This is a genomic window from Neisseria sp. (assembly GCF_041804105.1).
Taxonomy (GTDB): domain Bacteria; phylum Pseudomonadota; class Gammaproteobacteria; order Burkholderiales; family Neisseriaceae; genus Neisseria.
Genome location: NZ_JBHCJY010000025.1, coordinates 1 through 57,201 on the forward strand (window position 1 = coordinate 1; position 57,201 = coordinate 57,201).

At 54.1% G+C, this 57,201-nt stretch carries 51 protein-coding genes, 2 tRNA genes and 3 pseudogenes (1 of these 56 only partly in view); 33 read left to right on the forward strand and 23 right to left on the reverse strand.

Annotated features, from left to right (window positions below; translation table 11 throughout):
• A pseudogene (locus ACEYDX_RS02595) lies at window positions 1-153 on the reverse strand (acetyltransferase); the annotation flags it as partial.
• 332 nt (window positions 154-485) lie between these two features.
• Here ACEYDX_RS02595 and nhaC point away from each other — a divergent pair.
• Window positions 486-1,862 carry a Na+/H+ antiporter NhaC gene (gene nhaC, locus ACEYDX_RS02600; RefSeq protein ID WP_373740481.1) on the forward strand — a complete coding sequence of 459 codons (1,377 nt, stop codon included), beginning with the start codon at window positions 486-488 and terminating at the stop codon, window positions 1,860-1,862.
• A gap of 255 nt (window positions 1,863-2,117) precedes the next feature.
• Window positions 2,118-2,924 (forward strand): glycosyltransferase family 2 protein, encoded by an 807-nt coding sequence (locus ACEYDX_RS02605; RefSeq protein ID WP_373740482.1) that lies wholly within the window; start codon window positions 2,118-2,120, stop codon window positions 2,922-2,924.
• 382 nt (window positions 2,925-3,306) lie between these two features.
• Here ACEYDX_RS02605 and ACEYDX_RS02610 read toward each other — a convergent pair whose 3' ends face one another.
• Window positions 3,307-4,449, reverse strand: coding sequence for an extracellular solute-binding protein (locus tag ACEYDX_RS02610; protein ID WP_373740483.1), 1,143 nt, complete (start codon window positions 4,447-4,449; stop codon window positions 3,307-3,309).
• A gap of 314 nt (window positions 4,450-4,763) precedes the next feature.
• On the opposite strand from ACEYDX_RS02610, the gene rpsT reads away from it, so the two are divergent.
• From rpsT to aspS, 4 genes are all read left to right on the forward strand, one after another.
• Window positions 4,764-5,027, forward strand: coding sequence for a 30S ribosomal protein S20 (gene rpsT, locus ACEYDX_RS02615; RefSeq protein ID WP_373740484.1), 264 nt, complete (start codon window positions 4,764-4,766; stop codon window positions 5,025-5,027).
• Window positions 5,028-5,200: 173 nt separating this feature from the next.
• Window positions 5,201-6,346, forward strand: a complete 1,146-nt coding sequence (locus ACEYDX_RS02620; RefSeq protein ID WP_373740485.1) for a phospholipase A — start codon at window positions 5,201-5,203, stop codon at window positions 6,344-6,346.
• 189 nt (window positions 6,347-6,535) lie between these two features.
• Complete coding sequence (locus tag ACEYDX_RS02625) at window positions 6,536-7,189, forward strand: DUF502 domain-containing protein (RefSeq protein ID WP_373740531.1); 654 nt, start codon at window positions 6,536-6,538, stop codon at window positions 7,187-7,189.
• A gap of 101 nt (window positions 7,190-7,290) precedes the next feature.
• Window positions 7,291-9,099 (forward strand): aspartate--tRNA ligase, encoded by a 1,809-nt coding sequence (aspS, locus tag ACEYDX_RS02630; RefSeq protein WP_373740486.1) that lies wholly within the window; start codon window positions 7,291-7,293, stop codon window positions 9,097-9,099.
• A 310-nt stretch (window positions 9,100-9,409) separates the two neighbouring features.
• On the opposite strand, the gene ACEYDX_RS02635 is transcribed toward aspS, so the two are convergent.
• The 11 genes from ACEYDX_RS02635 to ACEYDX_RS02685 all read right to left on the reverse strand — a co-directional run bounded on the left by ACEYDX_RS02635 (window position 9,410) and on the right by ACEYDX_RS02685 (window position 22,837).
• Window positions 9,410-10,825, reverse strand: a complete 1,416-nt coding sequence (locus ACEYDX_RS02635) for a hypothetical protein (RefSeq protein ID WP_373740487.1) — start codon at window positions 10,823-10,825, stop codon at window positions 9,410-9,412.
• Window positions 10,826-10,963: 138 nt separating this feature from the next.
• Window positions 10,964-12,070, reverse strand: coding sequence for a glycosyltransferase family 4 protein (locus ACEYDX_RS02640; protein WP_373740488.1), 1,107 nt, complete (start codon window positions 12,068-12,070; stop codon window positions 10,964-10,966).
• The gene (locus tag ACEYDX_RS02645) at window positions 12,067-12,948 is read right to left on the reverse strand and encodes a GDP-mannose 4,6-dehydratase (protein WP_373740489.1); all 882 of its coding nucleotides are present in this window, start codon (window positions 12,946-12,948) and stop codon (window positions 12,067-12,069) included. Before ACEYDX_RS02645 ends, ACEYDX_RS02640 begins: the two co-directional genes overlap by 4 nt.
• Window positions 12,948-13,982, reverse strand: a complete 1,035-nt coding sequence (gmd, locus tag ACEYDX_RS02650) for a GDP-mannose 4,6-dehydratase (protein ID WP_373740490.1) — start codon at window positions 13,980-13,982, stop codon at window positions 12,948-12,950. The genes ACEYDX_RS02645 and gmd overlap by 1 nt, the downstream gene beginning before the upstream one ends.
• Window positions 13,983-14,006: 24 nt before the next feature.
• Window positions 14,007-16,451, reverse strand: a complete 2,445-nt coding sequence (locus ACEYDX_RS02655; RefSeq protein ID WP_373740491.1) for a glycosyltransferase family 4 protein — start codon at window positions 16,449-16,451, stop codon at window positions 14,007-14,009.
• Between the two features lie 18 nt (window positions 16,452-16,469).
• Complete coding sequence (locus tag ACEYDX_RS02660; protein WP_373740492.1) at window positions 16,470-16,793, reverse strand: hypothetical protein; 324 nt, start codon at window positions 16,791-16,793, stop codon at window positions 16,470-16,472.
• A complete protein-coding gene (locus tag ACEYDX_RS02665) occupies window positions 16,790-18,670 on the reverse strand; it encodes a glycosyltransferase (protein ID WP_373740493.1) in 1,881 nt (626 codons plus the stop codon). The genes ACEYDX_RS02660 and ACEYDX_RS02665 overlap by 4 nt, the downstream gene beginning before the upstream one ends.
• Complete coding sequence (locus ACEYDX_RS02670; protein ID WP_373740494.1) at window positions 18,671-19,321, reverse strand: ABC transporter ATP-binding protein; 651 nt, start codon at window positions 19,319-19,321, stop codon at window positions 18,671-18,673. It lies immediately after the preceding gene.
• Window positions 19,318-20,112, reverse strand: a complete 795-nt coding sequence (locus tag ACEYDX_RS02675; RefSeq protein ID WP_373740495.1) for an ABC transporter permease — start codon at window positions 20,110-20,112, stop codon at window positions 19,318-19,320. Before ACEYDX_RS02675 ends, ACEYDX_RS02670 begins: the two co-directional genes overlap by 4 nt.
• Before the next feature lie 4 nt (window positions 20,113-20,116).
• Window positions 20,117-21,217, reverse strand: a complete 1,101-nt coding sequence (locus ACEYDX_RS02680; RefSeq protein ID WP_373740496.1) for a capsule biosynthesis protein — start codon at window positions 21,215-21,217, stop codon at window positions 20,117-20,119.
• 156 nt (window positions 21,218-21,373) lie between these two features.
• Entirely contained in the window at window positions 21,374-22,837 is a 1,464-nt protein-coding gene (locus tag ACEYDX_RS02685; RefSeq protein ID WP_373740497.1) for a mannose-1-phosphate guanylyltransferase/mannose-6-phosphate isomerase, read from the reverse strand.
• A gap of 412 nt (window positions 22,838-23,249) precedes the next feature.
• Here ACEYDX_RS02685 and ACEYDX_RS02690 point away from each other — a divergent pair, with 412 nt between their 5' ends.
• Complete coding sequence (locus tag ACEYDX_RS02690) at window positions 23,250-24,467, forward strand: capsule biosynthesis protein (RefSeq protein WP_373740498.1); 1,218 nt, start codon at window positions 23,250-23,252, stop codon at window positions 24,465-24,467.
• A gap of 115 nt (window positions 24,468-24,582) precedes the next feature.
• On the opposite strand, the gene ACEYDX_RS02695 is transcribed toward ACEYDX_RS02690, so the two are convergent.
• Complete coding sequence (locus ACEYDX_RS02695; RefSeq protein WP_373740499.1) at window positions 24,583-26,049, reverse strand: YdiU family protein; 1,467 nt, start codon at window positions 26,047-26,049, stop codon at window positions 24,583-24,585.
• Window positions 26,050-26,218: 169 nt separating this feature from the next.
• Between ACEYDX_RS02695 and ACEYDX_RS02700 the strand changes: the two genes are divergently transcribed.
• From ACEYDX_RS02700 to ACEYDX_RS02710, 3 genes are all read left to right on the forward strand, one after another.
• Entirely contained in the window at window positions 26,219-26,470 is a 252-nt protein-coding gene (locus ACEYDX_RS02700) for a GlsB/YeaQ/YmgE family stress response membrane protein (RefSeq protein WP_373740500.1), read from the forward strand.
• Window positions 26,471-26,545: 75 nt separating this feature from the next.
• The gene (locus tag ACEYDX_RS02705; protein WP_373740501.1) at window positions 26,546-26,878 is read left to right on the forward strand and encodes a hypothetical protein; all 333 of its coding nucleotides are present in this window, start codon (window positions 26,546-26,548) and stop codon (window positions 26,876-26,878) included.
• 101 nt (window positions 26,879-26,979) lie between these two features.
• Complete coding sequence (locus tag ACEYDX_RS02710; RefSeq protein ID WP_373740502.1) at window positions 26,980-27,741, forward strand: hypothetical protein; 762 nt, start codon at window positions 26,980-26,982, stop codon at window positions 27,739-27,741.
• Between the two features lie 340 nt (window positions 27,742-28,081).
• On the opposite strand, the gene murU is transcribed toward ACEYDX_RS02710, so the two are convergent.
• Window positions 28,082-28,777 (reverse strand): N-acetylmuramate alpha-1-phosphate uridylyltransferase MurU, encoded by a 696-nt coding sequence (gene murU, locus ACEYDX_RS02715; protein ID WP_373740503.1) that lies wholly within the window; start codon window positions 28,775-28,777, stop codon window positions 28,082-28,084.
• Between the two features lie 251 nt (window positions 28,778-29,028).
• Here murU and ACEYDX_RS02720 point away from each other — a divergent pair, with 251 nt between their 5' ends.
• Window positions 29,029-29,517, forward strand: coding sequence for an META domain-containing protein (locus ACEYDX_RS02720; protein ID WP_373740504.1), 489 nt, complete (start codon window positions 29,029-29,031; stop codon window positions 29,515-29,517).
• 250 nt (window positions 29,518-29,767) lie between these two features.
• Window positions 29,768-30,307 carry a DUF924 family protein gene (locus ACEYDX_RS02725; RefSeq protein ID WP_373740505.1) on the forward strand — a complete coding sequence of 180 codons (540 nt, stop codon included), beginning with the start codon at window positions 29,768-29,770 and terminating at the stop codon, window positions 30,305-30,307.
• Window positions 30,308-30,333: 26 nt separating this feature from the next.
• Here ACEYDX_RS02725 and ACEYDX_RS02730 read toward each other — a convergent pair whose 3' ends face one another.
• The 3 genes from ACEYDX_RS02730 to gltS all read right to left on the reverse strand — a co-directional run bounded on the left by ACEYDX_RS02730 (window position 30,334) and on the right by gltS (window position 33,739).
• Window positions 30,334-30,978, reverse strand: coding sequence for a nuclease-related domain-containing protein (locus ACEYDX_RS02730; RefSeq protein ID WP_373740506.1), 645 nt, complete (start codon window positions 30,976-30,978; stop codon window positions 30,334-30,336).
• Window positions 30,979-31,371: 393 nt separating this feature from the next.
• A complete protein-coding gene (locus ACEYDX_RS02735) occupies window positions 31,372-32,394 on the reverse strand; it encodes a lysozyme inhibitor LprI family protein (RefSeq protein ID WP_373740507.1) in 1,023 nt (340 codons plus the stop codon).
• A gap of 103 nt (window positions 32,395-32,497) precedes the next feature.
• The gene (gene gltS / locus ACEYDX_RS02740; protein ID WP_373740508.1) at window positions 32,498-33,739 is read right to left on the reverse strand and encodes a sodium/glutamate symporter; all 1,242 of its coding nucleotides are present in this window, start codon (window positions 33,737-33,739) and stop codon (window positions 32,498-32,500) included.
• Between the two features lie 347 nt (window positions 33,740-34,086).
• Between gltS and hslO the strand changes: the two genes are divergently transcribed.
• Window positions 34,087-34,995, forward strand: coding sequence for an Hsp33 family molecular chaperone HslO (gene hslO / locus ACEYDX_RS02745; RefSeq protein WP_373740509.1), 909 nt, complete (start codon window positions 34,087-34,089; stop codon window positions 34,993-34,995).
• 249 nt (window positions 34,996-35,244) lie between these two features.
• Here hslO and mscL read toward each other — a convergent pair whose 3' ends face one another.
• Complete coding sequence (mscL, locus tag ACEYDX_RS02750) at window positions 35,245-35,682, reverse strand: large conductance mechanosensitive channel protein MscL (RefSeq protein ID WP_373740510.1); 438 nt, start codon at window positions 35,680-35,682, stop codon at window positions 35,245-35,247.
• 444 nt (window positions 35,683-36,126) lie between these two features.
• Window positions 36,127-37,008: a 16S rRNA (cytidine(1402)-2'-O)-methyltransferase gene (gene rsmI / locus ACEYDX_RS02755; protein ID WP_373740511.1), complete on the reverse strand. Its 882-nt coding sequence runs from the start codon at window positions 37,006-37,008 to the stop codon at window positions 36,127-36,129.
• Between the two features lie 168 nt (window positions 37,009-37,176).
• On the opposite strand from rsmI, the gene ACEYDX_RS02760 reads away from it, so the two are divergent.
• From ACEYDX_RS02760 to ACEYDX_RS02785, 6 genes and pseudogenes are all read left to right on the forward strand, one after another.
• Window positions 37,177-37,524 (forward strand): YraN family protein, encoded by a 348-nt coding sequence (locus tag ACEYDX_RS02760; protein ID WP_373740512.1) that lies wholly within the window; start codon window positions 37,177-37,179, stop codon window positions 37,522-37,524.
• Window positions 37,525-37,530: 6 nt separating this feature from the next.
• Window positions 37,531-38,124, forward strand: coding sequence for a phosphoheptose isomerase (locus tag ACEYDX_RS02765; RefSeq protein ID WP_373740513.1), 594 nt, complete (start codon window positions 37,531-37,533; stop codon window positions 38,122-38,124).
• A gap of 86 nt (window positions 38,125-38,210) precedes the next feature.
• A pseudogene (locus ACEYDX_RS02770) lies at window positions 38,211-38,807 on the forward strand (BON domain-containing protein); the annotation flags it as partial.
• A 229-nt stretch (window positions 38,808-39,036) separates the two neighbouring features.
• Window positions 39,037-39,678 (forward strand): hypothetical protein, encoded by a 642-nt coding sequence (locus tag ACEYDX_RS02775; protein ID WP_373740514.1) that lies wholly within the window; start codon window positions 39,037-39,039, stop codon window positions 39,676-39,678.
• Between the two features lie 731 nt (window positions 39,679-40,409).
• Window positions 40,410-41,852: a metalloprotease TldD gene (gene tldD / locus ACEYDX_RS02780; RefSeq protein ID WP_373740515.1), complete on the forward strand. Its 1,443-nt coding sequence runs from the start codon at window positions 40,410-40,412 to the stop codon at window positions 41,850-41,852.
• A 101-nt stretch (window positions 41,853-41,953) separates the two neighbouring features.
• Complete coding sequence (locus tag ACEYDX_RS02785; RefSeq protein WP_373740516.1) at window positions 41,954-42,550, forward strand: hypothetical protein; 597 nt, start codon at window positions 41,954-41,956, stop codon at window positions 42,548-42,550.
• Between the two features lie 389 nt (window positions 42,551-42,939).
• Here ACEYDX_RS02785 and ACEYDX_RS02790 read toward each other — a convergent pair.
• From ACEYDX_RS02790 to ACEYDX_RS02800, 3 genes are all read right to left on the reverse strand, one after another.
• A tRNA-Ala gene (locus ACEYDX_RS02790) sits at window positions 42,940-43,015 on the reverse strand.
• A gap of 6 nt (window positions 43,016-43,021) precedes the next feature.
• A tRNA-Met gene (locus ACEYDX_RS02795) sits at window positions 43,022-43,098 on the reverse strand.
• Between the two features lie 144 nt (window positions 43,099-43,242).
• Window positions 43,243-44,394, reverse strand: coding sequence for a class I SAM-dependent methyltransferase (locus ACEYDX_RS02800; protein ID WP_373740517.1), 1,152 nt, complete (start codon window positions 44,392-44,394; stop codon window positions 43,243-43,245).
• 362 nt (window positions 44,395-44,756) lie between these two features.
• Between ACEYDX_RS02800 and mraZ the strand changes: the two genes are divergently transcribed.
• The 14 genes and pseudogenes from mraZ to murF form a co-directional block, all read left to right on the forward strand.
• Window positions 44,757-45,212 carry a division/cell wall cluster transcriptional repressor MraZ gene (gene mraZ, locus ACEYDX_RS02805; protein WP_373740518.1) on the forward strand — a complete coding sequence of 152 codons (456 nt, stop codon included), beginning with the start codon at window positions 44,757-44,759 and terminating at the stop codon, window positions 45,210-45,212.
• Window positions 45,209-46,168 (forward strand): 16S rRNA (cytosine(1402)-N(4))-methyltransferase RsmH, encoded by a 960-nt coding sequence (gene rsmH / locus ACEYDX_RS02810; protein ID WP_373740519.1) that lies wholly within the window; start codon window positions 45,209-45,211, stop codon window positions 46,166-46,168. Before mraZ ends, rsmH begins: the two co-directional genes overlap by 4 nt.
• Window positions 46,169-46,210: 42 nt before the next feature.
• Window positions 46,211-46,477, forward strand: a complete 267-nt coding sequence (ftsL, locus tag ACEYDX_RS02815) for a cell division protein FtsL (protein WP_373740520.1) — start codon at window positions 46,211-46,213, stop codon at window positions 46,475-46,477.
• Window positions 46,478-46,579: 102 nt separating this feature from the next.
• Entirely contained in the window at window positions 46,580-48,340 is a 1,761-nt protein-coding gene (locus ACEYDX_RS02820; RefSeq protein ID WP_373740521.1) for a peptidoglycan D,D-transpeptidase FtsI family protein, read from the forward strand.
• A gap of 401 nt (window positions 48,341-48,741) precedes the next feature.
• On the forward strand, window positions 48,742-50,238 hold the full coding sequence (locus tag ACEYDX_RS02825; protein ID WP_373740522.1) for a UDP-N-acetylmuramoyl-L-alanyl-D-glutamate--2,6-diaminopimelate ligase: 1,497 nt from the start codon (window positions 48,742-48,744) through the stop codon (window positions 50,236-50,238).
• Between the two features lie 280 nt (window positions 50,239-50,518).
• Window positions 50,519-50,827 carry a DUF2834 domain-containing protein gene (locus ACEYDX_RS02830; protein WP_373740523.1) on the forward strand — a complete coding sequence of 103 codons (309 nt, stop codon included), beginning with the start codon at window positions 50,519-50,521 and terminating at the stop codon, window positions 50,825-50,827.
• A gap of 194 nt (window positions 50,828-51,021) precedes the next feature.
• Window positions 51,022-52,032, forward strand: a complete 1,011-nt coding sequence (locus ACEYDX_RS02835; RefSeq protein ID WP_373740524.1) for a hypothetical protein — start codon at window positions 51,022-51,024, stop codon at window positions 52,030-52,032.
• A 122-nt stretch (window positions 52,033-52,154) separates the two neighbouring features.
• Entirely contained in the window at window positions 52,155-53,039 is an 885-nt protein-coding gene (locus ACEYDX_RS02840) for a peptidase (RefSeq protein ID WP_373740525.1), read from the forward strand.
• A gap of 63 nt (window positions 53,040-53,102) precedes the next feature.
• Window positions 53,103-54,275, forward strand: a complete 1,173-nt coding sequence (locus tag ACEYDX_RS02845) for a PstS family phosphate ABC transporter substrate-binding protein (protein ID WP_373740526.1) — start codon at window positions 53,103-53,105, stop codon at window positions 54,273-54,275.
• A 64-nt stretch (window positions 54,276-54,339) separates the two neighbouring features.
• Window positions 54,340-54,717 (forward strand): hypothetical protein, encoded by a 378-nt coding sequence (locus ACEYDX_RS02850; protein ID WP_373740527.1) that lies wholly within the window; start codon window positions 54,340-54,342, stop codon window positions 54,715-54,717.
• Window positions 54,718-54,837: 120 nt separating this feature from the next.
• Window positions 54,838-55,359: a M23 family metallopeptidase gene (locus ACEYDX_RS02855; protein ID WP_373740528.1), complete on the forward strand. Its 522-nt coding sequence runs from the start codon at window positions 54,838-54,840 to the stop codon at window positions 55,357-55,359.
• A gap of 220 nt (window positions 55,360-55,579) precedes the next feature.
• On the forward strand, window positions 55,580-55,966 hold the full coding sequence (locus ACEYDX_RS02860; RefSeq protein WP_373740529.1) for a nuclear transport factor 2 family protein: 387 nt from the start codon (window positions 55,580-55,582) through the stop codon (window positions 55,964-55,966).
• A 102-nt stretch (window positions 55,967-56,068) separates the two neighbouring features.
• Entirely contained in the window at window positions 56,069-56,662 is a 594-nt protein-coding gene (locus ACEYDX_RS02865; RefSeq protein WP_373740530.1) for a hypothetical protein, read from the forward strand.
• A gap of 137 nt (window positions 56,663-56,799) precedes the next feature.
• Window positions 56,800-57,201 (forward strand): annotated as a pseudogene (gene murF / locus ACEYDX_RS02870) (UDP-N-acetylmuramoyl-tripeptide--D-alanyl-D-alanine ligase) (its annotated part continues 417 nt past the right edge of the window); the annotation flags it as partial.

Here is a 57,201-nt window from a genome sequence, read left to right on the forward strand (position 1 = left end):
AAACCGTCCGTTTTCCAAAAAACAGGCCGTCTGAACAGCCGTGCGGCGGTCGAACAGCATGCCCGAATGGCTCACGGGCAGCACAATGTGGTCGGCCATGCCCGCGCACTCGGTTTCCGACAGCAGCACCGTACCGTCGTGTGCATTAAAAAGCGTGGCGTACGGTTACGGCGTATCGCCTAACCGTACCTACTTTTTTGTTACGGTTCAGGCCGTCTGAATTTATTTGGGTAAGCCCGCGCAGCCTGCGTAGGTACGGTTAGCGCCCCAATGCGCGTAACCGTACGTCGGGCTTTGAGCTGCGGCAGGCCGTCTGAAAAATATGCGTGCATTAAAAATGCGTGGCGCACGGTTACGGCGTGCCGCTTAACCGTACCTGCTTTTTTTGTTACGGTTCAGGCCGTCTGAAAAACCTTTTTCAGACGGCCTTTAGCCTTTAGAATACCGTTTTGCGTTTTTATCTGCCAAATCAAAAGGGAGCAACCATGTTCGGATTCAAATCATTGCTGGACATACCGCGCTGGGAAGCGTTTGCGGTGGTCGCGCTGCTGGTGGCGGGGATGGGCTACACCATCATCGAAACCGGCTGGCTGCCGCATATGTCGATTATTGCGGCCATTATCGTGCTGCTGGGCTACGGCCTGCTGCGCGGTGTGCCGTACAAGGGGATGCAGGACGGCATGATCGGAGCGGTGGGGCAGGGCATGGGGGCGGTTTACCTGTTTTTCTTCATCGGCCTGCTGGTGAGCGCGCTGATGATGGGTGGGGCGATTCCTACGCTGATGTATTACGGTTTCGGTTGGGTGTCGCCCGAATATTTCTATTTTTCCGCATTTGCCCTGTGCAGCATCATCGGCATCGCCATCGGCAGCAGCCTGACGACCTGCGCCACCGTCGGCGTGGCCTTTATGGGGATGGCGCACGCGTTCGGCGCGGATGCGGCGATGACGGCCGGAGCGGTGGTGTCGGGCGCGTTTTTCGGCGACAAAATGTCGCCGCTGTCGGACACCACGGGCATCGCCGCTTCGATTGTCGGCATCGACCTGTTCGAACACATCCGCAACATGATGTACACCACCATCCCTGCATGGCTGATCAGCGCGGCTTTGATGTTGTGGCTGCTGCCCGATGTGTCGGCGGGCGGTTTGGGGAATGTGGCCGAGTTCCGCAGTCGTCTTGAAGCCACAGGCTTGGTGCACGGCTATTCGCTGCTGCCGTTTGCCTTGCTGGTGGTGCTGGCGCTGATGCGGGTAAACGCGGTTGTGGCGATGCTGCTGACCGTGGCCGCCGCGCTGGGCGTTACCTATTTCCACAGTTCGCCCGATTTGGCTCAGTTGGGCAAATGGTTTTACGGCGGTTTCAAGCTCGAAGGCGATTTCGGCGAAGTCGGCAAACTGGTGTCGCGCGGCGGTTTGGAAAGCATGTTTTTCACCCAAACCATCGTGATTCTCGGCATGAGCCTGGGCGGGCTGCTGTTTACGCTCGGCGTGATTCCCGCGCTGCTGGCGGCGGCCAAATCCTTCCTGACCACCGCCGGACGCGCCACATTCAGCGTGGCCGCCACGTCCGTGGGCGTGAACGTTTTAATCGGCGAACAGTATTTGAGCATCCTGCTCTCGGGCGAAACCTTCAAGCCCGTTTACGACACGCTCGGCCTGCACCAGCGCAACCTGTCGCGCACGCTCGAAGACGCGGGCACGGTCATCAACCCGCTGGTGCCGTGGAGCGTGTGCGGCGTGTTTATCAGTCAGGCGCTCGGCGTGCCCGTGTGGACTTACCTGCCGTATGCGTTTTTCTGCTGGCTCTGTCTGGTGCTGACGTTGCTGTTCGGGTTCACCGGACTGACGTTGAGCAGGAAATAAGGGCTGAAGGCCGTCTGAAACAGATACGCCAGACAAACGCAGGCCGTCTGAAATCGGGTTTTCAGACGGCCTGACGGGTTCGGCAGAGTGCTTTGCCAAGCCGCCATTCCTAGGCAGGCGGGTGTCTGCGGGAAAAACAGGCCATGCGTGATTCCGCTAACCGTCAAACCAAACACGGCTTCCCGCTTGCGTAAGCCAGCCGCCGTACTGTTTCATCCGTTTATCCGCTGTACAACACTTCCGAAAGGTTCCGCCATGCAGCCCGCACTCGATGTCGTCATTCCCTGTTACAACGCCGAAGGCACCTTACGCCGCGCAGCGGAAAGTGCCGTCCGCCAAAAGCCCGTGCAAACCGTGTGGCTGATTGACGATGCGTCAAGCGACGGCACGGCGGTCGTGATGGCTGAGCTGGCAGCAGAATTTCCCGACATAATCCGTTGCGAATACCTGCCGCAAAACGGCGGCGTTTCCCGCGCCCGCAATTGGGGGCTGCTGCAGAGCAGCGCGGAATTCACCGCTTTTCTCGATGCCGACGACGAATACGAAAACGGCGCGCTCGATGCCGCCCATATGGCCTTGTCGCATTATCCCTATCTCGGCCTTGTGCGCCTGAAACTGGCCGCCGTCGGCCTGCCCGAACGTTATGCGCAGCATGAAAACCTGCCCGCCGTTTGGCGACAGCTCGAAATGACCGTCGGCGGCAACACCGTATTCCGCCGCAGCCTGCTGCTGGCCGCAGGAGGTTTTCCGCAGGACAAGCTGTTCTGCCAGTTCGGCGGCGAAGACGGCGCGCTCGGCATCGCCTTTACCCGCGCCAATGTTGTCGGCACCCTGTTTGCCCCCGAAAGTTCAGGCGTGCGCCACTATTGCCGCGACGGAATGCACGCCGAACGCCTGCTCGATGCCGGCCTGTTCGGTGTCAGCGACCCGCACATCACGGAAGCGCACCGTTTGGAAGCCGAGGCCGTAACCCAAAGAATCTGCAACGCGCTGGCCGGTGTGAAAGCGAATTTGGTATTCGGACAAACCGGCATCACGGAACTGACGGCGGAATACGGATAAATGCGGTTAAAACGTTCAGGCCGTCTGAAAACCTTTTCAGACGGCCTGAACGTTTTTTGCATTGGTGGTTTTGGTTTGATAGCCATATTCGAATGATTTTGTTTAAATCATCTGTTTCTGTTCATGAATGTGCGTAGCCGTTGTCTGATTGCCGTCATGCCCGTGCAGGCGGAAATCCATGGTTAATGACCATAACCGATTGCATCAAAGAGTCTTATTGAATTCAAGGCTGGATTCCCGCCTACGCGGGCATGACGGCAGTTGATGAAATCCGTCTTGCCTGTATGCCATCAATCCAATATCCGCACACAGCCAAAAAAGCAAAGGCCGTCTGAAAAAAATTCAGACGGCCTTTTGCTGCCTTTTGCGGCATCAAAACCGGTCAGTTCGAACCGACTTTGATTTTCTGCCACAGGTTGACGGTCAGTTTCTTCGCGTCCGCGCTCATCTGCGGCATCACGAAGCCGTTTTTCATGTCTTCCTGAGTCGGGAAGATGGAACGGGTTTCCACCAGTTCTTTCGGCAGTTTCTCGCGTGCGGGCAGACTGGCCGGAGCGAAGGTTACGGCTTTGGCGTTTTTCGCGGCCACTTCGGGGTCGAGGGTGTGGTTGATGTATTTGTGGGCGTTGGCGACGTTTTTCGCGTCGGCCGGAATCAGCCACGATTCAATCCAGAAACCCATGCCTTTGGGTGTGAGCACTTCGATGCCGACGTTGTTTTTCACTTCTTCCGAACGGGCTTTGGCCATGTTCAGGTCGCCGCCGTTGCCGGCCGCCAGACACACATCACCGCGCGCCAGCTCGTCAATAACCGACGGGCTGAAGCGTTTCACGTCGGGACGGATTTTCTGCAACACGTCGGCTGCGGCTTTGATGTCGTCGTTGTTGGTGCCTTTGGGGTCTTTGCCCAAGTAGTTCAGCACGATGGGGAACATTTCAGACGGCGTGTCCCACAGGGCGATGCCGCAGGATTTCAGCTTGTTGGTGTATTCGGGTTTGAACAGCAAATCCCAGCCGTTTTCGGGCAGTTTGCCGCCCAGCAGTTCCTTGCCTTTGGCGGTAATGGCCAGCGTGTTTACGCCCGAGAAATAGGGTACGGCGTATTCGTTGCCCGGGTCAGCCGTCGCCATCATTTTCAACAGTTCGGGATCGATGTTTTTGTAGTTGGGAATCAGCGTCTTGTTGACTTTCTGATACGCGCCCGCGGCGATCTGGCGCGGCAGGAAGGCGATGCCGGGCACTACGATGTCGTAGCCCGATTTGCCGGTCAGCATTTTGGCTTCGAGCGTTTCGTTGTTTTCGTAAAGGTCGTAGGTGAGCTTCAGATTGTTGGCTTTTTTGAAGTCTTCGACGGTGCTTTCGTCGACGTAGTTGGACCAGTTGTAGATGTTCAGGGTATCGGTGGCGGGAACATCTGCGCCGGCTGCGGGTTTGCCGGCATCGGCCTTGTTGTCGGCCTGACCGCTCTGACCGCTGCAGGCTGCCAGAGATAATGCGGCCAATACGGCCAATACGGATTTTTTCATACGGGTCGGTTTCCTGATGAAAGGGTTTAACATAACGGGAAATTCCGCGCCCCGGGAACCTTGGGTCTTGCAGACGGGTTCCAACACCCCGGCGCGGCAGGGGCATTGTAAAGGAATGGGCAATAAAAATCAAAGCGATAAGGGTTGCGCAACGGGGGGCTTGCCACAGAGGGGCCGTCTGAAAATATATGTGCGGCTTCGGGAACGGTTTTCAGACGGCCTCGGGCGGTTTTTACCGAAAACACTTGCATATGTGCATCTTAGCCTTTAAAATTGCGCGTTTACAAAGTTACTTTTTATCAGGAGTTCCCATTATGGCAAACAGCGCACAAGCCCGCAAACGTGCCCGCCAAGCGGTTAAAAACCGTGCCCACAACGCCAGTCTGCGTACCGCTTTCCGCACTGCCGTCAAGAAAGTGCTGAAAGCAGTGGAAGCAGGCGATAAAGCCGCAGCTCAGGCCGTTTACGCCGAGTCGGTAAAAATCATCGACCGCATCGCCGACAAAGGCGTGTTCCACAAAAACAAAGCAGCCCGCCACAAAAGCCGCCTGTCTGCGAAAATCAAAGCGTTGGCCTAATCCGCACCGCCTTTTGCAGCAAGCTGTAATGCCCCTGACGAGACTGTGTTACCTACGGTTTTCAGGGGCATTTGTTTATGCGTTTTTAAACAAAGCCGCAGAACTCTTAAAACGGTTTGCTTCTCTAACCAAGGCCGTCTGAAAACCGACTTCACCGAAACGGACACCGCATTATGTTGAAACCGATCAGCCTTATCGCCGCCTTATCCGCCGCTTCCGTTCCCGCCGCATATGCGGCAGGGCAGGAGGCTTTGCAGTGCGCCCTGGTTCAGGACAACGCCAAGCGTTTGGCCTGTTACGACACGGTGTATGCGGCGCAGCTGCCCGCGCAGAATCCGCCGCAGCTCCCTGTCGATAAGGCGAAAACGAAGCAGCCTGTCGATTTGGCGGCTTCGGCCAAGGCCAGTATCGAGAAAAAACAGGCTGCCGTGGTGTTCGAACAGCCCGACCAAACCGCCGTATCCGAGCAGACCATCAAGGAAGCGGCCGATGCCTATACGCCGTTGAGCAAGCTCTACGATTTGGATCAGAACGACGAGCGCGGTATTTTGTCCGTGCGCGAGCATAATCCGATGTACCTGATGCCCGCGTGGTACAACTCCAGTCCCAATTACCGCCCGCAGTCGCCCACGCGCGGCGTATCCGATGCCGAGGCATCCGCACGCCAAAAACGTTTGGAGGCGAAAATGCAGGTTTCTTTCAAAACCAAGCTGCTCGAAGATTTGTTCAAAACCCGTTCCGACGTATGGTTCGGCTATACGCAGGAATCCAACTGGCAGCTTTGGAGCCAGGGTGAAAAATCCGCTCCGTTCCGCAATAACGATTATTCCCCCGAAATCTTCATTACCCAGCCGGTAAAAGCCAATCTGCCGTTGGGCGGAAAACTGCGCATGGTCGGAGCGGGGTTTGTCCACCAGTCAAACGGCCGCACCCGTCCCGAATCGCGTTCGTGGAACAGGGTTTATGCGATGGCCGGTATGGAGTGGGGCAGGCTGACCGTGATTCCGCGCGTGTGGATGCGCGCGTTCGACCAGAAAAACGATGACGACGACAACCCCGACATCAATCGCTACATGGGTTACGGCGATTTGAAACTGCAATACAACTTCAACGACAAGCAGGTGGTGTCGGGCACCATGCGCTACAACCCGAAAACGGGGCGCGGCGGCGTGAAGGCCGATTATTCGTTCCCGCTCAAAGGGAAAATGAAAGGCTATGTGCAGGCGTTTCACGGCTACGGCGAAAACCTGTTGGATTACAACCACAAGCAGAACAGCATCGGTTTCGGTGTGAAGCTGAATGATTGGGACGGATTGTAAAAACAGCGAAAGCCGTCTGAAATGCCGGATAAGCCCGTTCCCGCATGTTTCTACCGATATTAAGCCCCTGTCGGCGGGTTGCTCCGTTTTCAGACGGCCTGTCCGTATTTCCTACATCTGCCCGAACGCGTATAATGCGCCGTTCGGGCAAAACTATTACCGGCAATAACTGTCCGCGCAAACACAAACATAAAAAAGGCAGCAACCGCTTTGAAAAAATATCTGATTACGGGCATCTTGGTTTGGCTGCCCATCGCCGTAACCATCTGGGTAATTACCTACATCGTTTCGGCGTCCGACCAACTGATCAACCTTCTGCCCGCCCATTGGCAGCCCAAACATTTTCTCGGCTTCAACATCCCCGGCTTGGGCGTGATTGTGGCTGTATTGGTGCTGTTCGTTACCGGCCTGTTCGGGGCCAATATGCTGGGCAAACGCATCATCGCCGCGTGGGACAGTCTGCTCGGCCGCATTCCCGTAGTCAAATCCATTTACTCCAGCGTGAAAAAAGTGAGCGAATCGCTGCTTTCCGACAGCAGCCGTTCATTTAAAACCCCCGTGCTCGTGCCGTTTCCGCAGCCCGATATTTGGACGCTGGCTTTTGTCTCCGGCGACATCCCGCCTGCGTTGGCCGTCGGGCTGCCGCAGGACAACGAATATATTTCCGTGTATGTGCCCACCACGCCCAACCCCACCGGCGGTTACTACATCATGGTTAAAAAAACCGACATCCGCGAAGTCGATATGACTGTCGACGAAGCCTTGAAATATGTGATTTCACTGGGCATGGTCGCCCCCGACGATGTGCCCGTAAAGACATTGCCCGACAATAAGGCCGTCTGAACGGCAATACCGTCAAAACAAACGGCATCTGATTGTTCAGATGGCCTGAATAAGATTTGGATATACCAGTTAGCATTTTGATTTAAAAGGAAAAGCATTCAATGCGTACCAACTATTGCGGCTTAATCAGCGAACAATATCTCGACCAAACCGTTACCGTGAAAGGCTGGGTACACCGCCGCCGCGACCACGGCGGGGTGATTTTCATTGACTTGCGCGACCGCGAGGGCATCGTTCAGGTAGTGATTGACCCCGATACCCCCGAGGCTTTTCAGACGGCCGATTCCGCGCGTAACGAATACGTTTTGAGCATCACCGGCCGTGTGCGCAACCGCCCAGAAGGTACGACCAACGACAAAATGATTTCGGGCAAAATCGAAATTCTCGCCAAAGAAATCGAAGTGTTGAACGCCGCGGCCACGCCGCCGTTCCAAATCGACGACGAAAACCTCAGCGAAAACGTGCGCCTGACCAACCGCGTGATTGACCTGCGCCGCCCTGTGATGCAGCGCAACCTGCGCCTGCGCTACCAAGTGGCGATGGGCGTGCGCCGCTTTTTGGACGAACAGGGCTTTATCGACATCGAAACGCCGATGCTGACCCGTTCCACTCCCGAGGGCGCGCGCGACTACCTCGTGCCCAGCCGCGTGCATCCGGGTGAGTTTTTCGCGCTGCCGCAATCGCCGCAACTCTTCAAACAGCTTTTGATGGTGGCCGGTTTCGACCGCTACTACCAAATCACAAAATGCTTCCGCGACGAAGATTTGCGTGCCGACCGCCAGCCCGAATTTACCCAAATCGACTTGGAAACTTCGTTCCTGAACGAAGACGAAATCATGGACATCACCGAAGCGATGGCCAAAAAAGTGTTCAAAGACGCACTGGACGTGGATTTGGGCGACTTCCCGCGTATGCCGTTTGCCGATGCCATGTTCTACTACGGTTCTGACAAACCCGACATGCGCATCAGCCTGAAATTCACCGAGCTGACCGACTTGATGAAAACGGAAGAATTCAAAGTCTTCCGCGGCGCAGCCGATATGAAAGGTGGTCGCGTGGTTGCCCTGCGCGTGCCGGGTGGTGCGAAGCTGAGCCGCAAAGACATCGACGAATACACCAAATTTGTCGGCATTTATGGTGCGAAAGGCTTGGCCTACATTAAAGTCAACGACGTAACCAACCTGAGCAACGGCGAAGACAGCGGTTTGCAGTCGCCCATCGTCAAATTCCTGTCTGAAAACGCCCTGAAAGAAATCATCGCCAAAACCGAAGCGCAAAACGGCGACCTGATTTTCTTCGGCGCGGACAAAGCCAAGATTGTGAACGAAGCCATCGGCGCGCTGCGCATCAAGCTCGGTTTGGAACACGGTGCGGAAAACGGCTATTTCGTTGATGAGTGGAAACCGTTGTGGGTGGTCGATTTCCCGATGTTCGAATACGACGAAGAGGCCGACCGCTACACCGCCATGCACCATCCGTTTACCTCGCCCAAACCCGGCCATGAAGACCTGATGGAAACCAACCCCGAGGCCTGCCTTGCCCGCGCCTACGACATGGTGCTCAACGGTTGGGAAATCGGCGGCGGTTCCATCCGTATCCACCGCGCCGACGTGCAGGAAAAAGTGTTCGCCGCGCTGAAAATCACGCCGGAAGAGCAGCAGGAAAAATTCGGCTTCCTGCTCGACAATCTCAAATTCGGCGCACCCCCGCACGGCGGTTTGGCCTTCGGTCTCGACCGTTTGGTTACGCTGATGACCGGAGCGGAATCCATCCGGGACGTGATTGCGTTCCCGAAAACCCAGCGCGCGCAATGTCTGCTGACGAATGCACCGAATGCTGTGGATGAAAAACAACTGCGCGAACTCAGTCTGCGCCTGCGTGCGAAAGCTCAGGAAAGCAAAGAAAGCTGATGCGCGGTTAGGGTTTATTAAACATGTATTAAAGGCCGTCTGAAAATGATTTCAGACGGCCTTATTGTTGCGGATTGTTTACGGATTTTCTGTTTTCAGACGGCCTTTTATCCGAACGGTTCAACGGTGTGATATTCGCCGGTTCGGTAAAACCTGTCCGGCTTGGAACGTGAAAAGCGGCTGAACATAATCAAGGCTTTCAGACGGCCTTCCGGTTTTCGGCATTGTCTGTACCAACGGCATGAGTTGTGCCGGAAAGATGATTGACGACAAACCATTGGTTTATTGAAACAAAAACCATAGGCCGTGTTTAAAACATCACCGGGGTTTCGATGCCGATGCCCAGTAATCTTTCGTCGTTGCCGATGTGCAGTTCGGCGGGGGAAAACAGCCGGTTTGCCGAAATCCGAAGTACCGTGCTGCTTTGCGCTTCCACCGTGATTTCCATGCGGTCAGACGGGGTGTGCGGATGCGCAATCCATCGGTTGCCGTCGAGCCTGTGTACGGTGATTTCCTGTTCGGGCGCAATTTTTCTGATGCCGCATCTGAATGTATGTGCCCGACCGTCCGTATTGTTCAAAACCAGACAGGCATCGGTTGATTTTGACCATCTGCCCCAGTTTTCCTGATTGAACCATCCCATCAGGTAGAGATGCTGGGGAGAATTGTTCAGGCTGTCGATCAGTCGGGAGATGGCGGGTTCGAATTCGTTGAAATAGCCGCCGCCAATCAAAGCCGTGTCATGCAGCTGTTTGTCGGCCAGCCAGAGCATGAACCATTCGGCGGCTTTCAGGTTGTGTCCGGCCGCAATCAGGTTTTTGAGCAGCAGGCTTTTGCAATACATCTGCTGCGGTGCCGGTAGGGGGAGGGTCAGACTGTTCAGGTGTTCCCAGATGAAACCGTCGGCACGGTTGCGGGCAAGGGATTGGAAAATTTCCATGCCGATTTCAGCGTTGATCTGGTTCAGGCAGGTTTCCAGCAGCCGTTGCCCGATTCTGTGGTGGTGCGAACGCAATAAGCTGCGTGCCAGATAAACGCGGCGGCTGTTCCACGAACGCTTGATGCTGCGGGAGAGGCTGAGCAGTCGGGGAAAGTCTTTATCCAATGATGCGGACAGCAGGCGGGTGAAATTTTCCGTTCCGCTGAATGCGCGGATGGTTTGATGTCCGGTACCGAATATTTTGGCCGTCTGAATATGGGGCAGAGACTTTTTGATGTGTGCCACATTCATGGCGTCCGACTTGTCGCTTGGGTCGTAAAAGACTGTGATGAAACAGTCTGTACCGGCATCGCTGCCGTTGACGGGCGGTTGGGTTAAGTCGGGTCTGTAATATGGGCGGAATCTGCCGTCTTTGCCTTCCATGTCTTCAGGCCGGATGGAATATTGGGGACAGAATGCCAAAACGGTATCGGCTTGCAACCTTCGGGCAAATTTAAGGGCGGCATATCCGCCTTGCGAATGGCCGAACGTAACGGTTCGGCCGAAACCGTTTTCCGCCAGAATTTTGTCGGAGCAAGCGAGCGCATCGTGCATTCCTTCTGTGGGAAACCAGTTTGGCGTTTTGCTGACGAATCCCAGATAGGATGTGCCTGATTTTTCAAAGACGCTCTGTCCCCAAGCCCCCAGGCCCGGCCGTAATCCCATTTCGTTGAACGAAATCACGATTAAATCGCTGTTGCGGTATTGGTAATAAACTTCGACAAACTCGTTTTCATAGATTTTCAACTTATTCTCCCAAATGCCGTACTTTTTTCAGACGGCCTTAATCCGTTGTTTTCGCAGGCATGAGTCTGAAACAGGTTGTTCCCGACAGAATGTTCAGCCCGACATTGTTTGGCATCCCTTTGAGAAACGGGCAAGTTTTCAGACGGCCTTGTATACCGCGTAGGTTTCGTCCACGCATCTCTGCCATGAAAACCGTGCGGCTTGCAGCAGACCCCGTTCGCGGGCGGTAGTGCGCCAATGGTTGTCTTCCAAACCCTGCCGCAGGGCGGCGGCGAATCGGTCGGTGTCGTCGGGGTTGACGGGTAAAGCGGCATCGCCGCCGACTTCGGGCAGCGACGAGCGGTCGGATGTGATGACGGGTACGCCGCAGGCCATGCTTTCCAATACGGGCAGGCCGAAGCCTTCGTAGGCGGACGGATAGGCAAACAGGCGGGCGTGCCGGTAAAGTCCGATGAGGTCGGTTTCCGATACGTAGCCGAGTTTGCGCACCCAGCCCTGCTGTTCGGCAGCGGCGATTTTTTCCAACAGGCTGTCGGCCAGCCAGCCGTGGCCGCCGATGAGAATCAGGGGATAACGGCGGCGCAGGCTTTCGGGCTGCCGTTGGTAGGCGGCGAGCAGCTTGTCGATGTTTTTGCGCGGTTCCAAAGTGGCGACGCAAAGGGTGTAGCCGTCGGCGTTCAGATTATAGGCGGCCATCAGTCGGGCATCGGTTTCAGACGGCGGGCTGAATTGCGGCGACACGCCCATGTACACGGTATGGACTTGGTCGGGCGGGCAGGAAAATTCATGGATGATTTCTTGGCGTACGAATTCGGAATCGGCCAGGATTTTTGTGGCCTGCCGCACGGAACGTTCGAGATTCAGCTCGAATTGGCGCAGGCGTTCGGCGGGATGGGTTTCGGGATAACGCAGGATGGAAAGGTCGTGTACGGTAATCACGGCGCGCTCGGCTTCGGGCGGCACGAAAAAGTTGGGGCCGTGGAAGATGCTGCGTGCGATTTGCGGTGCATACCGTTTGGGTGCGAGCCTGTTTCGGATGACGCGGAACGGTTTCGACCACAAGGGAAAACGGGTGCGCGGTTTGAGCCGTTTGACGGTTTCCAGGTCGTCAAACAGGCGGTTCTGTGCCCAGAATTTCATTTCCAACCCGCTTTTGGCGGACAAACCCGCTGCAAGCTCGTGGGTGTAACGCCCGATGCCTGTCAGCGGGTGGAGTAAGGAAGAAGTTTCCAGTATCAGTTTCAATTTCGGTACATTTCCAGCAGGGTGTCGCGGATGGAAAAGGTTTTCAGACGGCCTATGGTGTTTTCCAGCCGTTCGGGAGAACCGACCAGACTGGGAATGTCGTTGGCGCGTACAAAGGCGGGATTCACTTTGACTTCGATTTCATAACCTGCGATTTCGTTCATCAGGGCAACGATGTCCAGCAAGCGCACGGCATGGCCGGAACAGAGATTGGTAATCAGGCCGTCTGAACCGCATTCGAGCAGTCTGGCGTACACATCGCAGGCAAACCGGACGTCGTTAAACTCGCGGGCAACGTGCAGATTGCCCAATTCCACCGTTTTTTCGCCGCGCTTGAAGTGGGCGACGATTTTCGGAATCAGGAAATGTTCGGGCTGCCCTACGCCAGTGTAGTTGAACGGGCGGGTGATGATGAGCGGCAGTTTGCCGTAGAAGTTTGCGGCGGTAAATTCCATCGCCAGCTTGCTCATGCCGTAATGGTTGGCCGGTTGAGGCGCGAGCGATTCGTCCAATACGGGCAGACCTTGGTTGCCATATACGGTGGCGCTGCTGGCCAGTATCACTTTTTTTATATCGGGTGCGTGTTGTGCCAACGCCTGCAACAGGTATTCCGTGCCGATGGCGTTCACGCGGTAAAACGCGTCCAAGTGTTCGTGGCCGACAAACGAAATTCCTGCCAAATGAACCACATAATCGGGTTTAACCTGACGGACAACGCGTTCGCAATCACCTGCTTCGGCAAGGTCGCATTGCAGCAGGCGTTTGCCGTCTCCCGATTTCAGGCTGGTGCCGAATACCTGATGGCCCGAATCAGACAGCCACCGGCCCAAATGCGAGCCGGTGAAGCTGTCCAATCCGGTAATCAAAACCTTGGCCATCAGAACGAGAATCCTGCTTCATTGCGGCGCAGGTCGGCTTTTACCATCATGTCGCACAATTCTTCCAGAGTGGTTTTCGGTTCCCAGCCCAGTTTTTCCTTGGCGTGTGCAGGGTTGCCGATGAGCAGGTCCACTTCGGCGGGGCGGTAGAATTTCGGGTTGATGCGCATCACGGTTTTGCCTGTGGCGGTGTCCACCGCGGTTTCGTTTTCTTCGCTGCCTTTGAATTCCACATCAATATCGGCGGCTTTGAATGCCAGTTGCACGAAATCGCGTACGGTTTCTGTGCGGTTGGTTGCCAATACGAATGTATCGGGTTCGTCTGCCTGCAACATCAGATACATACCTTCCACATACTCTTTGGCAAAACCCCAGTCGCGTTTTGCGTCCAAATTGCCCAGTTCCAATACATCCAACTTGCCCAATTTGATTTTGGCCACGCTGTCGGTAATTTTGCGGGTAACGAACTCGCGGCCGCGCAGAGGCGATTCGTGATTGAACAGGATGCCGCTCGAACCGAAAATATCGTAAGACTCGCGGTAGTTTACCGTCAGCCAGTGGGCATACAGCTTGGCCACACCATAGGGGCTGCGCGGATAAAACGGCGTGCTTTCCACCTGCGGAATCGCCTGTACTTTACCGAACATTTCCGAAGTGGAAGCCTGATAGTAGCGGATTTTCGGATTGATGATGCGGATGGCTTCGAGCAGGTGCGCCGCGCCCAAACCGGTAATGTGTGCGGTGGCCAAAGGCTGTTCAAACGAAACGCCCACGAAACTCTGTGCGGCCAGATTGTAGATTTCGTCGGGTTGGATGCGGGAAACCAAATGGATGCTGGCGGCTTGATCGGTCAGATCGTATTCCACCAAATGCAGGTTGGGGTGGTTTTCGATGCCCAATTCCTCGATACGCCAGAAGTTGACCGAGCTGGTACGGCGGTAAGTGCCGTACACTTCGTATCCCTTGTTCAGCAGCAGTTCTGCCAAATATGCGCCGTCTTGACCGGTAATGCCTGTTACGATTGCTTTTTTCATGGTATCAACCTTTTTTAAGAGAATTTAGAAAACAAATAATTTAACGAGATAAGGGGATTCGGTTTGGTAAACGTGTTTCCCGTCTATTTTTACATCTATCAACAAATCATAGTCCTGTCCTGCTTTGAGCGATGTGCAGGAAATTTTCAAGCCTGCCGTTCGGTCGTCAAATGCGGCTAACTTCGGAACGGAAACAAAATGCCCGCGTCCGCCGTTGATGAAATAGCCGATTTCCACATTGCAGCCTGCTTCGCCAAGCCATTTCAGGTTGAGCGGAAAATCAATCCATGTTCCCTGCTTGGCCTCAAAATAGTAGGGAATGCCTGATAGATACACGCTGCCTTTGGCCGTCTGAAAACGCAAAACGCCGTGCACCATGTTGTTTTCTTTTTGGATGGGAAAGTTTTTCTCTATCAGCTGCGGGTTGTTGCGGTATAGATTGAACATGGGTTCTTTTGATGAAACCAGTTCGTTATCGGCAATGGGTTGGCCGTCGGGGTTGTTTTCCGGATAGTAGTTGTTGAAATTGTATTGTTGAGGAATATATTTCAACTCCCAATTCTGATAACTTCCCGGCCAATTCAGGGTATCGAATACTTTCTTATCAAACAGCATGGGATAATTGGATACCCCGTAGTTGAAATACATGCTCCACTCGTCTATCGGCATGTTCAGTCCGATGTCGAAATACTTATCAACTACTTCACGCCAGATACGTTTGTCGATGATTTGCGGGCGGTGCGATGAATAGGACAATAATTCATAGCCATCCTTGTCCAGAACGACTTTCATATTGTGTTGCCCTTCATCATATTCGGTCATGCGTTCTTTCCATGACAGCAAATCATAGAAGTAATAAGCACTATAACGGCCGTCTAAAATGAAATTTTCCATCGGAATCGGTTTGAATGGCTGATTATCGTCATCCAGCATGACAAAACAGTCATCCAAATTATTCAGGTTCAGCAAACTGCTGCGTAACAGCCAGTTTTTGGAAACATGGTCGCGCTTGGCAAAACCTTCCGCATATTTTCCCAAGATTTTGTTTTCATCAATCACGCGAATGGGAAATTGACTTTGAATTTCCTGAAAACGGGGCATCATATCGGGGCGGGTTACCACGATGTATTCTTTGACAAACGGAATATATTTGTCGGTTTTGGCAATGGTCCGTCCGCATTTGTCGGCATCGATGCTGATAAACACAAACTGTAATTTTTCGGGCGCCTGTATCGGCAGATATTTGGGACGGGTCAGGCTTTTCAGCACGGAAATTGTGCTTTTTGCCATCATGTCCCAACTGTAATGAATGTGGTTTTTTTCGATAAACGCCAGTTTTTCCCAATACAGCCGGTTGTTGGACAAATACAGATCCAGCAAGTCCGTCAATTCGTTGACCGAGTTGTAGCTTATATAGTCGGCACAGTTTTTACCTACTTCAAACATCGAGCTGTTGTTGGACGCAATCGTGAGCTTGCCGTTGCCCAAACTTTCCGCGATGGGCAGGCCGAAACCTTCGTATTTGCTCAAATAAACACAAATATGGGCGTGTTTGTACAGCAAAGTCAGGTCGTTATCGCTCAAGCCCTGCAACCAGAAAACGGATTGGTTCAACAGTTTATGACTGCCCAGATATTGGAGAAACTCGTCATTGTTCCAACCTGCTTTGCCGACGAATACCAGATTGGTATCGGGGTGTTTGTGTGCGATTTGCTCGAATGCGGTGAGCAAAAGTTGCTGGTCTTTGCGCGGTTCTAATGTGCCGACAAACAGCAGATAGCGTGTTTTGACGAGTTCCGTTACCGTTTTGTCCGCAGGGGCTTGCTGTTCCACGGCAGAGCGTTGTTTGTTTTTGGATGATTTTGCTTTGCTGTTTGGACTGTTTTTCTTTTGGCCGACGGATATGTCCGCCCCCAATTTGATGACTCTGCTGGGAATGGGGCGGCCATTGCCGATTTTCTCTTTGACTTGGAGAAAGTCCAGCTCGGCGGAGCGTGAATCAAACAGCACCAAATCGGAATATTGGTAAATGGCGTAAAGGTAGGTAACAAAATTCCGGGTGGTATTACTGTGCGAAAATTGAGACTTTACAACCGGTACAAGGTCGTATAGGAAATTGACGATTTTTACCTGATTCTGTTTCAGCTTTTTATAGAGATAATCGCGTTTTAACGGATTGTTCCAAACGCCGTCCATATCCAAAAAAATATCGGTGCTGCAAAAATCCTCGATTTTTTTCTGATTCGCCGTGTTTTTGAATACATAGTTTTTAACGTCGGCCAAAAATGCCGACAACTCAGTCGGAGAAATTTGTACGAATTTATGGCTGTCCAAATCAAAATAAATGCATTGGACGGCCAAGTTTTTATCGTCTGCCGCTTTGGATAGAAATTCCCTTACAACCCGTTGGATACCCGTATGGGCACGGGTTGTGTAATAGTTGCTGATGTCCACATAAACTGTTGCCATTGTTCGTTTTCCTTGTAATCAACCGACCAGTTGTGTCTTTTTTATTGCTCTTTCCCTTGATGAATAGAGAATGTCTAAAATTTGTGCTTTATTGATCTTTTTCTCTTTTAATTGTGAAGACAGATTGTTGAAAGCAGGTTTGTCTATTTCCCTGTCCAATATTTTGTAATATGCCTCTCTTAAAAACGTTTCATCGTCTTGAATGTCGAGCAGAATCTGTTTCGGATAGGCGAATATGTTAAAGCTCATCCCTTCAAACCGTTCAAAGATAATTTCGTCCAAATTATGGGTTTTCAGATTGCGGTTGACGATTTCGGTAAGTGCTAGATATTGTTCTTTCATTTGGCGGTTTTCCTGATTTTATGGTTTTCGACCAATGTTCTGATTTTGAGACAGTCGTGCCCTTTGGCTGTTTGGGAGTGTTTTAAAGGTTGAACCGCCGCTTCAGGCAGGGCTGCCCGAACCTCCTGTATTTTTGGCAAAGTGCCGTTGGGGAAACTTGGAACGTTCCGTATTTGTTCTTCCAACCGGATAAGATGGTTGTGCAGATGAGTGGCCTGCGACGACAATCCTGCCAAATCCGCATCAACCGACAATGCCGTTTTGCGGAGTGTGTTTTCCAATTCACGTTGTCGGGCGGCGATGCGTGAGAGTATTTCACGGTTGGATGCGTATTTCCCGCACAGGCCGAATGTGAACAGTCTGACAAAGAAATACCGGATTTTCAGTTGTGCCAGCCCGGGTATGTTTTGTCGGGACATACGGAATTCGGGAGAGGCTGCCATGTCGAGCAGGATTTTTTTGGAGGAGATGCCATGCTCCAGCAGGTCTTCGTAGTGGGCTGCCCCCTCTGAATCGGGTTCCCGCCCGAAAAAAAGCAAATAGGCTTGCCGGATAAAGGCTGAATCGTTTTGTTGCCGTAAAAGGCTGTGAATGGTATCTGTTTGATGTTTCGACATATTATTTTCCGGTAAAGTGTATTGGGTGTAATCTGTATAACCGATAAGGCTGCGTGCAACGCTGTGCCAAGCGGGTAAGGCGGGATGCTTGGAGACAGGCAGGGTGTCATGCAGCCATCGGATGATTTTGTCTGCCAAAGGACGGGGGGCATCGTTATCAAAGTATCGGGCGGCGCTGTCTGCGATTTCACGGAACACGGGCAAATCGCGTGCCAGTATTTTCTTTTGGTAGGTCAAACCTTCAATCAGCGGCAAACCGTAGCCTTCGCCGTAAGACGGGATGATGATGCCGTCTGAATTCCGGTAGAGTCCGTCCAGCATTTCGTCGCTGGCGCATTGCAGCCAAAACAGTTTCCGGCCGTATTGCGGGTGGTTCAGTATCCGCTGCTGCAACTTCTCGGTTTTCCAGCCTTTTTTGCCGACCAGCACCAATGTGGTTCGGTGGGTTTTCCAAACTTCTTCCATTGCGTCGAGCAGGCATGAATGGGCTTTGCGCGGTTCCAGCGTGCTGACGTATAAAACAAACTGCCGTTTTTCCAGCATTTCGGCCAACTGTGCTTCCGATGCGGAAATGCCCGTGCTGTGGCTGGTTTTGCTGAAATCTCCCGCCAGCGGCAGCACCTGCATACGGGGCTGTTTTGCGGCCGACAGCCGGGATGCAAGCCATGCCTGCATTTCCTGCCGCACGGTGTTTGAAATCGGTAGAACCAGGTCGGCGTAAACGGCGACGGTTTCCAGCCATTTTTGAAAATAAACGGCTGACTTTTCGGGAAACCATTGCGGATTCTGTATGGGCAGCAGGTCGTACAAAACAAAGCAGATTTTTACGCCTGCCTGTTTCCAGCGGAGCAGGTCGCCGGTATTGGCGGCAACGATTCGCGGTGCCAAATCCAATCCTAAAAATATGTCTCCCTGTTTTACGGCAACTTCTTTTTTGCTTTTCAGACGGCCTTCGCCGATGTAGCGGTAGCCGTGGTTTTTTGCGGCGTACACGGGCTTTAAGACGATCGTATCGGAAGCATCCAACTGTTTTTCCAGCTCCGCCCACAATGAACGGACGACACGCTGTATGCCTGTTCCTGCGTCGTGTTTTACCAATAATGAAACGTCTATCAGCAGCTGGCGTTTTTCTCCCTTGAGGCCGTCTGAAAAACTGCGGGTATTTGCAGCGGCTTTATTCCGTGCCGTTTCAAGGGGATGCAGTTTCAGCAGCATGCTTCGCACGAAGGCCGACGGGTGGTTGAAAAACTGGTTCAGCATCTAGGTTTGGCCGTTGTAGAAGGCATAGCCTTCTTCGATGTCGGTAAAGTGTTTCAGACGGCCTTCGGACAGTACGCAGACCGAATCGCAGCGTTCGCGGATATTGTGGACTTCGTGCGAAACCAAGATGATGCCGCGGTCGTTGCGTTTTTCAAAAAGTTCTATCCTGCATTTTTCCTGGAAACGGGCATCGCCGACGGAAATCACTTCGTCAATCAGAAAACAGTCGAATTCAATCGCCATCGAAAGTGCGAAAGCGAGCCTTGCGCGCATCCCTGCGGAGTATTTGCGTACGGGTTCGTAAAGGTAGCCGCCCAGCTCTGCGAAATCCTGCACATAATCGCGTACATAGTCGATGTCGGCGTTGTAGATGCGGGCGATGAAGCGAAGGTTGTCCATGCCCGTTAGCGAACCTTGGAACGCGCCGCCGAATGCTAGCGGCCAAGAGACGGAGGCGGTTCGGGTGATTTTGCCTGCCGTCGGCTGCTCCACGCCGCCGATGAGACGGATCAGGGTGGATTTGCCCGCGCCGTTTTTGCCTAAAAAGCCGACTTTGTCGCTGGCTTTCATTTCAAAGGAAATATTGTCCAATACGGTGCGTCTGCCGCCCTGTATCGGATAGACTTTGCTGACGTTTTCAATCTTAATCATTCCGGTTGCACCCTGTCTTTCAGCCAGCGTATGCCCAGCAGTCCTGCCAAAATCAGAAACAGCGATACGACGATTAAATACGAAGGGTCTTCGTAGGTGCGGATTGCGTTGCCGTAATAGCCGTGTCTCAACATTTCCACGGCGTGCAGCGGCGGGAGGTAAAGCGCCATTTTTTGCAGATAGGACGGCAGGAAATCCACCATATATGCCGCACCGGACAAAGGGAAAAACAGGTAGGTGAGCGTGTGCCAAATTCTGTCGAATACTTCCGATGCTTCGGAAATCACGCCGATGACCATCCCCAAACCTGCGGAAAACAGCGACAGCATCAGCCATGCGCACAACATCAGGAAAATATCCTGAGGCGGCTTAATCAGCCCTGTTACGGTGAAAACCGCCATCAGTGCAATGAACGAAATGGTGATGCCGGCGATTTCCAAAATAATCCGTGCAAAAAACAAATCGATGATTTTGACTTGGCGGTGGTACATCAAAGACAGGTTCGGTTCGATGGCTTTCGAGCATCTGGCGGCAACGTTGCGCCACATTAAAACGTAGGAATAGCCCGTCAGCGCAAATGCGATGATGGAAACATCGCCGAACCCGCCTACATGCCCTTTGGTCAGCGACCATAAAACGATGATGCCGAGGGTAAACAGCACGGGCTCTAAAAACAGCCAGAGAAATCCAAGGTTGTGCCTGCCGTAGCGAGTCAGGATTTCCCGCATCAGCAGGGCACCGAGCACTCTGCGCTGTATGCCCAGGCTGGTTAGAAACGAATGGCTCTGCATGGCGTTACCCCTGATGTTCTTTGACACCGGCGGTAAGCAGGGTAAGGATGCCCCAAATAACCAAACTCAGCACCAGAGTGGAGAGAATGCCTTTGATGCGTTTGGGTTCGATGGCATCGTCGGGCACCATCGGGTTGGAAACCCTTTCCAAATAAAGCTGTTTTCTTTGCGCTTCGTTTTTGTTCTGTTCCAAAGTGGCCAATGCTGCGGCCAGTTCTTTGCTGGCAACTTCTTTTTGCAGAATCAGGCGTTCGTAGCCTGCTGCTTTGTCGTTCAGCGAACTTGAACCGACCAGGGCGGAATTGGTTTCTTTGCTGATGTCTTTACGCAGATTGCGTTCTTTTTCCTCCAATATCGGAATTTGCGGGTTTTCGGGGGTAACGGCCTTCAATTGCGACAGTTGGTTCTGCACCAGAATGTGCTGGTCTTGCAGTTTGGAAATCAGTTGCAGACGGAGTTTCGATTGCTGATCGACATCGAAAATCTTGTTTTGCGCACGGAATTCGCGAAGTTGGTCTGAAATTTCGTTTACATTTGCCGCGGCTTTTTCGACTTCTTTTTCGGAAAACGAAATCATGTCTTGGCGCGCGCGCGCATTCAGGCGGTTAATCAGCGCTTCGGCGAGCGTGAGCAGGCGCACGTTGATGTCGTGCGCATCCTTGGCGGTATATGCTTTGACGGTGAGTGTGGAAATCGAAGATGTCGAATCGGTATCGATTAACACCTTGTTTTGGTAATAGTCGTAGAGTCCTTCCAAGCCGCCGTTAAAGCCGAACGTGTTGTAGCGGCTGATGAAATCGACGTTGCCGCTGCCGTATTTGTCGGCAATTTTCATGCTTTTGTCCAACTGGGCGACGGCATCGCGCGACAGCATGTATTGGTGGACGATGTAGCTGTCGTCGGAAGAACGGGAAAAGCCGACATTCTGTAAAAAAGCAGACAAGCCGGTTACCGATGTGCTCTTCTGCGGGCTGCGGATAACGAAACTGGATACCGACACATAGCGGTCGGAGGCCACCAGTCCGAAATAAAGCACCGACAAAAGCGTCGGCAATACCACAATCAGCCAAAATGAAATACCCGGTTTTCTTACTTTTTTACTCATTGCTTATCAAGCTCCCATAGAGCGGCCGCAGTAGGTTTTATGGTTGGGCGGCTGCTGTGTGTGAATCGGATTGGAAAAGGGGAAATAGAAATGCCCGAACAGGCCGTCTGAAAGATGCAGACGGTTTTCAGACGGCCTGTTCGGACGGTTCGGCAGTTACTGCTTGGTACGGCCGTAGACGTCTTCCAAACGGACGATGTCGTCTTCACCCAAGTAGCTGCCCGACTGGACTTCAATCAGCTCCAAAGGAAATTTCCCCGGATTTTCCAAACGGTGGACGACACCCAAAGGAATATAGGTGGACTGGTTTTCCGACAGCAGAAACTCTTCGTCGCCGCGCGTGATTTTACCCGTGCCTTTTACGACAATCCAATGTTCCGCGCGGTGGTGGTGCATTTGCAGGCTCAACACTTGGCCGGGGTTGACTACAATCCGCTTCACTTGGAAATTGCTGCCGTTCTCGAGCGAATCATAGCTGCCCCAAGGGCGGAACACTTCACGCCCGTGCTGGGTCAGTTGGACATGGCGGTCTTTGATTTTGCCGATAATCTGCTTGATTTCGGGCAGGGCTTTTTTATCCGCCACCAACAAAGCATCTTCCGTATCGACCACGACGATGTCCTGCAAACCGAGCAGCGACACCACCCGTTTGTTGGCGGTATGCACCATATTGTTGCGGGCATTGTGGAAAACCACATGGCCTTTGCCTCGGCTGGCATTGCCGTCTTCGTCTTTCGGACTGGATTCCCAGACGGCATCCCATGCACCGACATCCGACCAGCCTGCGTCCATCGGTACGACAATGCTCTCAACAGACAGTTTGCCGTCTTTGCCGATATGTTCCATCACGGCATAGTCGATGGAATCTTCGGGCGAAGACGCAAAAGCCTGACCGCCGAGCCAGACGAAATCTTTGTCGGTTTCGGCGGTTTTCACCGCTTCTTCGCATTTGTCACGGATTTTTTCATTGGACTGACTGATTGCGCTCAGCCAAGTGGAAGCTTTCAGCATGAAGATGCCGCTGTTCCAATAATATTGGCCGGACGCAACATATTCCTGTGCGAGCGCGGCAGAAGGTTTTTCAACGAATTTGTCTAACGGTGCGGCTTGGTTTCCTTCCGTTTTGCCGGTTACTTTGATGTAGCCGTATCCCGTATCGGGACGGTTGGGAACGATGCCGAAGCATACGATGCCGCCGGCCAATGCCTGCGGCAGGCCGGTTTCCACGGCGCGGTAGAATTCGGCGGTATTGCTGATAAGGTGGTCGGCAGGCATGACCAGCATCACGGCATCGCCCTGCTGCTGGAGAATGTGGAACGCCGTGGCCGTAAGTGCGGGCGCGGTGTTGCGTCCGCACGGTTCCAAAACGATTTCCGCGCGCGCATCGACCTGCTTGAGCTGTTCGGCCGTGATGAAACGGTATTCCTGATTGGAAACCACAATCGGCGAATCCGAGGTTTCGATTTTGTCCGACGTAAAGCGGTTCATCCGCAACACGGTTTCTTGAAGCATGGTTTTGTTGTCGAACAGGCTCAAAAGCTGTTTGGGGTATTTTTCCCGCGAAAGCGGCCAAAGGCGGGTGCCTGAACCACCCGAGAGGATGACGGACTGCAGCTTCATTTTGGTTTTCCCTTTGTATATTGCTGAAAAAACTATAATGTACCATATCATTTCTCATTCTGCTATAATTTGCAAAGAAAAAACAGAGTAAGAAAAGAATTGTTGATTTGTATCGTATTCTGTTTTTATTTGTTTGGAATTTTTTGGGATTGGCAAACTGTTTCCTGCATATTCAGACGGCAGTGCCGAAGATTTGATTGTTGTAGCCAACACTTTCAATTTTATGAATAATTTTATTCAAAATAGCTAAATAAAATTAACAAAACGGTTCCGGATGGAACGCTGAGGGGAATTTTACCTGTATATCGAAAACACGGGTATATTATAAATTTAGAAATTATCTATAAAGTTGTTATTAAAAATACAACGTACACATAATATTCATACCGACTGAAATTACGACAAACCATCCATGCTCTCCGTCAGCCTACATCCGTTCAAACACAAAAAGGTCCTGCTGCTCCAAGGCCCCGTAGGGCCTTTTTTCAGGAATTTCGCCGACGACCTGCGCCGGCTGGACGCACGGGTGTTCAAAATCAACTTCAACGCAGGCGACTGCTTCTTCTATCCCCAAGGCGTGAATTTCAGACGGCCCATGTCCGAATGGCCGGAATTCCTGCAACGCTTCATCGGGCGGCACGCCGTCGACATCATCGTATTGTTCGGCGACTGCCGCAGCATCCACATGGCGGCCAAAGAAGTGGCGCAGGAAACGGGAACGGATGTTTATGTGTTTGAAGAAGGCTATCTGAGACCGAACCACATCACGATGGAACACAGCGGCGTCAACGGCTATTCGCAGTTTGTGCCGCAAGTGCGCGATTATCTGCATTCCTTCTATCTCGGCAACATGCGGCCGCCGCCGTTTACCGATGTGGGCAAAACCTATTGGTATGCGGCTTGGTGGGCGGTGCTCTACTATGTGGCGGCATCGTTCGGCCGCCGCCGGTTCCCGCACTACCGCCACCACAGGCCGCTGCAGATCAGGGAAGGGCTGTATTGGATACGCGGCGCGTTCCGTAAGCAGTGGTTCAGATTTAAAGAACGCGGCCTGGCCGCAAAACTGACAGGGGAATGGTCGCAGCGGTATTTTCTCGTACCTTTGCAGGTGCACAACGATGCCCAGATTTCCCACCATTCTCCCTATGCCGCCATTGAAGACTTTATCGAAGAAGTCATTGTTTCTTTTTCAAAAAACGCCCCGAACGACTGCATATTGGTGCTGAAACAGCACCCGTTTGACAGGGCCTACAAAGACTATGGCCGTCTGATTCAGGAACTCGGCAGTTCTTTAGGCTGCGCAGAGCGCATCTTCTATATCCACGACCAACACCTGCCTTCCCTGCTCACACACGCACGCGGCGTTGTGGTCATCAACAGTACGGTCGGCCTGTCGGCAGTTAAGGAGCTGCTGCCGGTCAAAGTGTGCGGAGAATCGGTTTACAACATCCGCGGGCTGACGGTGCAGGACTCTCTCGATGGTTTTTGGACGGCGGCGGAACACTTCAGGCCGAACCGGATGTACATCAACCACTATCTCGATTACCTGTGCCGCAACACCCAGCATAACGGCAGTTTCTACCGCAAAATCAAAGGCAGCCCCTATCAAACCGGCGTGATTTGGTATTGAGTTTTTTAGCGATTATTCGGCTTGTCCGACTGCATCAAGGCCGTCTGAAAATGATTTCAGACGGCCTTGATTCCGTTTTATCCGTTTGCAGCCGTATCGGTCGGCACGGCGGTTTTCAGCTGGAACAGCTTACGCAAATGCCGGCAGCCCATTCGGGTGCAGGTTCGGCGAGGTCGGCGAATTCGGGTCGTTCGGTAAACGGTTCGGCCATGCAGCGCTGCAGGCGTTCGGTTTCGCGGAAGTCGCCCTGTTGCGCGCGTTCGATGGCCTGCTGGAGCAGGTGGTTGCGCAGGGTGTAGAGCGGGTTGGCGGCGTTCATGCGGGTTTTCCGTCGGATGGGGTCGCTGTTTTCGAGACGCAGGCGGCGGCGGTAGCGGCCTGTCCACAGGAGGAAACTTTCGGTCGGGCCGCGGAACAGGGAGAGCAGGTGCGGCGGCAGCGGGTCGGCGTGGTTGTTGGAAACGTCGGCCAAGTATCTGAAAAACAGGGTGAAATCGACGCGGCGGCTTTGCAGGGCGGTGAAAAGGTCGGCAAACAGTTCGGCATCGTCGTTTTGTACGGTGTCCAAACCGAGTTTGCGGCGCATTTTTTCTTCATAGGCCGTCTGAAAATCTTCGGGAAAGCGGTTGAGAACATCGAGCAAATCCTGTTCGCTGCACAGCGTTGCGAAACATGATGCGAGTTTGGCCAGATTCCATTGGGCGATTTGTGGCTGGCGGTTGTAGGCATAGCGGCCCTGTTTGTCGGAGCGGTTGCAGATGTGGTAGCGGTCGTAGGCATCGAGAAAACCGAAGGGGCCGTAGTCGATGGTGAGGCCGAGTACGGACATGTTGTCGGTGTTCATCACCCCGTGGCAGAAGCCGGCGCATTGCCAGCCTGCCGCCAGACAGGCGGTGCGGCGGCCGATTTCGCCGAGCAGGGCAACATAGGGGCGGTCGGCTCCGGCACAGTCGGGATAGTGGTGTTTGATGAGGAAGTCGGCCAAGGCTTTGACGGTGTCGTATTGCTTTTTGTGGTGGAAATATTCGAAATGGCCGAAGCGGATGAAACTCGGCGACAGGCGGGTGAGCACGGCGGCGGTTTCCTGCTGTTCGCGGTAAACGGGGTTGCTGCCGCCGACGAGTGCGAGTGCGTGGGTGGTGGGGATGCCCAAGCCGTGCATGGCTTCGGATGCGAGGTATTCGCGGATGCCGGAACGCAAGACCGCGCGGCCGTCGGCAAAACGGGAAAACGGTGTTTTGCCCGCGCCTTTGAGCTGCCACTCCCAATCCACGCCGTCTGAATCCGTGTAGCTGCCGATGGAGGCGGCGCGGCCGTCGCCCAATTGCGGCACATAAATGCCGAACTGGTGGCCGCTGTACACGCCGGCGAGCGGACGGACGGGATAATCTTCGGCATTGCCGCCGAGGGCGGACAGCGTTGCGGCACGGTCGAAAAAATCGTCGGGCAGGCCGAGTTCCTCGGCGAAGCGGCGGTTGGCCGCCACCCAGTGCGGGTTGTGCAGCGGCTCGAAAGCGACGCGGGCGTAGCAGTGGTCGGGCAGGGCGGCGAAGGCGGGTTCGTGCAGGGGCAGAGTGTGCATCGTGTTGTCGGTAAAAAAATTCAGACGGCCAGTATAACGGCTTTGCGGGCAGCGTGTGCAAAACTGTGTAAGCGCCTGCCGCAGAAAACGGCGGCGGGCTTATCATTGCGTACGCGGACGGCATGGCGCCGCCGCTTACAACAATATCTGCATCAAGAAAGGAATGATTATGTCAGGATGGATTGGTACCATTATTATCGGTTTCGTTGTCGGCGTGCTCGCCAAACTGCTGCATCCCGGCCGCGACGATTTGGGCTTTATCATGACCACGCTGCTGGGCATTGCGGGTGCCGCGCTGGCGGGCTTTGTCGGCCGGTCGATGGGCTGGTACGGCTCCGGACGGATTATGGAATGGATTGCTTCCACCGTGGCGGCAGTGGTAATTCTGTTTGTGTACACGCGCTTCATCAAACGCAAATAACACGTTCGGATGTTTTTCAGACGGCCTTATTCGGTACAATAAGGCCGTCTGAAATTTTTTGGGCAGGAGCAGACCGTGCAGCCTAATCTCGCCAACCGCCTTCCCGTCCGCGTGATTCCCATCGACCGCGACCGATCTGATTACGCGCTTTCCAAAAACCGTCTCAGCGACTATTTTCTGCGCAACCCGATGCTGTTTGCCCGCGCACTCGACCGCCGCCACACGGGGCACGCCGTCAGAATGGCCGCCCACGCCTGCGGCCTGTGGTTCGCTGAGTGGACAAATCCCGACAACGGGCGGCAGGTGCTGGTGGTGGCCAATAAAGACGTGATGCCGTTCCGCAACCTGTTCGAGCGCACATTGCGCAGCAGCGGGGTGGTGGAAGCCTTGAAACGGGGCAGCAGCTAAGTTTGGCTGTCGGTATGCGGCGGTGCGGTTTCGGTTCTGCGGTCTGTTCGGCCTGAACGGTATTTAACAGCCGTTCAGGCCGTCTGAAAAAGGAAATAAACATGAAAAAATATGTCCCGCTTACCTTGCTGTTTGCTTCCTTGTCCGCGCATGCGGCGACGTGCGGACAAATCGACCGCCAAGCCGCGCAAGCCTATCAGGCAATGGAGCAGCATGCCTGCTGTAGCGATTTGTTTGACGAGGCCAAGTTCAACGCCGCCGAAGCGCGCTTTGCGCAGGTGATGCAGGCGACGAACGATGTGGCGACGTGGCAATGCCGTTTCCCGGAAATGCAGAACGCGGGCATCGGGATGTCGCGGTCGGCCGACAAAAAACTGCGCATATTCTCTTGGCGCATCCCCACCGGCGGCTCGATGCACGAATATGCCCATATGGTGCAGATTCAAGACGGCGCAGGCAGGGTGCGCGAAAGTGGTTTTCCCGAAAGCGGTTCGTTCGGTTATGTGGAACGCATCGAGCAGGACACGTTGCCGCAGCACGGCAGGGTGTATCTGATGTTTACCCACGGCGTCGGTTTCGGGCGGCTGCACGGTAAGGCGGTGGAATGGTTCAGTATCAAAAACAATCGTTTGCAGCCTGAAAAACTGTTTGCTGCCGGCAAACGTGTGTCGTCAATAGACTATGCTTATGAGCCGCACAGCCAAGACAAGCTGCCTGAAAATTTCCGGCATTTCGTTTACGATGCGAAGCGGCGGCAGCTGAGCTTTCCCGTGGTGCGCAACACCAAAGCGTTCGAGTATGGGGAGTTGACCGGTAAGCGGATTGTTTACCGGTTTGAAAACGGGGTGTTTGTACGCAAATAGCTGTTCCGTAACGGGTTGTTTGGGAAATAAAAATACCTGAAACAACAAGGCCGTGCTTGGTTGGGAGTTGATACAGGGTTAACCCGTCGCCGTCATTCCCGCGCAGGCGGGAATCCGAATCCGTAATGTTTAGGAACAAGACTTTTCGGCAGATCTTCCGGGTACCTGCCTGCGCAGGAATGACGGTAAACTGAATATCAACGCCGTATCCGAATGCATCCGAATCATCGTTTGCCGACCTGATGCCGATTGGTTAAGGCACTCGGTGCAGATACGGTGCGGGCAGTAAAAGGGCGTCTGAAAAATATTTTTCAGACGGGCTGATTTTTTTGGAGACGGCTTACCAGCCTGCGGCCAGTTTGTCGGCTTCGGCCAGCCGTTCCGCCGTGCCGACGTCGAGCCAAAGGCCGGTGTGTTTTTCGGCGCAGACCGAGCCGTTGTCCATGGCGGTGCGCAGCAGCGGTGCGAGTTTGGCGGCTTGGCGCGGCGGGGTGCCGGCGAACAGTGTGGGGCTGTATACGCCCATGCCGCTGAAGGTCAGCCCTTCGCCCTGTTCGGGCGACGACGCGGCAAGGCCGTCTGAAAGCAGGCCGAAATCGCCTTTGGGATTGTGCGGCGGGTTGTCCACCAGCCAAAGATGGGCAAGGCGGCCGTGCCGCTGCATGGTTGCCGCGCACTCGAAGGCCGTCTGAAAGTCGATGTCGGTCAGCACGTCGCCGTTGATGACCAAAAACGGTCGGTCGCCGAGCAGGGGCAGGGCGGTGGCGATGCCGCCTGCGGTTTCCAGCCCCGTTTCGCCTTCGGGCGAATAACGGATCTGCACACCGTAGTCCGCGCCGTCTTTCAAGGTGTCTTCAATCTGGCTGCCGAGCCATGCGTGGTTGATGACGATTTCGCTGATGCCTGCGGCTTTCAGACGGCGTAAGTGCCAGCCGATTAAGGGTTCGCGGCCGACCTTGAGCAGCGGCTTGGGGGTGGTGTCGGTAAGCGGGCGCATCCGTTCGCCGCGTCCGGCGGCCAGAATCATGGCTTTCATATCGGAAAATCACTTGGAAAACAAAACGGAAGGATTGTATAGACGGCCTTGCAATGGTGCAAGCGGCAGCGGTGAATATCATGGCGTGGAATTTCAATGCGGTAAACAAAGTGCGTTTTATCGTTTGAAAAACCCGATTGGTATATTTTTAACGCATATTTTGGGCGGTGTAGTATGTTGATGGTATAAAAATAATGGTTACGGGGAGTACGGCTGGCTCAGTTTTTGATACACAAGCCGAAAGGATAACCATGAAAAAAGCCGCTTTACTGCTGCTGCCCCTGTTTGTGTCGGGCTGCATCCCGATTGTTTTTCCGATTAAAAATCCCGCCGATGACCGGCCGAACGTGTACGGCCGCTGGCGCATTACCGAAATCGCGGGGCAGCGTCCCGCCACGCAGGACATGATGTTGGCCGTCAACAGTACCAATACCGGCTTCAGCGTCGATTCGGAATGCCTGAAACTGTCTGGACACCATGCCGTTGCCGAGAAAAACGGCATCATTTTCGGCAAAATCCAAACCGTGCAAAATCGCTGCACGGGCAGCGGCAGCGAACAGCAGCTTGCCACCGCGCTGCACGGCGTGAAAAGTTACCGTCTGCACAAGCACAGTGTCGAACTGTACGACATCGAAGGCCGCACCGTTGCCGTGGCGCAGCGTTTGTCTGCCGAACGCCTGACCGGACACGGCGATTTGAAATCCGTACCGACTTTTGCATCGGCACGCCATGCCAAATGATACGGTGTCTGCGCCTGCATGACTTGGGCGGCGGGCGGCGGCGGTGTTTCCGCTTCTCCGTCGCGGCGGTGTAAGGTAAGGGCATACCCAAGCCTTGCAGCGGTGTTGTGCGGGGCGGCAATTTGTCCGAATAACGCAAAAGAGTAAACAGGCCGTCTGAAAAGATTTTTTCAGACGGCCTGTTGCTTTAAAATGCGGCTGCAGCATTTTGCTGCAATTTCCCGAAATACCAAGAACGAAAGGAACACGGATGACACCGCAAACGGTTTTGGATTTTTGGTTTAGAGAAACCGATTCCGCTTTATGGTTTGCCAAAAACGAAACATTCGATGAACTTGTGCACCGCCGTTTCGAAACGCTTTGGCGTCAGGCGGCGGCATCGGAACTGTATGGTTGGCGCGAAACGCTACACGGGCGGTTGGCTGAAATCATCGTGCTCGACCAGTTTTCCCGCAACCTATTTCGCGACTCGCCGCAGGCATTCGCGCAGGACAATATGGCGGTTGCGCTGGCTCAGGAAGCGGTCTGGCAGCCGGGGTTCGCCGCGATGGAAGCGGCCGAACGTCATTTTATGCTGATGCCGCTGATGCACAGCGAAAGTCGTGCCGTGCATATGCAGGCCGAACAATTGTTCAGACGGCATACGTCGGCATCGGCTTATGACTTTGAAATTAAACATAAAAGTATTATCGACCGCTTCGGTCGTTACCCACACCGCAATCGGGTACTGGGTAGGGAAAGTACGGCGGAAGAGCTGGAATTTCTGAAACAGCCGGGTTCGTCGTTTTAGCATTCCGCTCCGCATGCCGGTATTGTTTAGACGGCGTGGAAATATCCGTCGTTTTGGTCGGGATGGTTGAACACCATGTCGAATTCGCTGCTTTCGAGTTGCGCCGTGATGCGGGCAAGGGTTTCCGCACCCAGATATTCGTCGTCGAATTGCGTGATGTAGCTTTCAAAATCGGCTTCTTCGATAACGTTGTCGGGCATCATGGTTTGGAAATGGCAGCTATCGGGGAACACGGCGACCGAGTGGAAGCAGTGTGCGGGCAGTTCCAGCTGTCGCGAAAGGGCGTTGATGACGAGCTGGTTGTGTTTCAAAGGATTGGCGAAAACGGTGTGGCGGTTGTGGCTTTCTGCCGTCCATTCGCTGTCCCTGCTGCTGCCGGAGACGAAACCGCCCTGCTTGGGCATGGCGACAACGAAAATGCCGTGTTTGGAAACGTAAACGCAATCGGCTGCACCGCTGCCGTTGCCGATGGATAACGGCAGGTTGGGGAAGGCACGGTATTGCTGTCCGTCCAAACGATCCGACAGGTTTTTCTTGTTTTTTGAGCGTCCGAACCATTCGGATGCCGCTCTGTTTTTGGCATAAAGGCTGAAAAGAAGGACAGGGGCCGTCCACCAGACGTAGGGGAACACCCCCTGTGAAATCTGGGTAAAAAAATCAGTAAGCTGCATAAGTTTTCCGCGTATTGTGTTTGTTTTATTGATGTTGCCGTGCCGCTCTAAACGGCGGCATCATTCCAACATCATTTAATATGCATTATAACTGAGAAAATATTACTATTGAATAAAAACAACAGGACAAACGGTTTTTTCTGTGAATTTCTTGAGTATGGATGCCGGAACGTGTGCCGTTCATTTTCCCGGAAGACTGGTTTTTGTTTTTATCATTTTGATAATAAAGAGATTGTTTGGATTTTCTTGCGGGATGCAACAACTTATCTCTTGACACTTCTTTACAACATATTACAAATTGGAGTTGATGCTTGTATTCTGTAAAACAAAGGCCGTCTGAAAACTTTTCAGACGGCCTTTGTTGCGGCGGTTGCCGCTATGCGGCGTTCCGTGTCAGTTAATTGTATAACCGCGCAGATACTGCACGCGTTCGCGGGTCATGCGGGTGTCGCATTGCAGTTGCAGATATTCGGCACGGTCAGGGTTGCCTGCTTGCGCGGCGGCACGACGGCAGTCGCGGTTTTTCCTGTCGATCCAACTGCGTTGCTCATCGCGGATGCCCTGTTGTACGGTTTTGTCCATGTCGTTCCAAACGCGGTTGATTTCGTTGTTGGCGCTGCGGTTTTGCTCATGCGCCTGCTGGAGGTCGCTGTCGGCAGGTGCAGGTGCCTCGTCCACCGGTTCGGAGGGGCTGAGCACTTCGGGTGCGGATGCGTCTTCGGTGGTCAGTCCGACGGCTTCGCTGCTGGCGGCATTTTTTTCGAGAATGTCGGCAGGGTCGGTGGCAGACGGTTCGTCGAATGCTTTGCTGTCCATTTTCAGGGCTTTTTCGAGGCTGACGGGTTTGCCGTCGATGAGCAGGATGCTTTTCACGCCGTAGGGCAGGAGTGCGGCGGAAACGGTTTGCGCGGCCTGCGTCAGGGCGTTGTCTTCAAAGCTCAGCTCGGTTTTTTTGGAGGCGTCGGCGGGCAGGTAGTTGATGGCGGAGCTGTAAAGGCCGTTGGAGAAAGTGGCGTTGCTGCCCGTCAGCCGTTTTTCGATAAGCTGGGCGATGGTTTCTTTGCCGTAAATCAGCGGGCTGTTGGTTTCGGCGGTTTTGAGGATTTCAGACGGCACTTGGATTTTCAGGTCGGCCCGGCAGACGGGTTTGCCGCCGTCGGTTTGCGTTTCGGGGTTTTCCAGCAGGATTTCGAGCTGGCTGCCTGCGGCGATGATTTTGTCGGCATCGACGAACTGGCGGGAATCGTTGCGGGCGAAGTCGCGCGCTTCCTGTTTGACGATTTCCTGAATGTTGCTCTTCACGCTCTGCAATACGGCGGGGTCTTCGCAGGCGAGGGCGGCGTCGGTTTTTTTGTCGTCGCCGCAGGCACTCAGCAAAGCTGCCGCCAATGTGAGGGCAAGCAGTTTTTTGTACATTTGAAGCTCCTTGGAATTATGAAAAACGGTTTTCAGACGGCATCATAGCAAAAGCACCTGAAACAGGTAAGACGTTTCAGGTGCTTTTTAGTTTCATTGCTGTTTATTTCAGGAAGTTTACAAAGCCCGTCAAAATGGTGGCATTCACCAAATCCACAAAAAATGCACCAACCAGCGGCACAATCAGAAACGCTTTGTGCGAAGAGCCGAAACGCTCGGTAATCGACTGCATATTGGCGACGGCAGTCGGCGTGGCACCGAGGCCGAAGCCGCAGTGTCCGGCAGCCAAAACAGCGGCATCGTAGTTGCGTCCCATAAAGACATAGGTAACGAAAGTTGCATACAGAATCATCACCACAACCTGAACGAGCAGGATGATGGTTACCGGGCCGCCCAAGTCGGCCAGCTCCCACAGTTTCAGGTTCAGCAGCGCCATGGCCAAAAAGAGCGACAGCGAAGCGTTGCCGAATACGTCAATGGCGCGGTCGAACATGTCGAATTTGAACACAGTGGTCAATACGTTGCGCAGAATCACGCCGAACAGCAGCCCCCAAACGAATTTGGGCAAATCAACCAGATACTGTTTGTCGATGCTGTCCATGATTTCGGCAAACGCCAGACACGCGGCGAACATGGCCAGCGTTTCCACGGCGGAGTTGGCGGTAATCAGGCGGGTTTGGCCGGCATGTTCGAATACGTCGTCGCTGCGGTCGGTTGGGTCGTCGTCGCTCAAGTCTTCGCGCGCGGCCTTGCGGGTGGCTTCGTCCAACGGGTTTCGCCCCATTTTGTTAATCAGACGGCGTGCAACGGGGCCGCCGATGATACCGCCCGATACCAAACCGAAAGTCGCAGCGGCCATGCCTAATGTGGTGGCACCGGTCAAACCGAATTGGCTTTCGAAGTCGGGCCCCCATGCGCCCGCAGTGCCGTGGCCGCCTGTCAGCGTTACCGAACCGGTCATCAGGCCGTAGAGCGGGTCAAGGCCCAGTACGGAAGCCAATCCTGCGCCGACTGCGTTTTGAATCACAATCAACACGCTCACGATGGCGGTAAATATCACCAACGGCAAGCCGCCCTGTTTCAGGCGTGAAAAATCCGCGCTCAGACCGATGGATGCAAAGAAAATCAGCATAAATGCATCCTGCAGCGGTTTTTCGAATTTGAAACTCACGCCGTAAACAGCGTGAAGCGCGTAGATGATTGCCGCCGCGACCAAGCCGCCGGCCACGGGTTCGGGGATGTTGAAATCCTGTAAGAATTTGATTTTTTTGACCATTACCTTGCCCAGCAGCAGCACGACGGTGGCTGCAATCAGGGTGTAGTAACTGTTGAATACCCATTCCATAAACATTCCTTCTATTGTTGTTTTGGGAAAAGGCGGATATTAGGGTAGCGGTTAAAAAATGTCAAAGTAAACGTTGCGGGCGGAGTGTAAAACCGGCGGGGTGGCAGAATGCCGTCTGAAAAAAATTTTGATAAACAAAGTGATAAATCGGATTTTCAGTAAATGGGGCAGTGTTTTTGATGTAAGGAATTGTTGACAATCTGAGTTGTTTTCAGACGGCATGGGCATGAAGAATCCGGTTGGCGCAGGAGGCCGTCTGAAAAATGCGCTCAGACGGCCTGTCTTGATTTCGCCGCAAGCGCAACCATATATCCGCGCAACAGCAATCTTCATTATCAGAGATCATCATGACGCAAAATACATCCGCTTATCCTGCCGACAGCCGCACCCGTTTTATTTTTGACGGTATGCCCGTGCGCGGGCTGCATGTCAGGCTGGAGCATGTTTGGCAGCACATTGTGGGGCAGAAACATTATCCGGCCGCCATCCGTCGGGCATTGGGCGAATTGCTGGCCGCGGGTGCGCTGCTGTCGAGCAATTTGAAATCGGAAGGCACGTTGATTGTGCAGGTGCAGGGACAGGGCCGTCTGAAAATGCTGGTGGTGGAAACCACATCCGACAACACCTGCCGAGCCACGGCGCGTTGGGACGAAAATGCCGCTGTTTCAGACGGCGATACGCTGGCGGATCTGCTCGGCGACAACAGCGTCTTTGTGCTGACGCTCCAGCCTAAAGACGGCGAACCGTGGCAGGGTGTGGTTCCGCCGGAGGGCGGCAGCATCGCGCAGATGCTGATGAACTATATGAAGCGCTCGGAACAGCTCGATACGCACATCACGCTCGCCGCATCCGATACCGCCTGCGGCGGCCTGCTGGTACAGCGTCTGCCGGAGACCGAACCCGATGCCGAGTCGTGGGAACACGTTACTGCGCTGGCCGATACGCTGACGGCAGAAGAACTGACGGATTTGGACGCGGCAAACGTGCTTTACCGCCTGTTTCACGAAACACCGCCGCGCGTATTCACGCCCGAAAACATCGAATTCGCCTGTACCTGCTCGCGCGGCAAAGTCAGCGATATGCTGTTGATGCTGGGTGGGGAGGAAGTCGGCGGCGTGGTGGCGGAGCAGGGCAGCATCGAAATCGACTGCGATTTCTGCCACACGCAGTATGTGTTTGACGAAACCGATGTCAACGCGCTTTTCGGTGCCGATGTGGTGGATGCCGTCAGGGAAGAGCGGCAGCGGTTGCAGTAAACCGCGCGAAGGCAGTATTCGCACGGAGCGTTGATTTCACGGTGTCGTTCGCGACCGTCGTTCCCGAGCGGGCGGAAATCTACCGTGAATGTTCTGAACCGCATGAATTGAAATTCAAAAACCAATTCCCGCAGAATGATGCCGCCGGTGTGGTCAACGCATTATCCAAATACAGCCAAAAAGAAAAAATCAGGCCGTCTGAAAAATATTTCAGACGGCCTGTTGTTTTGCTTCACACGGAAAACGGTATTATTTTTTCAGAGAGTCGCGGATTTCGCGCAGCAGAACGATGTCTTCGCTCGGCTCGGCGGGCGCTTCTTCGACGGGGGCGGGTTTTTTCAGGCTGTTGATGGCTTTCACAACCATGAAGATACACGCGGCAATAATCAGGAAGCTGACGATGGTGTTGATGAACAGGCCGATGTTCATGGTAACCGCACCGGCGGCTTTGGCGGCTTCCAGAGTGGCAAAACCGGCTTCAGGCGTGGGCGTTGCGCCGTCTTTCAGCGTGATGAACAGGTTGGAGAAGTCCACGCCGCCCAGCAGGATACCGATGGGGGGCATGATGACGTCGTCAACCAGCGACTTTACGATGCCGGAAAACGCAGTACCGATAACCATACCGACCGCGAGGTCGATAACGTTACCGCGCATAATAAACTCTTTAAATTCTGATGCAATAGACATATTGATTCCTTTGATGTTTAAGAGATGGTGAAAAAACAAAACGGGCGAGATAGTACCGCGTTATGGGTTAAGATAAATTTAAAAAAGTTAAATTTAGTAGGTTAGTCCTGAAAAAGCGGTTTTTGTTCCGTTCATTACAAAATTTGACCGCCTGAAACAGGATGTTACTTTTTCGCGTCAGCCGTTGAACGGGTTTGATACTATTTATATAGGGTAGAACTGCGGGCGGTGGATTTTTTATCGTGGACGGCAGTGTTTGGATAATGTGTTGATGGTATCGATACCGCATGCTCCGCAGGCGGGACTCCGGCCTTAAAACTTCTGAGCCTTTAATCCAGACTTAGGCCGTGGGTGTGCGGTACGGATTGGCCGATTGCCGCCGTAAACCCAAAGGCCGTCTGAAAAAATGGTTTTCAGACGGCCTTTCTTCAAAAACACCGGATACTAACCGCCGCCGTTTTTCCATGCCAAAGCCAAATCGTATAAGGCTTTTTTCCCTTCGCCCGTAATCTTTGCCGCCAGTTCCGCCGCCTGTTTGGTGGGCAGTTCCGCAGACAGGATTTTCATCACGTTTTGCGCGGATTCGGGCAGGGTTTCGCTTTTTTCTTTGACGGCGGGATGCAGCACCAGCACCATCTCGCCGCGCGACTGGTTGCCGTCTTCCGCCAAGGCCGTCTGAATTTCCACCACCGTGCCGCTGAGAAAGGTTTCAAAGGTTTTGCTGATTTCGCGCGCCAGCATCAGACGGCGTTCGGGGAAAACGGCGGCCATGTCGGACAGGGCGGCTTCGATGCGGTGCGGCGTTTCGAACATGACCACCGGATAATCCGCTGCAGCCCATTGTGCGAACAGTTTCTGCCGTTCGCCCGTTTTCGGGGGCAGGAAACCGTGGAAGTGGAACGACGGGTCGTTCACGCCCGCCACGCTCAACGCACCCATCACCGCGCTCGCGCCGACCACGGGTACGGTTTTGAACCCCGCCTCGCGCACCGCCGCCGCCAGTTTCGCGCCGGGATCGCACACGGCGGGTGTGCCCGCGTCGGACACCTGCGCCACAATCAGGCCGTCTGAAAGATACTGCACCACTTTGTCGGCCATCTGCCGTTCGTTGTGTTCGCGCACGCTGACGAGCTTGGTTTGGATGCCGTAGGCGCTGAGCAGCTGCGCCGTTACCCGCGTGTCTTCGGCGCAGACGATGTCGGCTTTCTGCAATACCGCCAGCGCGCGCAGGGTGATGTCGGCCAAATTGCCGATGGGCGTGGCAACCACATATAATGTTTGCGGTAAAATGCTGTCGGCAGCTTTTTGCAGGTGTTTTTGGAACATGGTGGACAGGCCGTCTGAAATATGGAAAAGCCGTATTGTAAGGCAAATCGGCTGCCGAAATGGTGATGAAGGCATCCGCGCTGTTTTCAGACGGCATCACATGCAGGCCGTCTGAAAAAGCGGAAGGCAATCTGTCTGCACAATATAAAAGATAAAAGGGAAAACGAAATGCGCTTAAACCACAAACAGGGTGCGGCCGGCGAAGACGCTGCGCTGGCCTTCCTGCAAAAGCACGGCTGCAAAGCCGTTGCCCGCAACTGGCATTGCCCGTTCGGGGAAATCGATTTGATTGTTAAAAACGGCGGCATGATTCTGTTTGTTGAAGTAAAATACCGCCGGAACAGCAGCTTCGGCGGTGCGGCCCACAGCATCACGCCGTCCAAACTGTCGAAGCTGCAGAGAAGTGTGGAATACTATCTTCAGCAAAACGGTTTGAACAACGCGCCGTGCCGTCTCGACGCGGTGCTGATTCAAGGAAACGACACACCCGTGTGGGTGCAGAACATCACAGGTTGATTGCAAATGACGACATTACAAGAACGCGTGGCCGCGCACTTTGCCGAGAGCATCGCCGCCAAACAGCAGGCTGCCGAAGTGCTGGCCGAACCGACGGCGCAGGCGGCCGAATTGATGATGCAGTGCCTGATGAACGACGGCAAACTGCTGATTTGCGGCAACGGTGGTTCGGCTGCCGATGCGCAGCATTTCGCCGCCGAACTGACCGGCCGTTTTGAAAAAGAACGCATGGAACTGGCCGCCGTCGCCCTGACCACCGACACTTCCGCGCTCACCGCCATCGGCAACGACTACGGTTTCGACCACATCTTCAGCAAACAGGTGCGCGCACTCGGGCGGGCGGGCGACGTTTTGGTGGGCATTTCCACTTCGGGCAACTCGGGCAACGTTATCGAAGCCATCAAAGCCGCCCACGAACGGGACATGCACGTTGTCGCCCTTACAGGTCGCGACGGCGGCAAAATCGCCGCCATGCTCAAAGACAGCGACGTTCTGCTCAACGTACCCCACCCGCGTACCGCGCGAATTCAGGAAAACCACATCCTGCTGATTCACGCCGTGTGCGACTGTATCGATTCGACACTGTTTGAAGGGATGTAAACTTCAGACAGTGCATGACTTTTTCAGACGGCATCAGGCCGTCTGAAAAACCGTTTCAAACAGATAAAAAAGAAAGAAGGAAACCGATGGACATCATCAAACAGACGAAAACCGTCCTTGCCGCCGCCCTGATTGCCGCATCGCTCGGCGGTTGTGCCGCCGCCCTGATCGGCGGTGCGGCCATAGGCGGCAAAGCCGCCGCCGACCGCCGTACCACCGGCACGCAGGCCGACGACGAAATCATGGAGATGCGCATCAAAAACACCGCACTCCAGCAACTGCGCCAAAAACGCAACCGTGGAGATTATTTGCCCAAACTCGCCGTGGTCAGCTACAACCGCAACGTTTTGCTGCTCGGCCAAGTAACTTCTGAAGAAGACCGCCTGTTTGTGGAGCAGACCGCCCGCGCCCAGCAGCCGGTAAAAAACGTTTACAACCACATCACCGTGGCCACGCCGATGCGCACCTACCGCGAAATCGGTTCCGACACATGGAGCACTTCCAAAGTCCGCACCTCGCTGCTCGGCCTGCGCGACGGCATTGCCGCCCGCGTGAAAATCGTTACCTACGAGCGCACCACCTACATCATGGGCGTTTTGACGCCGGAAGAGCAGGAAACCGTAACCCGGCGCGTCAGCACCACCGCAGGCGTGCAGAAAGTCGTTACCCTGTATGAAGACTACGGTGTCGCTGCACAGAGCGTACAGAACGCTCAGCCCGAACCGGTTTACCCGCCTTACCAGCCGCCCAGTGCCGGTGTTCAGCAGCCGCAGCCGGTTCAGACACCGCAGCCGCCGGCCCAGCCTGCACAGGCCGTCCAACAATAAAATCTTTGCGGGCCGTCTGAAAACCGGTTTTCAGACGGCATCATACGCAACCATTTGATCTGCCACCATCCAACAGTAAAACTTTATGTCAAACCTTCCCGATAAAAAAAACGGCTTCAAACTCAAGCCCAAACATCTCGTGATTGCCGTGCTCGTGCTCGGCTTCATTACCGTTGCCGGTCTGATTGTCAGCGTCTTCAATACCATCGGTTCCGAACAGCCGGCCGCGGCTTCTTCGCCGCAACAGCAGAAAACCGAAGACCGCGTCGAAGTCTGGCAGCCGCGCGGCGCAGGTTCGCACGGCAACATCGTCATCAACCCCGACAATACCGGCCTGACCCAACCCAAACAGGAAGGCGGCTTGGCCGCATCCCAGGCTTCGGTCGAAAGCGGCAATACCGCCGCCGCGACAACCGGTGCAGCCGCGGCCGCACTTTCCAATGTCCAATCGGAAAACCGTCAGCGCCGCGCGCGCCAGCAGAGCGGCGAGCGCCGTGAACCCGAACGTCGTCGCAACAGCGGCAGTGATGAAGCGGAACGGGAAGAAAGTCCCGTTGAACCCGTTGAGCAGGAAACGCGCACACGCCAGCCGGAACCGCGCCGTCAGGCTGAACAGGAGTCCCAACCGGAACCCAAACCGCGCCGTCAGGCAGAGCCGGAATCCCGTCAAGAGTCCAAACCGCAGCAGTCTCGTGAAAGTCGGGAAAATATGGACAACCTGTTTTAAGGTTGGAAAACATAACGGCCGGGTTTTATGCCCGGCCGTGATGTTTTTCAGATGGCCTGGATTTTGTGTGGGGCCCGTTGCGGATTGCGATGGCGAGTGACTATAAGCGGAGCGTATCTGGCGGAATGTCCGCACAACTATCAACCTGCGGCAGACAAGGAAAGATTGGTACGCCGGGCAAATTTGGAACCGGATATGGATCGCCTTGACAGGAATGATGATATTAGAGAGATTGCCGTCCGTATCCGCCATAACCCGCCTTTGATGTTTCGGCAACCTTGTAACGGTTTGCTGTCCTGAATTTGGACAAACCGACAGGCCGTCTGAAAAACACCGAACCCGCTGTTTCAGCAGCGGGTTCGGTGTTTCGGTTTTGAGTATCTGATATAAAGGGAACAATTTCTCGTATATGCAACTCCGTCGTAGGGGTAATTAGAAAGGGAATAAATGCAGTGTTTAATGGACTCGGGCAGGACGGCTGCCGAGTGGTTTTGATTATACATAAATACAAATTATTATCAACAGCATAAGTGGAGAAATTTTCTTGGTTTTTATAACATGATGAAATTTAAAAATAAAAAATCAAATTGTTGCTACCCGTTTAGTCAGTGGATAACAAAAGCAGTGATAAAGCAAAGCAATCGGTGCCACCGTGCAACGGTAAATCCCGTATAATCCGCCGTCTGCAATACGATTATTCCGTCCCATTTTATTAAGGCCGTCTGAAATTTATGCTGCAAACCCATCAAAACGTTGTGAGCGACCTGCTTACCGCCAATCATCTGTCGCCTGAAATGCTGGCGAAAAGCCTCGGCATTATCGGTGCGGCCGGAGTGGATTATGCCGATATTTATTGCCAGCGCAGCACGTATGAAAGCTGGCATTTGGAAGAGGGTATGGTGAAATCTGGCAGTTTCCAGATTGAACAGGGTGTGGGGGTGCGTGCGGTTGCGGGGGAAAAGACGGCATTTGCCTATGCCGACAGCCTGAATATAGAGTCCGTCAACCGTTCCGCGCGGGCCGTTCGTGCCATCGGTGCGGCGGGAGGAGAAGCGGGTGTCCGCGTGCCCTCGCCTGTGTACGGCAAAAAAGTGCATACAGATGCCAATCCGATGGCCAGTTTGGATTCGGCGGCAAAAGTGGCGTTGCTGAATAAGGTCGAACGGCTTGCCAAAGCTGCCGATCCGCGCATTGTCCAAGTGATGGCGGGGCTGACCTGTGTTTATGATTTGGTTTACATCGCCCGTTTGGACGGCAGGCATGCTGCGGACATCCGCCCGATGGTGCGCCTGTCTGTTACCGTGATTGCCAAACAGGGAGAACGGCGCGAGCAGGGCGGCGCGGGCGGCGGCGGCCGTTATGATTTGGCTTATTTCGACGAACATCTGGTACACGGATTTGTCGATACTGCAGTCAAGCAGGCATTGGTCAATCTCGAATCACGCCCAGCACCCGCCGGAGAAATGACCGTGGTGCTCGGCAGCGGTTGGCCGGGCGTATTGTTGCACGAAGCGGTGGGGCATGGTTTGGAAGGCGATTTCAACCGTAAAAAAACCAGTGCGTTTTCAGGCTGTATCGGCGAACGTGTTGCGGCGAAAGGTGTTACCGTTGTCGATCAGGGCGACATCGCAAACCGCCGAGGTTCGCTCAATATCGACGACGAAGGTAATGAAACAGGACGCACGATGCTGATAGAAGACGGCATTTTGGTCGGCTATATGCAGGACGAAACCAATGCCCGCCTGATGGGTGTCAAACCCACCGGTAACGGCCGCCGTGAAAGCTATGCCGCCGTTCCCATGCCGCGTATGACCAATACTTTTATGGAAAACGGCGGATACGATGCACAGGAAATCATCGAATCCATCGACAAGGGCATTTATGCGGTTAATTTCGGCGGCGGCCAAGTTGATATTACCAGCGGTAAATTCGTATTTTCTGCTTCCGAAGCATGGTGGGTGGAAAACGGCAAACTGCAATATCCGGTCAAAGGCGCAACCATCATCGGTAACGGCCCGGAGGTCTTGAAACACGTTTCGATGATTGGCAATGACACGGCACTTGATACGGGTATCGGCGTTTGCGGTAAAGATGGCCAAAGCGTGCCGGTAGGTGTCGGGCAGCCGACCATGCGGATTGATGCGGGACTGACGGTTGGCGGCAGTGAGGTTTGATTCCGGTTATGGCTATGTGAGCAGATTTAAAGGCACTTTAACTCTTTTGTGATTTTCAAGCTTATAATAAATGGGTATGACAACCCAAAAAGGAGATTGAAATGAAAAAACTATGGGCTTTATCCGCCGCATTTCTCACTGCAGCCTGTTCGTCCCCCGCGCCGGTGGTGCAAAAAGCGGCCGACTATAATCCGAACACCCAAGCCCGTATCCGCATTTACGGCCAGAATCAAAAACCGTCGACCGTTGAGGCAGGCATCGATTGCAATGCAGGTCAGAAAGGTCGGAAATTTTCAACCGGCGGATCATTGGGCGAAGCGTTCGGCTCGCTGACGGGGACGGTGAAAAGCCAATCCATCGGCATTGCGCCAACCGAAAACAGCAAACAGCTCGGCGAGAGAAACGGCATTTTATCGCGCGCCTTTTTCCGTGAATTTGCGATTCCGGCAGGAAAAACGGCCAATGTACAGACGTTCTATGTCGGTCTGACAAATGTCAATGAAACGCCGACTCACATCACCATCATGCGGGAAGGCTCTTGCCAATCCAAAAAAGGCTCTTTCGTGCCTCAAGCCGGGAAGGATTATGAAGTCATCGGTGTTGACGGGAGAGCTTGCGGTGTCGCGGTTTACGAAGTTTCGCCGCAAGGTGGTTTAACCAATATTCCTTTGAATGAAGCGGTCAGTTGCCGTAAATAATCCTGCTATATAAAAATGCCGTCTGAAAAATTGTTTTTCAGACGGCATTTTTATCATTGAGCAGTGACGATGCGGTTAATCTGCCATTCGAGAAATTCCGTATAGCACTGCCTTTTTATAGACGGGGTTTGATAAAGGCCGTCTGAATTTTCAGACGGCCTTGAATCCATTCGTTACTGCAATGACAGATATTTCGGGAAAACAAAGGGCTATTCCGCGCTTTGATGTAAGATTGACGGAGAATGCTCTTGTTTTTTAGAAAATATGTGGTTTGAAAGTTGGGCATGCAGAAGTACGTTTGCCCTAATATTGGATAGCCGTATTGGCGAAAGTGTCGAGCGTAATGTCAGTAAAAAAGCCTGTTTCAAAGAAACAGGCTTTTGATGTTTTGGTGGAGGTAAGCGGGATCGAACCGCTGACCTCTTGCATGCCATGCAAGCGCTCTACCAACTGAGCTATACCCCCAAGTGGTGGTGGCGAATCAGGGACTCGAACCCCGGACACAAGGATTATGATTCCTCTGCTCTAACCGACTGAGCTAATTCGCCGCTGAAAGAAGACGCTATTATAGTTTTTTTTGCAAAATTGGCAACCTGTTTTTCGGTTGAAAATATTGGTTGTTGATTTTAAAAATAAAATAATGAACAGGCCGTCTGAAAAGTTTTCAGACGGCCTTGGTTTGCATAAGGGTTTCAAAGTTTGTGGCAGATGTCGCCGTAAGCGAAACCCTGCCAGTCTGTATCGATGCTGCGGCCGAAGGCAATGACTTTGAAAAGTTCGCCCATTTCGTGTGGTGCAAGCAGTTTTTGAACTGCTGCGGCTTCTTTGATGTAGGCCGGATGGTCGGCAGGGGCGACGGTTTCGAGCAAAGAAGTAATGCCGAGATTGAGCAGGAAATGGGCTTGGGCGGTATAGCCGATTAAATCCAAGCCTGCTTCGGTGGCGGCGACGGCAATGTCGGTAAAGTTGACATGGGCGGTCAGGTCGGTCAGACCGACATGGAAGAAAGGGTCGTGAACCGTGTGGTGGCGGTAGTGGCCGATGAATGTGCCTTCGCTGCGTTGGGGGTGGTAATACTGGGCAGCGTCGAAACCGTAGTCGATAAACAGCATGGCTCCGCGTTCAAGCCGTTGGGCGAGCGTTCGGACAAAAGCGTGTTGTGCGGGATGCAGTTCGCTGGTGTAGGGGGAGGTGTCTGGAAAATATTCTGCGGCGGTTTCCAATAAATCGGGATGTTCGAGCGGATAGGGCAGGGCGGTAAATTGATTGTTTTCCATGCCTACATATAACTGCCAGAAACGGTTGTGCTCGCGTTTGATAATCTCGCAAGGCATGGCATCCAATACTTCATTGCCGATGATAATGCCGTCGAAGCGTTCGGGCAGGGCGGTAAGCCATTCTACTTTTGCGGACATTTCAGACGGCACATTGGCCTGTATGTAATGCCGTTGGCGTTCTGCAAGTTCAGGAGAGATTTCGATAATGAAGTAACGGTTGAAGCCGTCTGAAAGACTGTTGAGCAAACCGGATGCCAACTCGCCTGTGCCTGCTCCGAATTCATAGATATTGCCTGCGCTTTGCGGCAGCAGTTCGGCCAGTTGGACGGCCAATGTACAGGCAAATAGCGGTGTCAGTGTGGGTGCTGTAACAAAATCGCCTTCTGCACCGATTTTGCTGCTGCCGCCGCTGTAATAGCCGAGGGCTGGTGTGTAAAGTGCCATTTCCATGAAGCGGCTGAACGGAATACGGCCGTCGTTTTGCCGGATTTCTTCTTGAATCAGGGCGACAAGCTGCCGGCTTGCAACTTTGGCTTCGTCGGACGGCTGGGGAAGTTGTTGTTTCATTTGGGTTAAATAATGTAAAAAATTCTTTATTGCGGGTTTATTATAACTTGAAATGAGAATAGGCTAAATTGCCTGTGAAATTACTATATATAGTGTTTGGATTTATCATATAATACTAGATATTGTAGATTTTTTGCCGGAAAGAACCTTGTTATGTCGGCGGGGTTGAAGATTGGGTTAATAAAATATTGTATTTAAAGGTATTTTTTTAAGATAGTCGGGCGTCCGTTTTATGCTGTTCATTTGACCGCAAAGGCGATTTTTTTTATAGTGTCGGCAAGTGGGGCAAAGTGGGGTGAAGTGGTTTTCTTTCCCTGTTTTGCCGGATTGGACAGATTTTTCGTAAAACGGAGTGCATCGGCGTGTTCGGCGGCGTTCATGAATTAAGCATCGACAGCAAAGGGCGGTTGGCGGTTCCTGCCAAATTCCGTGATCTTTTGCTGCGCCGCTTTACGCCTGCGCTGGTGGTTACTTTGGATTCGCGCCAGCGGATGCTGATGTACCCCGAAGTGGAATGGGAACGGGTTTCCCAGCAGCTTTTGTCGTTGAAAACGGCCGGTAATCCGGTATTGCAGCGTTATCAGAACTTATTGCTGCATAATGCCGATGTCTTGGAGTTGGACGGTTCTGGCCGTATCCTGTTGCCGGCCAATCTGCGCAAGCGCGTGGATTTCGATAAGGACGTTACCATTGTCGGTCGCGCCAACCGTTTGGAACTTTGGGGTCGGGAGCATTGGGAGTCTGAAATCAACCAGGCACTCGATATTGACCCGGACGAATTGTCTGCCGAATTGAGCCAGACGGATTTGCAGTTGTGAGTGAGGGTGCGCTGAAACACGTTACCGTGTTGCTCCATGAAGCCGTCGATGCGCTGAATATCCGTTCAGACGGCATCTATGTGGACGGAACCTTCGGTAGGGGAGGGCACTCCCGCCTGATTTTGTCAAGGTTGGGCAGTAATGGCCGTTTGGTGGTTTTCGATAAAGATCCACAAGCCGTGGCTGTTGCAAACGAATTGGCGGCCCGAGATGAACGGGTAAGCGTGGTGCATGACGGTTTTGCTACTTTTCAGACGGCCTTGGATGTTTTGGGCGTTGGAAAGATAGACGGTGCATTGTTCGATTTGGGCATTTCGTCGCCGCAGATAGATGAGGCGGAGCGCGGATTCAGTTTCCGTTTTGACGCGCCTTTGGATATGCGGATGGATACGACGCGCGGTATGCCGGCGGCGCAATGGATTGCGGAAGCATCCGAGCAGGAATTACACGAGGTAATCAGGAATTATGGTGAAGAGCGGTTTAGCCGCCAGATTGCGCGTGCGATTGTTGAGCAGCGCGGTACGGCGCCCATCGATACAACCCGCAAGTTGGCGCAGATTGCGGCGCAAAGCGTCCGTACTCGCGAACGCGGACAAGATCCGGCGACGCGGACGTTCCAAGCCGTTCGCATCTTCATCAACCGTGAGCTTGAAGAGATAGAGGAAATGCTGCCGCAGGCGGCAGGCCGTCTGAAAACAGGCGGCAGGTTGGCAGTGATTGCTTTTCACTCTCTGGAAGACAGGATTGTGAAGCAGTTTATTCGCCAGTATTCGCAGTACCCGCAGTTGCCGAGATGGGCTGCTGTAAAAGAAGCAGATTTGCCCGAACCGCCGTTAAAAGCGGTAGGCAAGGCTCTGAAGCCGACACAAGAGGAAACCGCCGCCAATCCTAGAGCACGCTCGGCAGTATTGAGGGTTGCGGAACGTACGGGCGGCGTGTTTGAAAAACAAATATAAAGAAATGATTCAAGGAACGGTTTAGGCCGTCTGAAAAAAGCAATGAACAGGCTGAATGTGATTTTACTGATTGCCGTATTGGGCAGCGGCTTGGCCGTTGTGAACGTGCAGAATCAGTCCAAACAGTATTTTATCGCGCTGGATAAGGCGCAAAAGCAGGAAATCCGCCTGGAGCAGGATTTCGCCCGCCTGAAGCTGGAGCAGGCAAGGTTGGCCAACCATAAGCTGATTAAAGTGGCGGCAGAGAAGCAGAGCCTACAGCCGCCGAGTGCAGGCGATACTTTTATGGTTGAGCGCAGTATCAAATAACGTCCGTACCCGCAACAGTGCGCCTGAACAATAACAGTTGTTACATAACAAGCATCAGGAAGCCCGATTGACAAACGGAATTGAAAATTCTAAGAGATTAAGATGTTGATTAAAAACGAATATAAACCCCAGATGCTGCCGCGGCAGACTAAAGTCAAAAAACCCGCATCTACTAATGCGCGCATCAGCGTGGTGCTGATGATGCTGGGAGCTGCATTTACCGGTTTGCTGGCACGGGGGCTTTATCTGCAAACCAGCGAACACGATTTTCTGAAAAGCCAGGGCGACCAGCGTTTTGTGCGTACGTTGCCGCTGCCTGCTTCGCGCGGCACGATTACCGACCGCAACGGTGCCACATTGGCTTTGAGTGCGCCTACCGAATCGCTTTACGCCGTACCTTCCGGTATGGATGTGATGCCGTCTGAAGACCAGTTGGCCAAACTTTCGCAGCTTATCGGTATGCCTGTCGGCGAAATCCGTGCCCGTTTGGAGAAAAAAGACCGCGATTTCATTTATTTGAAACGCCAAATGAGCAAAGAAACCGCCGATGCGGTCATGTCGCTCGGTATCAAAGGTTTGGCGTTCCAGAAAGAATTGAAGCGCCACTATCCGATGGGTAACCTGTTTGCCCACGTTATCGGCTTTACCAATATTGACGGCAAAGGCCAGGAAGGTTTGGAACTGGCTCAGGAAGACAATCTGCGCGGGGAAAACGGTGCGAAAGTGGTATTGCGCGACAATAAAGGCAATATTGTGGACAGCCTTGATTCGCCGCGAAACCGTGATCCGAAAAACGGCCATGATATTGTTTTGTCGCTTGACCAGCGTATTCAAACCCTTGCTTACGACGAGCTGAACCGCGCCATCGACCATCATCAGGCCAAAGCAGGTACTGCATTGGTGCTGGATGCCCAAACCGGCGAAATTCTCGCTTTGGTCAACAGCCCTGCCTACGACCCGAACCAGCCGGGCGGAGCCAGCAGCGACCAGCGCCGCAACCGCGCGGTAACCGACATGATTGAGCCGGGTTCGGCCATGAAACCGTTTACCATCGCCAAAGCGTTGGATTCGGGTAAAGTCAATGTCAGCACCCGACTGAACACCAGCCCGTACAAAATCGGCCCGGCCACCGTGCGCGACACCCATGTGTATCCCGCATTGGACATCCGCGGCATCATGCAGAAATCGTCCAACGTCGGTACCAGCCGCCTGTCGGCCATGTTTACGCCGGAAGAAATGTACAATTTCTATCACGAGTTGGGCGTAGGCGTGCGCATGCACTCGGGCTTCCCCGGCGAAAGTGCCGGTTTGTTGCGCAAATGGCAGAACTGGCAGCCCATCGAACAGGCAACCATGTCGTTCGGTTACGGCCTGCAATTGAGCCTGCTGCAACTGGCGCGTGCCTACACCATGATTACCAGCGACGGCAAACTGTTGCCCGTGAGCTTTGAAAAACAGGCCATTGCCCCGCAAGGCAAGCAGATTATCAAACCCGAAACCGCCCAAGCCGTGCGTAAAATCATGGTTTCCGTAACCGAACCCGGCGGTACGGGTACGGCAGGTGCGGTTGACGGCTTCGATGTTGCCGCCAAAACAGGTACTGCCCGCAAACTGGTTAACGGCCGTTATGTGGACAACAAACACGTTGCCACCTTTATCGGTTTCGCCCCTGCCGAAAAACCCCGCGTAATTGTGGCCGTTACGGTTGACGAGCCGACACGCAACGGTTACTACGGCGGTGTGGTTGCCGGCCCCGTGTTCAAAAAAATCATGAGCGGCAGCCTGAACACATTGGGCGTATCCCCTACCAAGCCCTTGGTAGAGTCGTCCGTACCCGTTATCCATACGCTGGCTTCCCGATAAGGGCGTCGGCACAGTACGGATTTTCAGACGGCATCCCGAGTAAGGCCGTCTGAAACGGATAAACCGTCATTTGCAAGCAAACGCCTGATTCTGAAATGGAGTCAGGCTTTTCTTTTTTGAATGCAGACGGCTGCCCAAACCCTTTGCAGTATGGAGAATAAACTTTAAAACGGTGTACTCCGACTGTCATTCCGAATTCAGACGGCATTCAATTTGATCGCAACCAATAGAGTTGCCATTTGCGTGGAAATGACGGCAATCGGGAAGTCGCCGTATCATTTTTTTTAGCTGTCGCACTATTTCGGGAAAATGTCTTTCGAGAATAGGATGTTATATAAAATCCGATTTCCGAATCATTTGCCGTCCATTCCGCACAACCATCTTAATCTACCGAGGACACCATGTTCAGCGAGCTTGCCCCCATTACCGAATCCAACCTGCCGCCCCTGCTGTGCGAAAACGCAGCGGGGCGGTTGTTGCATTCGGACAGCCGGAAAATCCAGCCCGGCGACATCTTCATCGCCTGCCAGGGCGAATATACCGACGGGCGCGGTTTTATCCCCGCCGCGATTGCCAACGGCGCAGCGTTCGTATTTTGGGACGACGACGGCACATTCGCCTGGAACCCGGAATGGAACGTGCCCAACCAAGGCATCCGCGACCTCAAAACCCGCGCCGGCATCCTCGCCGCGCAGGTGTACGGCAACATTTCAGACAGGCATTCAGACGGCCTCAGCATCTGGGGCGTAACCGGCACCAACGGCAAAACCTCCGTCACCCAGTGGCTTGCCCAGGCCGTCGACATACTCGAAGGCCGCCCGCAAAGCTGCGCCGTGGTCGGCACCGTCGGCAACGGCTTTTGGGGCAGCCTGCAGGAAGCCACCCACACCACGCCCGACCCCGTGTCGCTGCAAACTCTGCTGCACGGCTTCAAACAGCAGGGCGCAACCGCCGTCGCCATGGAAGTTTCCAGCCACGGCCTCGCCCAATTCCGCGTCAACGGCGTACCGTTTCAGACAGGCATTTTCACCAACCTCACCCGCGACCACCTCGACTACCACGGCAGCATGGAAGAATACGGCGAAACCAAAGCCCGTCTCTTCTACTGGCGCGGCCTCAAACACGCCGTCATCAACACCGACGACGCATACGGCGCAGAACTCACAGGCCGTCTGAAACAAGACCGCCCCGCAACCGCCGTGTACGGCTACGGCTTCACCGAACGCGCCGACATCCGCATCACCCGCTTCGCCGCATCTTCAGACGGCATGACCGTTTCCCTCGACACCCCGTGGGGCAGCGGCCAATGCACCACCCGCCTGCTCGGCCGCTTCAACGCCCAAAACCTCGCCGCCTGCGTCGGCCTGCTCTGCGCCAACGGCTACCCGCTCGATAAAGTATTGGCAGCATTGGCACAAATCCGCCCCGCCACCGGCCGCATGGACTGCATCATGAACAGCGGCAAACCCCTCGTCGTCATCGACTACGCCCACACCCCCGACGCCCTCGAAAAAGCCCTCGCCACCCTGCAGGAAATCAAACCCCAAGGCGCAAAACTCTGGTGCGTATTCGGCTGCGGCGGCAACCGCGACAAAGGCAAACGCCCCCTGATGGGTGCCGCCGCCGCGCAGGGCGCCGACAACACCGTCGTAACCAGCGACAACCCGCGCATGGAAGACCCGCAGGAAATCATCAACGACATCCTCCCCGCCGTTCCCCGTCCCGAACACGTCAACCCTGACCGCCGCGCCGCCATCGCCTACGCCGTCTCCCGTGCCGCCGCGTCCGACATCATCCTGATTGCCGGCAAAGGCCACGAAACCTACCAAGACATCCAAGGCGTGAAACAGCACTTTTCCGATTTCGAAGCGGCGGAAGAGGCATTGGCCGAACGCTGAGCCGTTTTCAGACGGCCTGAACCAAGTAGGGCGGGTGTCAACCCGCCAAGCGGCTTGTTTTCAGACGGCCCGAATCAACCTGCCGGGCCGAATGAATGCCGTCTGAAAAAACGGCGGGTTGACACCCGTCCTACGGCGAAGCCGAATGACTGTTTGAAAACGGCCAATGCCCGCCCCGCAATTTGTAACGCGGAAAAAACCTTATCGGAACATCGAACCGTTTTTCAGACGGCCTACGGCGGAAACAGAATGCCTGTCTGAAAAAAACAGGAAGCGAACCATGAAAACCCTGTATCTGCTGCTCTGCATACTCGGCACATTATTGCCCTTGAGCCAGTTTGTCCCGTGGCTTGCCGACAACGGCCCGAATGTCCCGCTGTTGGTGCAGCAGATCGCCGCCGACCGCCTGTCCGCCTTTGCATGGCTTGATGTTTTGGTATCGGCGGGCGCACTGGCTGCTTTTGTTGTTTGCGAAAGCAGGCGGCTGAAGATGCGTTACGGCTGGATGTCGCTGCTGGGATTGTGCGTCGGCGTTTCGCTGGCCCTATCCCTGTTTCTGCTGATGCGCGAATACCGGAAACCAAATTAGTGCACGGCAGGCTGTCTGAAAAAACAGTAGGGCGGGTGTCAATCCTTGAAAAGCGTAGGGTGGGTGTAAACCCACCATGTTGGGCAAGCATAAAAACGGCGGGTTGACACCCACCCTACGCGGCTATGGCAAAAACCGAATGCCTGTCTGAAACAGGTTAAAACACTAATCTCTTGATAAAAAAGGAAAACGTTATGGGTATCTATCGATGCAAATGCGGCCATTTGGCCGAACACCCCCACCATCAGGGCATGGCCGATATAGCCTGCGCAAAATGCGGAACGGCGGTAAAGGTTTATGACACACTGTTTTTCGTACAGAAACTGCTGGAGCGGTATTTTGCCGTGTACCGCGAATTGCAGGCCCTGAAAGAGCAGGAAACGCCAGCTGTGTCCGATACGGCACAAACGGAATCTGCCGGACAGGAGCAGAATAATCCGCTGGTCGGCGTAAACCTGTCGGCCACCGACGTATTGGCGACGGCGGAACAGCACGAACCGTTGAAACAATGGTTTGCCAAACAGAATATTTCGCCTGATTTCGACTTTTCTGCCGTCGACATGAGCGGCTATTTCGACGAAGCGGCGGCGGAACTCGGCGGCAAGTTCCACATCACCAAAGACATTTTAGGCCGCATCGGCTGGGCATACCGCAACAACCATACCGGCCTGAACCTGAATTTGGACAAAATGTCGCAGCAGGATGCACAGCTTCTGAACAATATGTGCCGCCAGTTTTACAGCCATACCCTGTTTTCCAAATACATCTACCAAAAACAGGAAAAAATCGTGCGCCTGAGCCTGCAAAACGCCACAGCCATCAAACACTTCTTCAGCGGCGGCTGGCTCGAATGGTTCGCCTTGGGAAAAATGCTGGCGGAAGCCAAACAGCGCGGTAAAAGCTACGCCTTTTCATGCGCCCGCGGCGTGAAAGTACGGTTTGCCAACGAAGATTTGCACGAACTGGACGTCGTCTTCATGCCTATGGGCGGACAGCCGATTGTGGTCGAATGCAAATCGGGCGAGTTCAGGCGCGACATCGAAAAATGCGTCCGCCTGAAAAAACGCCTGAATCTGCCCGACAACCGTTTCGTGATTTTGGCCGCCGATTTGGAAGAATCGCAGGCCGCAGCCTTGGACAGCATGTACGGCATCACGTTCGTTACCCCGAAAACGCTGATGAAGCATATCCGCACGGTCATGTAAGGCCGTCTGAAAACAGTAGGGCGGGTGTGAACCCGCCATTTTGAGAAAACGTAAAAACGGCGGGTTTACACCCGCCCTACGGCAAAACCGAATGCCTGTCTGAAAAAACCGAAGGACAAAACATGACCCCGAAAAAACTCGTCAAAGCCTGCAACGTCATCGGCATCGTATCCATCGTTTTGCTCGTTTACTGGGTATTCGCCTTTATCCTGATTCAGGTGTTCGGGCTGAAGGTGTTCCGCGAACACATTACCGAAACCTTCGGCCTGAGCATCATGGGCATCATTGCGCTGATGGGCGGCGCGCTGATGCTCAACATCATGCTGAACCTGACCCGCATCGCCGAGCGCGGGCAGGAGGCGGCGGTGGCGGGCGGCAGAAAAGCGGTGTGGCTGTTTCTGGCCGTGTTTCCGTTGCTGGCCGTGCTGATGTTCGGCGGCAATTACCTGACCGTGCGCCAAAAAGAACGGCTTTTGGTGCAGTCAGCCGAAAAACTGGTGCGCGATTATCCGAAACAGGTGCAGGCGCTGGCGGCCTACCGTTTCGACGATGCTTATCTGAGCGGGCTGGCAGGCCGTCTGAAACTTTTGGAAAACCAGGACAGTGCCTTTCGCGACGTTACCCTTATCGTGCCCGACCGGATAGACCAAACCCCCGTGTTTATGGGGTTCGGCAGCACGTTTGACTTTACCCCGCTGGCCGCCGTGCGCGAAAAAGCCGGTGCGGAAAACGCGGAGGTGGCCGTTGCGGCGGAAAACGACGCGCTGGTGTACCGCCTGCCCGACGGCAAAACCGCCGCCACGGTGGAAAAAGCCGACCACCTGTTCGCCGCCGACCTGTCGGAGCGCGAATACCTGCAAAACACGTTCCGCACCCACAGCGGTGAAATCCGTTTCGAATCGGAAAACGGCAACTACGAGCTGTTCTACCCCTATCGGCAAAACGGCAAAACCGTGGCCGTGTTCCGTTTTTCCGATTACCAGCGTTACGGCAAACTCGGCAGCTGAATGCCTGTCTGAAAACCCCAAGGCCGTCTGAAAACCCACCTGTCTTTATTACGGAAACCCGAGATGAAATCCATTTCTTTAACGAAAATCCTCCTGTTTGTGCTTTCCGCCGCCGCGCTGGCTTTTGTCGGCTTTTGGGGCATGCTGTTCATCGTGCTCAGCGGCCGTCCCGAAGTGGCGCTGCCTTGCCTGATTGTGTTTCTGATTGCGTTGCAGTTGTGTCTGTTTACGCGCTTTAAAAAGCAGACGGGCATCGTGATGGCGTTGGCTGTGCTGTTGGGCGGCGGGCATTTCGGTTATCACGCTTGGCAGATGGAACAGGCGCATAAGGTGCCGCAGATGACGGCGGATGTCGATTTGGACGAATACGAGCCGTTTGCTGAGAACAACCGGCTGGCAAAGCTGGACGCGCCCGCCGCGCTGCAAATCCCTGCCGACCGGCGGCCGCGTTTGGACGGCGCGGTGGCGCTGTATCCGCTCTATGCCGCGTTTGTGCAGGCGGTTTATCCGCCGCCTGCGCCCGAAAATTCTTGGGAATATGGATGGCGCAATGAAGGTATGGTGGCCATGACCAACACGCCCGATGCCTACGAGCGTCTGATTAAGGGCGAAACCGACATCATTTTTGTGGCCGAACCTTCCGATGCGCAGGTCAAAGCCGCTGCCGCCGCAGGCAAAACGTTCAAGCTCACGCCCATCGGCAAAGAAGCGTTTGTGTTTTTCGTCAACAAACAAAACCCCGTCGGCAACCTGAGCACCGAGCAGGTGGTGGGCATCTATTCGGGCCGTCTGAAAAACTGGCGCGAAGTGGGCGGGCCGGACCAAGCCATCCGCGCCTTCCAGCGCAACGAAAATTCCGGCAGCCAAACCGCGCTGCAAAAAATCATGGGCGGCACGCCGCTGATGGAGCCGCCGTATGAAGACCGCATGCAAAACATGGGCGGCATCGTCAAAGGCGTGGCCGACTACCGCAATTACGAAAACGCCTTGGGCTTTTCCTTCCGCTACTACACCCAAACCATGCTGAACAACAACCAAATCAAGCTGTTGAACATCAACGGTATCGCGCCGACGCGCGAAAACATCGCCAACAACAGTTATCCCTACGCCAAAGAATTTTATGCGGTTACCGCCGGCAACGAAACGCCTGCCGTGAAGCAGTTTATCGAATGGATAAAATCGCCGCAGGGCAGGGAGCTGATCAACAAAACAGGCTATGTCGCCATCGACGGCTGAGGCCGTCTGAAAAACGGCGGCAGAACCGAATGCCTGTCTGAAAACACATGAAATGAGGAGGCCGATGTCTGCCGAGCAACACTATCTGTCGCTGAAAGCGCAGTTGAAACCGCGGCCCAAGCAGTTGGAGAAGCAGGAAGATTGGCTTTTCGTTTTGGGCAATACGATGCGGGCAATGATCGAAAATACAGATAAGGGCCGACTCGGCTGTCTGGATGAAATCCCGGAAAAAAGAACGAGTCGGGAATTAAAGCTGGCTTTCGATTTCTGCCAAGGCCGGTTTGGCGGAGACGGTTTCTCCTACCGCAGGCATCCCCGTTATGCCTATCTGTCCGGTTTGGTCGCAACCTTTCCGGAATTCGAGCTGTCCCGGGCAAACCGGGCGTATCTCAAAGAAATCACAGATTATGACCGTTACCTTTTATACGGTATGGATGAATGATGATTGACCGAGGATGGAGAAAGGCATGAGCCAGAGCAAGCCGTTTCAGATAAAACGCCCCGTTAAGGCCGTCTGAAAAACAACACGCAACCGCACACCCGTTTCAAGAAAGGACCAAAGATGAACCGAGCTGTAAAAGCATTCGTACTCACCGCTGCACTGGCCGCCCTGTGGGGCTGCACCAGCAAAACCCTGCCGCGCCCCACCGCCGAAATCAACGCCCTGCGCGCCGAACCCGCCCCCGAAATGCAGAGTCTGATGAACCCCGTGAAAGGCCACAAATTCGACGACACATGGGGCGCCGCCCGCAGCGGCGGCCGCCGGCACGAAGGCGTCGACATCTTCGCCAAATCCGGCACCCCCATCCGCAGCACCACCGACGGCATCGTTACCAAACGCGGCACCAACAAACTCGGCGGCAAAGTCATCGGCGTCCAAGGCCCCGGCGCATGGCACTACTACGCCCACCTGAAAAAATTCGCCGGTGCGAAACTGCATGAAAAAGTGAAGGCAGGCGAAGTCATCGGCTACGTCGGCGACACCGGCAACGCCAAAAAAACCCCGCCGCACCTGCACTACGGCATCTATTTCACCAACGGCGGCGCGGTCAATCCCTATCCCCTGATCAATCAGGAACGCTGAGGCCGTCTGAAAAGCCGAAACGGTTTGCAGGGCGGGTGTCAACCCGCCATATTGAGCAAGCATAAAAACTAAGGCCGTCTGAAAAGCGTAGGGTGGGTGTCAACCCACCATGTTGGGAAAGTTTGAGAAAGCATAACAACGGTGGGTTCACGCCCACCCTACGGGCAACAATGCCTGTCTGAAAAAATACGGCAAAAACCCCTAAAGAAAGGAAACCGAGATGACCGTTAACACCGAACTGACCAGCGCCGTCGAAACTCTGATAAACGCCGGCTGCCACTACCGTCTGGACGAACTGGCCGAGTGCTACGCCGACGATTTGCAGATTGTCATCCTTCAGGAAAACGGCGAAACCGCCGCGTTCGATTATGCGCAAAACATGGCCTTTTTCCGCAACCTGCGCGACAGCGGCGCCGCGCCGCTCAATACCGCCGTTACCTTCAACTACGCGCAGGAACAGGGCGGCACCGGCTATGTGCTCGCCACCCGCCGCATGGATTTGGGCGCGGGCGAACAAACCGTCGTGTTCACCCTGATGCTGCGGCGCGAAGCAGGCCGCTGGCGCGTGTTCCGCGAACACGCGGTGGTGAAAGGAAAGGCCGTCTGAAAAGCCGAAACAGTTGTAGGGCGGGTGTGAACCCGCCATTCCTGATGCCGTCTGAAACGGCGGGTTCATACCCGCCCTGCGCGGCAGCCTCGAAAGAACCTCATGAGAACTCCTGTGAAATTCCGCTGCGGCTACGGTTTGCTGCCTGCGGTTCTGCTGATGGCATCATGCGTAGAATATTCAAATATCAATTACCGGATTGGCGATAAAACAACGGTACAGGTCACGCAGCCAACCGCGCTGCGGCTGGATACGTTGCGCGTGGATGTGGAAAGCAAGGGCGGCCGCGGCGTGTTGGTCCACATTCCGCTGGTCAACAGCGGACGCTATGTCGATGCGCCGCCGTATGCGGAAATGGTGGATGGGCTGGTGTACGCCATGCAGGATACATTTTCCGAGATTCCTGTTTTTGATGTACAGCCCCGAAATCCTGCCATCACGCTTCGTGCCACGTTCCGCGAGTTTTACGCCGACGACGGTTTTTTGTGGAGCAGGGCGAGTGTTACGGTGCGTTACCAGTTCATCCGTCAAAACCGTGTGTTTTACGAAACCGAAATCCGCACGGAAAAGTACAAAACAGGAGAAGTATTTTCTGCCGAACCGCGTATTGAGAAAGTTAAAAACGAAGTCGTTGCCGAAAATCTGGTTGAACTCGTCAACCACCTGAACCGGAAAAACATTGCCACGCTGCTTTGAACAGCGAGGGCAGTTCGTAGGGTGGGTGTCAACCCACCATGTTGAGAGCGTTTGAGAAAGCATAAAAAACAGCGTGTTGCCCCCCCCCCCACACACAGCTACAATGCCTGTCTGAAAACCCCATACCGAAAGAACCCATGAAAACCCTGACCCTATCCTTCCTTTGCCAAGCCCTGAACCTTTCCGTGCCGTCTGAAAACGGCGCTGCCGAAATCAAACGCATCGTAACCGACAGCCGCGACATCCGCGCGGGCGACGTGTTTTTCGCGCTTTCGGGCGAGCGGTTCGACGCGCATGACTTTGTCGCCGACGTGCTCGAAAAAGGCGCGCTGGCGGCGGTGGTGTCGCGCGACGACTGCGCCGCGCTGCCGCGTGCGCTGAAAGTGGCCGACACGCTCGAAGCCCTGCAAACGCTGGCGGCGGCGTGGCGCGGCGAAACCGATCCGTTCGTGTTCGGCATCACCGGCTCCAGCGGCAAAACCACCGTGAAAGAAATGCTGGCCGGCATTTTGCGCCGCAAGTTCGGCGAAGATGCCGTG

Coding starts and splice junctions, on each gene's coding strand:
- ACEYDX_RS02605 (WP_373740482.1), top strand. CDS start 2,118: ATGCAGCCCGCACTCGATGTCGTCATTCCCTGTTACAACGCCGAAGGC.
- ftsL (WP_373740520.1), top strand. CDS start 46,211: ATGAACAGGCTGAATGTGATTTTACTGATTGCCGTATTGGGCAGCGGC.
- ACEYDX_RS02785 (WP_373740516.1), top strand. CDS start 41,954: ATGAAAAAACTATGGGCTTTATCCGCCGCATTTCTCACTGCAGCCTGT.
- ACEYDX_RS02665 (WP_373740493.1), bottom strand. CDS start 18,670: ATGCTGAACCAGTTTTTCAACCACCCGTCGGCCTTCGTGCGAAGCATG.
- mscL (WP_373740510.1), bottom strand. CDS start 35,682: ATGTCTATTGCATCAGAATTTAAAGAGTTTATTATGCGCGGTAACGTT.
- ACEYDX_RS02765 (WP_373740513.1), top strand. CDS start 37,531: ATGACGACATTACAAGAACGCGTGGCCGCGCACTTTGCCGAGAGCATC.
- gltS (WP_373740508.1), bottom strand. CDS start 33,739: ATGGAATGGGTATTCAACAGTTACTACACCCTGATTGCAGCCACCGTC.
- nhaC (WP_373740481.1), top strand. CDS start 486: ATGTTCGGATTCAAATCATTGCTGGACATACCGCGCTGGGAAGCGTTT.
- ACEYDX_RS02820 (WP_373740521.1), top strand. CDS start 46,580: ATGTTGATTAAAAACGAATATAAACCCCAGATGCTGCCGCGGCAGACT.
- ACEYDX_RS02685 (WP_373740497.1), bottom strand. CDS start 22,837: ATGAAGCTGCAGTCCGTCATCCTCTCGGGTGGTTCAGGCACCCGCCTT.
- ACEYDX_RS02645 (WP_373740489.1), bottom strand. CDS start 12,948: ATGGCCAAGGTTTTGATTACCGGATTGGACAGCTTCACCGGCTCGCAT.
- ACEYDX_RS02775 (WP_373740514.1), top strand. CDS start 39,037: ATGTCAAACCTTCCCGATAAAAAAAACGGCTTCAAACTCAAGCCCAAA.
- ACEYDX_RS02825 (WP_373740522.1), top strand. CDS start 48,742: ATGTTCAGCGAGCTTGCCCCCATTACCGAATCCAACCTGCCGCCCCTG.
- hslO (WP_373740509.1), top strand. CDS start 34,087: ATGACGCAAAATACATCCGCTTATCCTGCCGACAGCCGCACCCGTTTT.
- ACEYDX_RS02670 (WP_373740494.1), bottom strand. CDS start 19,321: ATGATTAAGATTGAAAACGTCAGCAAAGTCTATCCGATACAGGGCGGC.
- ACEYDX_RS02865 (WP_373740530.1), top strand. CDS start 56,069: ATGAGAACTCCTGTGAAATTCCGCTGCGGCTACGGTTTGCTGCCTGCG.
- ACEYDX_RS02840 (WP_373740525.1), top strand. CDS start 52,155: ATGACCCCGAAAAAACTCGTCAAAGCCTGCAACGTCATCGGCATCGTA.
- ACEYDX_RS02855 (WP_373740528.1), top strand. CDS start 54,838: ATGAACCGAGCTGTAAAAGCATTCGTACTCACCGCTGCACTGGCCGCC.
- ACEYDX_RS02800 (WP_373740517.1), bottom strand. CDS start 44,394: ATGAAACAACAACTTCCCCAGCCGTCCGACGAAGCCAAAGTTGCAAGC.
- ACEYDX_RS02655 (WP_373740491.1), bottom strand. CDS start 16,451: ATGGCAACAGTTTATGTGGACATCAGCAACTATTACACAACCCGTGCC.
- ACEYDX_RS02660 (WP_373740492.1), bottom strand. CDS start 16,793: ATGAAAGAACAATATCTAGCACTTACCGAAATCGTCAACCGCAATCTG.
- murU (WP_373740503.1), bottom strand. CDS start 28,777: ATGAAAGCCATGATTCTGGCCGCCGGACGCGGCGAACGGATGCGCCCG.
- ACEYDX_RS02710 (WP_373740502.1), top strand. CDS start 26,980: ATGAAAAAATATGTCCCGCTTACCTTGCTGTTTGCTTCCTTGTCCGCG.
- ACEYDX_RS02620 (WP_373740485.1), top strand. CDS start 5,201: ATGTTGAAACCGATCAGCCTTATCGCCGCCTTATCCGCCGCTTCCGTT.
- ACEYDX_RS02760 (WP_373740512.1), top strand. CDS start 37,177: ATGCGCTTAAACCACAAACAGGGTGCGGCCGGCGAAGACGCTGCGCTG.
- ACEYDX_RS02690 (WP_373740498.1), top strand. CDS start 23,250: ATGCTCTCCGTCAGCCTACATCCGTTCAAACACAAAAAGGTCCTGCTG.
- ACEYDX_RS02720 (WP_373740504.1), top strand. CDS start 29,029: ATGAAAAAAGCCGCTTTACTGCTGCTGCCCCTGTTTGTGTCGGGCTGC.
- tldD (WP_373740515.1), top strand. CDS start 40,410: ATGCTGCAAACCCATCAAAACGTTGTGAGCGACCTGCTTACCGCCAAT.
- rsmI (WP_373740511.1), bottom strand. CDS start 37,008: ATGTTCCAAAAACACCTGCAAAAAGCTGCCGACAGCATTTTACCGCAA.
- ACEYDX_RS02860 (WP_373740529.1), top strand. CDS start 55,580: ATGACCGTTAACACCGAACTGACCAGCGCCGTCGAAACTCTGATAAAC.
- ACEYDX_RS02735 (WP_373740507.1), bottom strand. CDS start 32,394: ATGTACAAAAAACTGCTTGCCCTCACATTGGCGGCAGCTTTGCTGAGT.
- aspS (WP_373740486.1), top strand. CDS start 7,291: ATGCGTACCAACTATTGCGGCTTAATCAGCGAACAATATCTCGACCAA.
- ACEYDX_RS02700 (WP_373740500.1), top strand. CDS start 26,219: ATGTCAGGATGGATTGGTACCATTATTATCGGTTTCGTTGTCGGCGTG.
- ACEYDX_RS02695 (WP_373740499.1), bottom strand. CDS start 26,049: ATGCACACTCTGCCCCTGCACGAACCCGCCTTCGCCGCCCTGCCCGAC.
- ACEYDX_RS02730 (WP_373740506.1), bottom strand. CDS start 30,978: ATGCAGCTTACTGATTTTTTTACCCAGATTTCACAGGGGGTGTTCCCC.
- gmd (WP_373740490.1), bottom strand. CDS start 13,982: ATGAAAAAAGCAATCGTAACAGGCATTACCGGTCAAGACGGCGCATAT.
- ACEYDX_RS02725 (WP_373740505.1), top strand. CDS start 29,768: ATGACACCGCAAACGGTTTTGGATTTTTGGTTTAGAGAAACCGATTCC.
- ACEYDX_RS02680 (WP_373740496.1), bottom strand. CDS start 21,217: ATGAGTAAAAAAGTAAGAAAACCGGGTATTTCATTTTGGCTGATTGTG.
- ACEYDX_RS02850 (WP_373740527.1), top strand. CDS start 54,340: ATGTCTGCCGAGCAACACTATCTGTCGCTGAAAGCGCAGTTGAAACCG.
- ACEYDX_RS02610 (WP_373740483.1), bottom strand. CDS start 4,449: ATGAAAAAATCCGTATTGGCCGTATTGGCCGCATTATCTCTGGCAGCC.
- ACEYDX_RS02830 (WP_373740523.1), top strand. CDS start 50,519: ATGAAAACCCTGTATCTGCTGCTCTGCATACTCGGCACATTATTGCCC.
- ACEYDX_RS02835 (WP_373740524.1), top strand. CDS start 51,022: ATGGGTATCTATCGATGCAAATGCGGCCATTTGGCCGAACACCCCCAC.
- ACEYDX_RS02675 (WP_373740495.1), bottom strand. CDS start 20,112: ATGCAGAGCCATTCGTTTCTAACCAGCCTGGGCATACAGCGCAGAGTG.
- rpsT (WP_373740484.1), top strand. CDS start 4,764: ATGGCAAACAGCGCACAAGCCCGCAAACGTGCCCGCCAAGCGGTTAAA.
- ACEYDX_RS02845 (WP_373740526.1), top strand. CDS start 53,103: ATGAAATCCATTTCTTTAACGAAAATCCTCCTGTTTGTGCTTTCCGCC.